At 49.6% G+C, this 55,482-nt stretch carries 59 protein-coding genes and 2 pseudogenes (2 of these 61 running past the window's edge); 40 read left to right on the top strand and 21 right to left on the bottom strand.

What is annotated here, in order from left to right:
• Positions 1-459, bottom strand: partial view of a hypothetical protein gene (locus tag ABLU80_RS19875; RefSeq protein ID WP_348850374.1) — the 5' end (the start) only. 789 nt of this gene lie to the left of the window's left edge; 459 of the gene's 1,248 nt are visible here — the first part of the coding sequence; its start codon is at positions 457-459; its stop codon lies off the left edge, out of view.
• A 147-nt stretch (positions 460-606) separates the two neighbouring features.
• Between ABLU80_RS19875 and ABLU80_RS19880 the strand changes: the two genes are divergently transcribed.
• Positions 607-885, top strand: a complete 279-nt coding sequence (locus ABLU80_RS19880) for a hypothetical protein (protein WP_048295725.1) — start codon at positions 607-609, stop codon at positions 883-885.
• Between the two features lie 57 nt (positions 886-942).
• Here the strand turns inward: ABLU80_RS19880 and ABLU80_RS19885 are convergent.
• Positions 943-1,059, bottom strand: a pseudogene (locus ABLU80_RS19885) (IS3 family transposase); the annotation flags it as partial.
• 176 nt (positions 1,060-1,235) lie between these two features.
• On the opposite strand from ABLU80_RS19885, the gene ABLU80_RS19890 reads away from it, so the two are divergent.
• On the top strand, positions 1,236-1,940 hold the full coding sequence (locus ABLU80_RS19890; protein ID WP_348850375.1) for a hypothetical protein: 705 nt from the start codon (positions 1,236-1,238) through the stop codon (positions 1,938-1,940).
• Between the two features lie 59 nt (positions 1,941-1,999).
• Here the strand turns inward: ABLU80_RS19890 and ABLU80_RS19895 are convergent, their stop codons facing one another.
• Together ABLU80_RS19895 and ABLU80_RS19900 are read right to left on the bottom strand one after the other, a co-directional pair.
• Complete coding sequence (locus tag ABLU80_RS19895) at positions 2,000-2,932, bottom strand: Abi family protein (RefSeq protein WP_048295723.1); 933 nt, start codon at positions 2,930-2,932, stop codon at positions 2,000-2,002.
• 183 nt (positions 2,933-3,115) lie between these two features.
• Positions 3,116-3,697 carry a hypothetical protein gene (locus tag ABLU80_RS19900; protein WP_063445617.1) on the bottom strand — a complete coding sequence of 194 codons (582 nt, stop codon included), beginning with the start codon at positions 3,695-3,697 and terminating at the stop codon, positions 3,116-3,118.
• A 308-nt stretch (positions 3,698-4,005) separates the two neighbouring features.
• Between ABLU80_RS19900 and ABLU80_RS19905 the strand changes: the two genes are divergently transcribed.
• Positions 4,006-5,346 carry a hypothetical protein gene (locus tag ABLU80_RS19905; RefSeq protein ID WP_225579868.1) on the top strand — a complete coding sequence of 447 codons (1,341 nt, stop codon included), beginning with the start codon at positions 4,006-4,008 and terminating at the stop codon, positions 5,344-5,346.
• A gap of 50 nt (positions 5,347-5,396) precedes the next feature.
• Here ABLU80_RS19905 and ABLU80_RS19910 read toward each other — a convergent pair whose 3' ends face one another.
• Positions 5,397-5,774 (bottom strand): hypothetical protein, encoded by a 378-nt coding sequence (locus ABLU80_RS19910; RefSeq protein WP_348850376.1) that lies wholly within the window; start codon positions 5,772-5,774, stop codon positions 5,397-5,399.
• A 308-nt stretch (positions 5,775-6,082) separates the two neighbouring features.
• Between ABLU80_RS19910 and ABLU80_RS19915 the strand changes: the two genes are divergently transcribed.
• Positions 6,083-6,982: a hypothetical protein gene (locus ABLU80_RS19915; protein WP_348850377.1), complete on the top strand. Its 900-nt coding sequence runs from the start codon at positions 6,083-6,085 to the stop codon at positions 6,980-6,982.
• 138 nt (positions 6,983-7,120) lie between these two features.
• On the opposite strand, the gene ABLU80_RS19920 is transcribed toward ABLU80_RS19915, so the two are convergent.
• Both ABLU80_RS19920 and pifC read right to left on the bottom strand, forming a co-directional pair.
• Complete coding sequence (locus ABLU80_RS19920; RefSeq protein WP_348850379.1) at positions 7,121-9,307, bottom strand: P-loop NTPase fold protein; 2,187 nt, start codon at positions 9,305-9,307, stop codon at positions 7,121-7,123.
• Positions 9,308-10,396 (bottom strand): transcriptional repressor PifC, encoded by a 1,089-nt coding sequence (gene pifC / locus ABLU80_RS19925; protein ID WP_348850403.1) that lies wholly within the window; start codon positions 10,394-10,396, stop codon positions 9,308-9,310. It abuts the gene before it with no gap.
• Positions 10,397-10,921: 525 nt separating this feature from the next.
• Between pifC and ABLU80_RS19930 the strand changes: the two genes are divergently transcribed.
• From ABLU80_RS19930 to ABLU80_RS19980, 11 genes and pseudogenes are all read left to right on the top strand, one after another.
• On the top strand, positions 10,922-11,224 hold the full coding sequence (locus ABLU80_RS19930) for a hypothetical protein (RefSeq protein WP_032713755.1): 303 nt from the start codon (positions 10,922-10,924) through the stop codon (positions 11,222-11,224).
• A gap of 741 nt (positions 11,225-11,965) precedes the next feature.
• Positions 11,966-12,886 carry a hypothetical protein gene (locus ABLU80_RS19935; protein WP_126027886.1) on the top strand — a complete coding sequence of 307 codons (921 nt, stop codon included), beginning with the start codon at positions 11,966-11,968 and terminating at the stop codon, positions 12,884-12,886.
• Positions 12,887-12,909: 23 nt separating this feature from the next.
• Positions 12,910-14,079, top strand: a complete 1,170-nt coding sequence (locus tag ABLU80_RS19940; protein ID WP_285209129.1) for an NAD/NADP octopine/nopaline dehydrogenase family protein — start codon at positions 12,910-12,912, stop codon at positions 14,077-14,079.
• A 17-nt stretch (positions 14,080-14,096) separates the two neighbouring features.
• On the top strand, positions 14,097-15,062 hold the full coding sequence (locus ABLU80_RS19945) for a hypothetical protein (RefSeq protein ID WP_348850380.1): 966 nt from the start codon (positions 14,097-14,099) through the stop codon (positions 15,060-15,062).
• The gene (locus tag ABLU80_RS19950) at positions 15,059-15,961 is read left to right on the top strand and encodes a DapH/DapD/GlmU-related protein (protein WP_032713749.1); all 903 of its coding nucleotides are present in this window, start codon (positions 15,059-15,061) and stop codon (positions 15,959-15,961) included. The genes ABLU80_RS19945 and ABLU80_RS19950 overlap by 4 nt, the downstream gene beginning before the upstream one ends.
• Positions 15,936-16,679, top strand: a complete 744-nt coding sequence (locus tag ABLU80_RS19955; RefSeq protein ID WP_050483739.1) for an SDR family oxidoreductase — start codon at positions 15,936-15,938, stop codon at positions 16,677-16,679. Before ABLU80_RS19950 ends, ABLU80_RS19955 begins: the two co-directional genes overlap by 26 nt.
• A 27-nt stretch (positions 16,680-16,706) precedes the next feature.
• A complete protein-coding gene (locus tag ABLU80_RS19960) occupies positions 16,707-17,918 on the top strand; it encodes an MFS transporter (protein WP_348850381.1) in 1,212 nt (403 codons plus the stop codon).
• Positions 17,911-18,507, top strand: coding sequence for a hypothetical protein (locus tag ABLU80_RS19965; RefSeq protein ID WP_348850382.1), 597 nt, complete (start codon positions 17,911-17,913; stop codon positions 18,505-18,507). Before ABLU80_RS19960 ends, ABLU80_RS19965 begins: the two co-directional genes overlap by 8 nt.
• 91 nt (positions 18,508-18,598) lie before the next feature.
• On the top strand, positions 18,599-19,867 hold the full coding sequence (locus ABLU80_RS19970) for an ATP-grasp domain-containing protein (protein ID WP_348850383.1): 1,269 nt from the start codon (positions 18,599-18,601) through the stop codon (positions 19,865-19,867).
• A gap of 1,118 nt (positions 19,868-20,985) precedes the next feature.
• Positions 20,986-21,063, top strand: a pseudogene (locus ABLU80_RS19975) (transcriptional regulator); the annotation flags it as partial.
• Positions 21,064-21,228: 165 nt separating this feature from the next.
• Complete coding sequence (locus ABLU80_RS19980; protein ID WP_171825499.1) at positions 21,229-21,969, top strand: site-specific integrase; 741 nt, start codon at positions 21,229-21,231, stop codon at positions 21,967-21,969.
• 260 nt (positions 21,970-22,229) lie between these two features.
• Here ABLU80_RS19980 and ABLU80_RS19985 read toward each other — a convergent pair whose 3' ends face one another.
• Positions 22,230-23,240, bottom strand: coding sequence for a RepB family plasmid replication initiator protein (locus ABLU80_RS19985; protein WP_348850384.1), 1,011 nt, complete (start codon positions 23,238-23,240; stop codon positions 22,230-22,232).
• 734 nt (positions 23,241-23,974) lie between these two features.
• On the opposite strand from ABLU80_RS19985, the gene sopA reads away from it, so the two are divergent.
• Entirely contained in the window at positions 23,975-25,141 is a 1,167-nt protein-coding gene (gene sopA, locus ABLU80_RS19990) for a plasmid-partitioning protein SopA (protein WP_038999455.1), read from the top strand.
• Positions 25,141-26,112 carry a ParB/RepB/Spo0J family plasmid partition protein gene (locus tag ABLU80_RS19995; RefSeq protein WP_171825501.1) on the top strand — a complete coding sequence of 324 codons (972 nt, stop codon included), beginning with the start codon at positions 25,141-25,143 and terminating at the stop codon, positions 26,110-26,112. Before sopA ends, ABLU80_RS19995 begins: the two co-directional genes overlap by 1 nt.
• 505 nt (positions 26,113-26,617) lie before the next feature.
• Here the strand turns inward: ABLU80_RS19995 and ABLU80_RS20000 are convergent.
• The 4 genes from ABLU80_RS20000 to ABLU80_RS20015 all read right to left on the bottom strand — a co-directional run bounded on the left by ABLU80_RS20000 (position 26,618) and on the right by ABLU80_RS20015 (position 30,316).
• On the bottom strand, positions 26,618-27,127 hold the full coding sequence (locus ABLU80_RS20000) for a hypothetical protein (RefSeq protein ID WP_348850385.1): 510 nt from the start codon (positions 27,125-27,127) through the stop codon (positions 26,618-26,620).
• A gap of 644 nt (positions 27,128-27,771) precedes the next feature.
• A complete protein-coding gene (locus ABLU80_RS20005; RefSeq protein WP_171825502.1) occupies positions 27,772-29,043 on the bottom strand; it encodes a Y-family DNA polymerase in 1,272 nt (423 codons plus the stop codon).
• Positions 29,043-29,465 (bottom strand): translesion error-prone DNA polymerase V autoproteolytic subunit, encoded by a 423-nt coding sequence (umuD, locus tag ABLU80_RS20010; protein ID WP_348850386.1) that lies wholly within the window; start codon positions 29,463-29,465, stop codon positions 29,043-29,045. The genes ABLU80_RS20005 and umuD overlap by 1 nt, the downstream gene beginning before the upstream one ends.
• 179 nt (positions 29,466-29,644) lie before the next feature.
• On the bottom strand, positions 29,645-30,316 hold the full coding sequence (locus tag ABLU80_RS20015) for an SOS response-associated peptidase family protein (protein WP_171825504.1): 672 nt from the start codon (positions 30,314-30,316) through the stop codon (positions 29,645-29,647).
• Between the two features lie 375 nt (positions 30,317-30,691).
• On the opposite strand from ABLU80_RS20015, the gene ABLU80_RS20020 reads away from it, so the two are divergent.
• Entirely contained in the window at positions 30,692-31,126 is a 435-nt protein-coding gene (locus ABLU80_RS20020; RefSeq protein ID WP_348556762.1) for an SRPBCC family protein, read from the top strand.
• 65 nt (positions 31,127-31,191) lie between these two features.
• On the opposite strand, the gene ABLU80_RS20025 is transcribed toward ABLU80_RS20020, so the two are convergent.
• The 4 genes from ABLU80_RS20025 to ABLU80_RS20040 form a co-directional block, all read right to left on the bottom strand.
• A complete protein-coding gene (locus ABLU80_RS20025; protein ID WP_248059275.1) occupies positions 31,192-31,935 on the bottom strand; it encodes an SDR family oxidoreductase in 744 nt (247 codons plus the stop codon).
• Between the two features lie 57 nt (positions 31,936-31,992).
• Complete coding sequence (locus tag ABLU80_RS20030; RefSeq protein ID WP_248059277.1) at positions 31,993-33,096, bottom strand: alkene reductase; 1,104 nt, start codon at positions 33,094-33,096, stop codon at positions 31,993-31,995.
• Positions 33,097-33,151: 55 nt separating this feature from the next.
• The gene (locus tag ABLU80_RS20035; protein WP_348850387.1) at positions 33,152-33,733 is read right to left on the bottom strand and encodes a TetR/AcrR family transcriptional regulator; all 582 of its coding nucleotides are present in this window, start codon (positions 33,731-33,733) and stop codon (positions 33,152-33,154) included.
• Positions 33,734-33,797: 64 nt separating this feature from the next.
• Positions 33,798-34,439: a TetR/AcrR family transcriptional regulator gene (locus tag ABLU80_RS20040; RefSeq protein WP_248059280.1), complete on the bottom strand. Its 642-nt coding sequence runs from the start codon at positions 34,437-34,439 to the stop codon at positions 33,798-33,800.
• 87 nt (positions 34,440-34,526) lie between these two features.
• Here ABLU80_RS20040 and ABLU80_RS20045 point away from each other — a divergent pair, with 87 nt between their 5' ends.
• The 7 genes from ABLU80_RS20045 to ABLU80_RS20075 all read left to right on the top strand — a co-directional run bounded on the left by ABLU80_RS20045 (position 34,527) and on the right by ABLU80_RS20075 (position 38,519).
• A complete protein-coding gene (locus tag ABLU80_RS20045; protein ID WP_248059281.1) occupies positions 34,527-35,177 on the top strand; it encodes a VTT domain-containing protein in 651 nt (216 codons plus the stop codon).
• A gap of 1 nt (position 35,178) precedes the next feature.
• The gene (locus ABLU80_RS20050) at positions 35,179-35,562 is read left to right on the top strand and encodes a nuclear transport factor 2 family protein (RefSeq protein WP_248059282.1); all 384 of its coding nucleotides are present in this window, start codon (positions 35,179-35,181) and stop codon (positions 35,560-35,562) included.
• Between the two features lie 76 nt (positions 35,563-35,638).
• Positions 35,639-36,025 (top strand): nuclear transport factor 2 family protein, encoded by a 387-nt coding sequence (locus ABLU80_RS20055; RefSeq protein ID WP_222185871.1) that lies wholly within the window; start codon positions 35,639-35,641, stop codon positions 36,023-36,025.
• 48 nt (positions 36,026-36,073) lie between these two features.
• Positions 36,074-36,733, top strand: a complete 660-nt coding sequence (locus ABLU80_RS20060; RefSeq protein ID WP_248059284.1) for an NAD(P)H-binding protein — start codon at positions 36,074-36,076, stop codon at positions 36,731-36,733.
• Between the two features lies 1 nt (position 36,734).
• On the top strand, positions 36,735-37,415 hold the full coding sequence (locus tag ABLU80_RS20065; RefSeq protein WP_248059285.1) for an NAD-dependent dehydratase: 681 nt from the start codon (positions 36,735-36,737) through the stop codon (positions 37,413-37,415).
• 34 nt (positions 37,416-37,449) lie between these two features.
• Positions 37,450-37,890, top strand: a complete 441-nt coding sequence (locus ABLU80_RS20070; RefSeq protein ID WP_248059287.1) for an SRPBCC family protein — start codon at positions 37,450-37,452, stop codon at positions 37,888-37,890.
• Between the two features lie 20 nt (positions 37,891-37,910).
• Positions 37,911-38,519: a flavin reductase family protein gene (locus ABLU80_RS20075; protein ID WP_348556754.1), complete on the top strand. Its 609-nt coding sequence runs from the start codon at positions 37,911-37,913 to the stop codon at positions 38,517-38,519.
• A 24-nt stretch (positions 38,520-38,543) separates the two neighbouring features.
• Here the strand turns inward: ABLU80_RS20075 and ABLU80_RS20080 are convergent, their stop codons facing one another.
• Complete coding sequence (locus ABLU80_RS20080) at positions 38,544-39,413, bottom strand: LysR substrate-binding domain-containing protein (protein WP_004946581.1); 870 nt, start codon at positions 39,411-39,413, stop codon at positions 38,544-38,546.
• A gap of 202 nt (positions 39,414-39,615) precedes the next feature.
• Here ABLU80_RS20080 and ABLU80_RS20085 point away from each other — a divergent pair, with 202 nt between their 5' ends.
• The 3 genes from ABLU80_RS20085 to ABLU80_RS20095 all read left to right on the top strand — a co-directional run bounded on the left by ABLU80_RS20085 (position 39,616) and on the right by ABLU80_RS20095 (position 41,783).
• Complete coding sequence (locus ABLU80_RS20085; RefSeq protein WP_004946583.1) at positions 39,616-40,041, top strand: VOC family protein; 426 nt, start codon at positions 39,616-39,618, stop codon at positions 40,039-40,041.
• 110 nt (positions 40,042-40,151) lie between these two features.
• The gene (locus ABLU80_RS20090) at positions 40,152-41,411 is read left to right on the top strand and encodes a cation:dicarboxylase symporter family transporter (protein WP_348850389.1); all 1,260 of its coding nucleotides are present in this window, start codon (positions 40,152-40,154) and stop codon (positions 41,409-41,411) included.
• Positions 41,412-41,564: 153 nt separating this feature from the next.
• Positions 41,565-41,783, top strand: coding sequence for a hypothetical protein (locus ABLU80_RS20095; RefSeq protein ID WP_348850390.1), 219 nt, complete (start codon positions 41,565-41,567; stop codon positions 41,781-41,783).
• Positions 41,784-41,919: 136 nt separating this feature from the next.
• Here ABLU80_RS20095 and ABLU80_RS20100 read toward each other — a convergent pair whose 3' ends face one another.
• Positions 41,920-42,876 (bottom strand): IS110 family transposase, encoded by a 957-nt coding sequence (locus ABLU80_RS20100; RefSeq protein ID WP_348850391.1) that lies wholly within the window; start codon positions 42,874-42,876, stop codon positions 41,920-41,922.
• A gap of 400 nt (positions 42,877-43,276) precedes the next feature.
• On the opposite strand from ABLU80_RS20100, the gene ABLU80_RS20105 reads away from it, so the two are divergent.
• Genes ABLU80_RS20105 through ABLU80_RS20120 form a run of 4 tightly spaced genes read left to right on the top strand, consistent with a single transcriptional unit; the run spans position 43,277 to position 45,442 of the window.
• Positions 43,277-43,954, top strand: coding sequence for a DNA methylase (locus ABLU80_RS20105; RefSeq protein ID WP_348850392.1), 678 nt, complete (start codon positions 43,277-43,279; stop codon positions 43,952-43,954).
• On the top strand, positions 43,954-44,175 hold the full coding sequence (locus ABLU80_RS20110) for a hypothetical protein (RefSeq protein ID WP_023972437.1): 222 nt from the start codon (positions 43,954-43,956) through the stop codon (positions 44,173-44,175). Before ABLU80_RS20105 ends, ABLU80_RS20110 begins: the two co-directional genes overlap by 1 nt.
• Before the next feature lie 10 nt (positions 44,176-44,185).
• Positions 44,186-44,605 (top strand): DUF1380 family protein, encoded by a 420-nt coding sequence (locus ABLU80_RS20115; RefSeq protein ID WP_348850394.1) that lies wholly within the window; start codon positions 44,186-44,188, stop codon positions 44,603-44,605.
• A gap of 54 nt (positions 44,606-44,659) precedes the next feature.
• Positions 44,660-45,442 (top strand): hypothetical protein, encoded by a 783-nt coding sequence (locus ABLU80_RS20120; RefSeq protein WP_171825507.1) that lies wholly within the window; start codon positions 44,660-44,662, stop codon positions 45,440-45,442.
• A gap of 177 nt (positions 45,443-45,619) precedes the next feature.
• Here ABLU80_RS20120 and ABLU80_RS20125 read toward each other — a convergent pair whose 3' ends face one another.
• Both ABLU80_RS20125 and ABLU80_RS20130 read right to left on the bottom strand, forming a co-directional pair.
• Positions 45,620-47,152 carry an EAL domain-containing protein gene (locus ABLU80_RS20125; RefSeq protein WP_348850395.1) on the bottom strand — a complete coding sequence of 511 codons (1,533 nt, stop codon included), beginning with the start codon at positions 47,150-47,152 and terminating at the stop codon, positions 45,620-45,622.
• 248 nt (positions 47,153-47,400) lie between these two features.
• Positions 47,401-48,372, bottom strand: a complete 972-nt coding sequence (locus ABLU80_RS20130; protein WP_348850396.1) for an IS110 family transposase — start codon at positions 48,370-48,372, stop codon at positions 47,401-47,403.
• 577 nt (positions 48,373-48,949) lie between these two features.
• On the opposite strand from ABLU80_RS20130, the gene ABLU80_RS20135 reads away from it, so the two are divergent.
• Positions 48,950-49,456: an antirestriction protein ArdA gene (locus ABLU80_RS20135; RefSeq protein WP_171825508.1), complete on the top strand. Its 507-nt coding sequence runs from the start codon at positions 48,950-48,952 to the stop codon at positions 49,454-49,456.
• Positions 49,457-49,623: 167 nt separating this feature from the next.
• On the opposite strand, the gene ABLU80_RS20140 is transcribed toward ABLU80_RS20135, so the two are convergent.
• Entirely contained in the window at positions 49,624-49,992 is a 369-nt protein-coding gene (locus ABLU80_RS20140) for a hypothetical protein (RefSeq protein ID WP_348850397.1), read from the bottom strand.
• A gap of 284 nt (positions 49,993-50,276) precedes the next feature.
• Between ABLU80_RS20140 and ABLU80_RS20145 the strand changes: the two genes are divergently transcribed.
• From ABLU80_RS20145 to ABLU80_RS20175, 7 genes are all read left to right on the top strand, one after another.
• Positions 50,277-50,507, top strand: coding sequence for a DUF905 domain-containing protein (locus tag ABLU80_RS20145; RefSeq protein WP_063446106.1), 231 nt, complete (start codon positions 50,277-50,279; stop codon positions 50,505-50,507).
• 67 nt (positions 50,508-50,574) lie between these two features.
• Positions 50,575-52,584, top strand: a complete 2,010-nt coding sequence (locus tag ABLU80_RS20150; protein WP_348850398.1) for a ParB N-terminal domain-containing protein — start codon at positions 50,575-50,577, stop codon at positions 52,582-52,584.
• Between the two features lie 39 nt (positions 52,585-52,623).
• Positions 52,624-53,058, top strand: a complete 435-nt coding sequence (gene psiB / locus ABLU80_RS20155) for a conjugation system SOS inhibitor PsiB (RefSeq protein WP_348850404.1) — start codon at positions 52,624-52,626, stop codon at positions 53,056-53,058.
• Positions 53,055-53,783 carry a plasmid SOS inhibition protein A gene (locus ABLU80_RS20160; RefSeq protein WP_171825510.1) on the top strand — a complete coding sequence of 243 codons (729 nt, stop codon included), beginning with the start codon at positions 53,055-53,057 and terminating at the stop codon, positions 53,781-53,783. The genes psiB and ABLU80_RS20160 overlap by 4 nt, the downstream gene beginning before the upstream one ends.
• A complete protein-coding gene (locus ABLU80_RS20165; protein WP_072269101.1) occupies positions 53,780-54,103 on the top strand; it encodes a theronine dehydrogenase in 324 nt (107 codons plus the stop codon). The genes ABLU80_RS20160 and ABLU80_RS20165 overlap by 4 nt, the downstream gene beginning before the upstream one ends.
• 61 nt (positions 54,104-54,164) lie before the next feature.
• The gene (locus ABLU80_RS20170) at positions 54,165-54,539 is read left to right on the top strand and encodes a hypothetical protein (protein WP_059305127.1); all 375 of its coding nucleotides are present in this window, start codon (positions 54,165-54,167) and stop codon (positions 54,537-54,539) included.
• 646 nt (positions 54,540-55,185) lie between these two features.
• Positions 55,186-55,482: the 5' portion of a hypothetical protein gene (locus ABLU80_RS20175; RefSeq protein ID WP_046883997.1), read on the top strand. Its footprint extends 39 nt past the window's final position; only the first 297 of its 336 coding nucleotides appear in the window; its start codon is at positions 55,186-55,188; its stop codon lies beyond the right edge, outside the window.

Consider the following 55,482-nt stretch of genomic DNA (forward strand, 5'->3'; position numbering starts at 1 on the left):
CGTGAAATAACGGAGCATATTCGTTTTACTCAATATATCATCAATAGTCGGCCATGTAAAAATCATCAAATCTATGATTTCATACACAACTTCATCATCCAACAGGTCTTCAATCTTGACCATGAATAAAGAGTCTATCGGCTCGATCAGACTAAAAAGAAAATTGCGACATTCGGTAATGCTGCCGTTTTTAAGAAATGTCAACATTCTTCTATTCTGCATTGCATTCATTACATAATAAACAACATGGGCTCGCGACACAGAACATACCAGATTTTTTTCAGCGATACGCTCCAACTGGCTCCTGAATTCTTTCAGTTTTTTAAAAATTTCCGGATTATATTTGAAAAATCTCCTCACCATGCACTGATGAATAAAAAATTTATCCAAATTTTTTAGTGAATTTTTGGCCATAGCGACCTTAATCAATTCCTCATTATTTTTTGCTTTTTTCGACATAGTATCCACCTGAAAGATTAAAAACCAGATCTTAAATGAAGCAGGCATAAAACCCCACCCCTATCTTAAGCGACGAGTCGAGGGTTGAGTCATATCTTCGCGTCCTTCTAAAATAAATGCGCCATTCAATATAAAGGATCGAATAAGATGTCTGTAGAAACTATAAAACAAGTGCTTACCAACCCCTTTGGAACCGCGCGACTCCTTGAGGGGCACGCTGTATTAAGCAGAGCAAAGACCGCAAACATAACTGATGAACAGTTAAGAGTACTATACCCGGACCTTCATGGAACAACCGATGCTGAAATCGATGGATTTGTGACGCTGGGTAACAGGTTCGTCAAAGGTGAGGTTCGCTGCAATGGGTCCGCCTTCCCTAAGGAGAAAAATACGACTTCAAATCTTAACCCCGATAATCAAAGCTAGGGCTTATCCCTTAACTAAATTAGCTCTGTCTGACTGGACTGACCCTTCATCCAGTCTTCACCACAAGGCCGGTTCAAAGGCCTCCGGACTGTCGGCGCCAAGGTGACTTTGGCGCCGACTGCGGTTGTAGAATACATCAATGTAATCGAATATATCCGTTCGGACCCGATCTTTTTTTCAGAAACGCTTCATCTCCCCCCTTCTTTGGATTAACCCCATAATCATATAAATATGCTTTCTCACTTCGCATCCGAAAACCCCAGTCTCCGGTTCTGATGGCATCCGACCAGGCAGAACGGTGAAAAATATGACATTATTTCCAAAGCTGGCTGTCTTATTGAGGAGGCTCGATGGCGACTGAACAGATGAAACAGGTGGTTAATTTCTGGGGCTTTTTATCTCAGGGATGGCCTTATGCCGGGGCGCTTTCAATAGTCTGGATGACTCATCTACTGACCAGATCACGTGAAAAGAAAGCGATAAAAGAAAAAGCGGAGCTTGACGAAATCCTGGCGGAGAAAAAACGGCTGCATGAGCAGGAGCTGAGTGACCGGAAGCAGGCGTCAGAGTTACGCTTTATTGGTTCGCAACTGATATTTATTCTTGAATCGTTTGCAGTCAATTGCGCAGACATTGCTGTTGATAAAGGGAAAATACAAGAAAATGATGCTCCGCGTGCAGAACCGGTGATCATTCCGAGCGCAAAGATCCCTGAAATCAGTCTGGCGGGAGTGGAGGGAGACTGGCGAGCGCTGCGGGCATGGGACATGTATCGGATCATGGAACTTCCGGTAATGCTGCTTGATGCTCGCATCCATATTCGTAATCTTTCCGACGCCCTTGCGTACGGTAGCAGCAGTTCTGAACTACTCTCTATCCGGGCCCGTTATATCACACCGCTGGGCCTGCGGGCATCTTCGCTGGCCAGATGCCTCAGGAGACAGTGTGGTTTTCCTGCATCACCTCTTTCCGATGGACCACATTCAGTTTCCCTGGTACTTCTGAAAGAGCGAAAGCGCCATGTTAAACAGACTTTAACATCCCAGCCAGGGTAAACCCTGTTTGGTGGTTGATATCATACTTGGACAGCAAGATTTATCATTTATCTACGGCTTTATCTGACCTGGTAAAGCGCATATATCCGGTTGTGGTACTCAAACATTTGTGACCGGTTTAGTTTTCCTGCTAAGGAAATCACGCCACGAAGATTACGTTTTTGTCGTCGTGTCAGAGGGCAATAGGTTTGGCTTAAATTATGGATTGCCAGTTCCTGTACTGAGCAGATACGCAACGCATGACTAAACAGCCCCATTTTATCCATTATGTGGTGCTTATCAGGAGATATGATGCCTATCAAAGACTCTATTTTCCTGATTTTATTGCGAATAGTGTCAATTGCGGTGGCAGCGTCAGATACATTCGGTGCTTTAACCCATATAGGTTCATTATGTGAAAGTCGATTACGGTATTCTCGCATTTCAACGATCAGGTCCTGGAGAGTTGTGCGGGCTTTTTTCTCAACCCGAGAAACTCTGCTGTACTGTCTGAAAACCCTGCCAGTTGAAACGGGCCACAGGTAATGCCGGTTTTGTGTTGAGTTAGGTGCCGCAAAATCATTATTCAGAATGAAATGCCATGCACTGAAGTCCGTCGCAGCCACGATTTGATCATGGCTCCACTGCGGAAGTGGGTGAGTCGGGAGTTTATTCTTCCGTTGGCTCTTTTTCCACGCATCGTCAAGGTTTTTAATGGCACGCAGAATTTTTCCGTAAAAAGCGGTAGTTGTGATTATCTTCCCGCATCGGAACTGAGGGTTGTCCCACCATTTTTCGCCAAAACGCCTTCTTGCTTCAGCATCGATAGCATTACGCAGAGTGATTTCAAGATTTTGCAAAAGCGGGTAAACCGACCCACCGGCAAGCTGGCTCCAGACGTAGGTTCCGTACAGCTCATTATCGCCGACAGGTTTAAACGTGGCAATATAGCTACCAAGCCGGGGAGTGGAAATGAGAGGCAGCACTGTATTCATTGGGGTATTCTGCGGCATTGCTGATCCTTATTACTTTATCTCCCGCAGTCGGGTTGACCTGCGTGCTGAGTGGATGTATCATTTTTGACGAATCCGCCTGCGGCGCTAACTTCCCCTTTACTGGTTCTAGTCGCGTTGCACTACAGGCAAAGCGTTACCGGAAGCCCACCTATGGTGGGCTTCCCTCGTTTATATACCTGCTCAGATAAGCGACCATTCAAACGTTTCCATTCGCATCGCCTTGCGCAGCTCATTAACTATTTCCTGAAAGGTACTTTCAGGGATCATATTAAAGAGTGACTGGCGAAGCGTCAGTACCGTCTCTTCATCACGCGATACCGCATTGACCAGCAGTGCTGCATAGAGCGAGTTCCCCCTTGCGAGGTATCCAACCCCCGTCAACTGCCTGGCTCGTATCTCAAGGAAAGGCATACCCGCCAGCATAATGCGCTGCAGATCATCGTTGTTCTTTATCCCGAGAATACGGCAGAACTCCCTGTGACCAGCCTGGGTCATTTCCAGATCGTACACATACTCGCTCAGTTCTGTTCCGGCCATCCTCGCCATTTCCTGGTCCATCAGGGCAACCAGTTCACTGGTACGGATGAAATTGCCAATCAGATCGCCAAACGTTGCCGTCAGAAACTCCTGCACAAAATCACTCTTTGATTTGCCGGCGGCTTTAGCCTGCCTCGTGATCGCTTCATCCACATCAGCTGGCACATTACGCACCGTAATGGTGTTAAACAACTCAGAGAGGTCTTTTGATTTGGCATCTTTCATTATGGGCACCCTGTTAACGACAATTGACTGCAAACTGGCTATAGCATCTCACATGCGTAATTTTGATGCAATATTTTATATTTGATGTTTTAAAGTGTAATTTGATGCATGTAATTAATTATGATGCATTTATCACTCTCTTAATTTTTCGGAGATCCGAAAAAAGGTTGTCCCGGATCTACTGATCTTTATCTCCCGTTCACCGACTCTTTATCTGGGTTGCAGTAAACCTTTGTCCGGCGGGATAATCATTCTGACATAGCCCGGTCAGTTTATAACGGCAAGCTTTATACAGAGAGTGGATGCATATGGTTGATTCAACAACAGTTAACGGAAGTTCAGATTCACAGCTACCTCAACGGAACTGGAATGCCCTGTTCCGTGGAGATTATGCACTGGGGGCTTACAATGCCTGCGTGGGAGACAACGGTTGTCCGGACCTTTATTTCTACGCTGATGGTTTCGCTGACAGCGTATTCCTGCTCATTGATGCCCTTACCTCGGGGCAAAAAGCAATGCTTGATACGCTTATTTATCCTATCTGTTTCAATCTGCGACACTCCGTGGAATTAACGATAAAGGGTCAGATAGAGGATCTCAGCCGGCTTGCGAAACTAAGAAAACAGCCGCTTGCGCCCGATACAGAAGTAGACAAGGTGCTGAATCAGCACGATATTTTGAAACTATGGGCTTTTTTTTCAGGCCATGCGGTTGCGTTTGATCGGCGTTATAAGGAAAAGCTGTCAGCGCTGGAACCTCTCATTCGCTGTATTGGTGAAACAGATCCCACCGGTCAGACATTTCGCTACAGTTACAGTACGGAAGCCAAGAAACATCTGACAGATGTCAGTGTTATCAATGTATTAGTTCTGCGTGACCAATTTCGTGTCATTCGTGAGCAACTGGAAGAACTTGCCGGGTTGACTCAGTGGCTGGAGAGGGAATACTCCACCGGCGTTTTCACCAAAAATCTCAGTCGTGAAGATCTTCATGCTATCGCCGTTCAGTTGCCGCCACGGCATTCATGGTCTGATCCGGCTGCAGGCCTTGATGACATCATACAAACTATCAAATCTGAAAATGACATCGGCAGCAAGGAACTGACGGAGGCATTGAACATGATTCAAGGTTGCAGAGATTTGGCACGAATTATCGGTCTGCCTGTAACTATTCCGGGTTTGGCTATGAGTGATTTGCTAATTCTCAATGACTTCTGGAAAGTGGCATGGGATCGGGATGCTCTGGAGGATGAATTACGTAACGATATATCCGGAGTTACAGATACCCCGGTAGTACCTGTGAACCTGTTCGAGGAGATGATGCATGAAATGAAAATGATGAGAGATACCAAATCCTCTCTTGCCAGTTTCATGCAGTGGGCAACGCCAGAGAGAGTCGCCGGACTACAGGCATTAATGGAGGTCCGGAGTTTTCGTTTCAGTGAAGAACATGACCGTTGCTACGAATATTATAAAGAAGAGTTGACCGCTGCTTTTTCAGATACTGCGCAGGCGATTGAAGCTGAGTTATCAGAGATCTGGTCCCAAAGTATTGGACGGCGTAACTATCCTTCGCGTGTGATAGACAACCTCAAACTTGCCGGGTTTACACACGAAAGCGCTGGCCTTGAGGAACACCTCTTCTCCTGAATAAACACTTTCCAGATAAAAGAATAAAGGCCGCAGCAGCGGCCTGGAACTTACTGACTTGTGACAGGAAGGTGTAAAGCGTAGGCCCGGAGAGGGGCATCAACGTTACTGACGAGCGCTTCCGCTACTTCCGTCAGGGTCTGGGTGGCCCCGACCCGGGAGTCCTCCACGGTGTAACAGTGCAGAGAGCAGGATTCTTCCCGGAAACGGAAGCCCATTGACAGGAAATTAAACTGGCCAATAATTGGTACGCCGAACCCTGGGTCAGGTGTCAGAATGTGAACAATACAGTTCGGCGGTTCAAACTGTTCAAAAGCGCCTGCCGGCAGCGCCCGCGTATTCTCGGTGCGAAGAGTCAGCAGCACCTGACTGAGTCCCTGCTGGCCGCTTTCATCCTGAAACACCGCGACACGGCTGTAAAGTCCCACCGCATGGGCTTCACTGAGTCCGTCAGCAGGAGCATATCCCAACACACCTGGCAGCTGGTTAATTTGCTGATAATAATCCTGTCGACGATACCAAGTACCCAGAAGCGCGCTATGCTGGCCCAGAAGGCTTTAATGGTTTGTTCATCATGCCCTGCGACATCACAGAACAGGGCGAAATAGAGCGCTGTTCCACGTCCGCTATGAGCGAGGAGCGGACGTGCCAGCTATAATTGGCAATAAAATGAGAGTAGAACTATTCTGATTTGTTTATAAAGAACATTTTTACATCCAAGGGCGAAATATTTTTTATGCTATCTTACATGCTATCTCAATATGCCAAGCTACCTGTGCCTGAAGTTACCCTACTTTCATGGCTAAAAGAATGGTTGTCAGAGCAGGAATCGAGGTGTACAGACAGAAGTTTCTCGGCGCGATTTCCCTGGAGAGAAACTGGATTATGTCAGGAATATTTTTTACAACGAAAACTCAAAATTGATGGAAAGCAATTTCTTACTGGCCCCCGTTATCAGGGCGGAAATATTAGAAAACCTTTTATTGATATTGTAGGTATGGATTCTGACCTAAATCATACTGCATTAGAACTCATTAGTAAGGAATGGTCACAACTCAGAGCTCAGTATGTTCGCATTCTTGTGCCAGGCCAGTACTTTCCGAAGGGTATTCCCGATCAGTATATATATGCCACCTCTTTTTCTGATCCCCCTGAATTTAATGATAAATCTCTTACTTTGCAAGTGGCGACGTACGAAGATTTTGACTGGTGTAGTCAGGCCCTGGGTGAGGCCTATAAGCATACATGGCGGTCAGTTCGCGAACTGACTGCAAGCAATTTGGTAGCAGTTGACGACGAAGAGTTGTGTGACCATATTTCTGAGAGAGAAGTATATATTATCTATGAAAACGATGCTCGCGCCGGGTTGCTAATATGCCAGAAAGGAAACATCGCTTTTCTGAGAGGATATCGTATTACTGAAAAAGTAATACTTCCTGCTTTTCGCGGTCGATCATTGTCAGCCCGAGCGCAACGCCTGCTGTACCGTTTATTAACTCATTCCGATGCGGAACTATCTTTGTATATGGGCACAATTATTCCGGAGAATATCCCCTCGATGAAAACTGCAGAAAGAGCGGGACGAACTTGCATCCTAAGTTATCAATTTCTACCAATCTGCAGAACCCACGACTAACAGCAATGCTAATTTATCTTCAGCCTACTTCCGCTCCTGGCACCAAGCGGACATTTATTACCTCGACGCACTCCGGTCTGGAAGGAAGCCATCCCCTCTGGCGAATGAACGTAGCCAGTTGCCGTAATAGTGAAAGCTTCAGATAGTATTTTTATTAAGTAAGATGGCGTCTTCAATCCCGCTTATCATACCCGTCAGGCTGGCTTCCTGCCTGGCTTTTATATCCTCAAACCGCTCCATAAGCCCTGTGATACCAAAAACAGTACAGATCGCATCCAAGTCAAGCCGCAGATAATCACCCTGATTACTGCTGCTGACTGCCGTGCGCAGATTAAGCAACATCTTCAGAAAATCACGATCAGACTGATCAACTCCTGAGATCCACTGCGCGACGGTTTGCTCGCCTGCTATGTCACGCCATGCATACAGGAAGGCTGCCAGATACGGTACATCAGGCATTTTTTCCTGGATGTGCTTTTCCTGCAGTCGCTCACTGAGCGCAGTACAGAAAATGGTGATTTCATCCTGGGTGAAAACAGCGTCGCCCTGAGCGGAGTTAGCCCGGATATTGCGCAGAAAAACTGTCGCCCAGACAAATGAACGGGTTTGTCGGAAACAACGGCATATAAAATTGATAGCCCGCCTGCGGTCCTTGGTAATCATCTGCAGAGCCAGCTGGCTGACAAGGCCATCGATCCCAGTTTTTTCCTGGCGAAAGAAGATATCCCGCGCCCTGTACCATGGCAGAACCTGGTCACTGCAGCTGAAGAAGAATTTTACCAAATTGCGTTTTGCGCTGGTTTCTGCTCCGACCGTAACGGAAGGCGAAAGACGCGTGAGAATGTGTTCAAACCAGGTCCGGGATGACACACCATTACTGGTCACGCTGTCCAAAAGACGTTTTTTCAGCCCCGCATAATTACATGTGGCAAGTTTCATAATGCTGTTGATATCTTCATCAGACATAACATTCTGGGGTGAAGAATATGAAAAGTAATAGCGCCAGTACTCACTGCTGCAAAGCCTACGTTTCTGGCGGTAGCGTTCAATATCCTGAAGGGGAATAGTTTCAAACAACCGGAGAAGGTCATATTCAAACCCGGATATTCCTGGCAGCCAAGCACGCAGCTCCCATACCGAAGCGGCGCGGGACGCGCCAAATTTCTTTAGCGCCTCTGCAAGTTCAGCAATTAGGGCTTTCTGTTCGTCTTCATGTGCAATGCCGTCCCGGTTTTCTACCACAGACCATACGGTGAGGTAGTGCTCCACCCAGCCAGCAAAGACAGGGTTAACCACAGAAATTAGCTGAAGCAGGCACAGGTCGGGAAAATACACATAATCACGCAGCCCCGGATAGCGGAAGCGGATGGCATTTAGTACTTGATTGACTTCACGGGGCGTCCCAAGGCCCGCACCGTATACATCCACATAGTTAGAAAAGAGTTGTAATGACTCCTGCTCTGTTACAGGCCCGAATACTTCCTGCCATATGGCCAGTGCTCCACGATAAAACTCTCTGCGTAAAGCGAAGTTTTCCGGGCGCGGCAGGCTGAACGAAAGTGGAATAATTTTTTGCAGATAAAGAGCGCCATTTTGCACTTGCAGTGCTGTTTCAACAGCATGTGCCAGCACTTCCTGGTCGTAGCACATGACGTAGCGGAATCGCGAAAAATCCGCGACCGACCGTACCATACGAAGCACTTCCACCGCCTGCGCTGGCTCCAGACGATCCAGATCGTCAATCATAACGATAAAGCTGACGCCTAGTGCAGCAATTTTGTCTTCAATGTCAGCCCGGAGCTCAGCCGCGGTTTTTTCCCGTCCGCTCAGGTCGGTACCCGCGAGGGCGTCCATACCGTCGGCGACAAGCCCCAGACCAGGAACAAAATTACCGGCGAATCGCGTCGCAGGCGCAAGCCGGCGCGAGGTCTGCTGCGCGTAGTTAAGGATATTCTCTGAGAGGGACACTGCCTTTCCTGCCTGCACCATAGCCGACGTATCCAGCCTGGCCAGCCTGGCCGCGATGGTTATCATCAGCGAGTTTATCGGGCTTTCATCCGGTGAGTTGACCCAGGGAGAGAAAACCACAATTTGCGTGTTTGCCTGTACCTTAGTCTTCAGTTGTTCAGTCAGTAAGTTCAGAAGACTGGTTTTGCCGGCCCCCCACAGCCCTTCGATTCCAATCACGGTGCTGACATTTTCATCCAGGGCGTTGATGCTGCGGGCCAGCCCCTCTGCTATTGCCCTATACCCGTAACGGTCATCTTCAACCTTCAGTACCGGGCCTTCAAAGCCGGCGCGAGACAAAACATTTTCAGTCGCCATCTACAAATCTCCGTACAGGCAGCGTAGTCCGGTCAGGGTTTCTGCCAGCGTACCTTCTGTGCATCTCATGCTGATCTCCCTGACCAGCGTCTCAAAGGCCTCCGCCGGCATAAAAATCCGCAGCCCGTCGATGCCGAAAAATCCCTCCGGCGTGACGTTTCCCGGCGGGGAGAACATCACGCGTTCCCCTTGGTGGCCGTGCGCCAGGGCTTCAGGATAGCGGGCGTACAGCGTGAACAAGCCCAGCAGTTCGGAGAAAGCTTCCCAGCCGTAAGGTACCACGAAGTCCTGGCCGGTGATGAGCAGGTGGAGCCGCGGCGTGGTGTACCAGGCCCCCGGGCGCTCGCCGGGATGCTGGCCATCGATGCGGATATCAAGGCGCAGGGTGCCGGCTTCAATGGTTTCCGTTACGGCCGGGATCACCGGGCGCAGCTCCTGAGCCAAGTCTCTGGCCTTCTCCCCGCTCCAGTCCAGCCCGCGCAGCATCAGCGGGAAAACGGCTTTCAGACGCGGCAGGGTAAAAATCCCAGCGAGCGCACTGTCGGGAATATCGGCAAAGTTAAAGCAGTCGCTCTCCAGCGGACGCAGAAGGTGTTCGGCATATATCTGATCCACGACCGGGCGCAGCTCTGCCCGGAAGGCGTCAAACTCTTCCGTCCAGTTTTTCCCGGCCAGGCGGAAAATCCCCTCCAGGTAGTGACCGTCCACAGGGTGATCGTGCTCCACCTGCCAGGCCAGCAGGTCGCCGGTGATGTCCAGCAGCGTATCCAGGGCCGGGAGTGTGGCCAGCCTGTTATGCCCGCGCAGGAATGACTCCCTGGCGTGAACCAGAACAAAGCGCAGTTCGTCGCGGGAGAGCATTGACGTGCCGAAGGTCTGGCCAAGAATGATATGCCGGTACAGCTGCCGGACCGTGGCCTCAGGATCAGCGACCAACTGAAAATACCCGTCGCCGGGCGCGACCGTTTTCAGGCCGTCATCGAGGAAGCGTTCGGCCAGGGCGTTGACCGAAGTATTTTCGCGACCGGCGCGCACTTTCAGCGCCTCGATCAGCTTTTTATGAAAACGCAGGTTAAGCTGGCTGAGCATCATCGATCCTTTCATGTTTGTTTCGTTCTTTATGCTAACCTAGCATTTTATTATTCGCTATTAATCAGTAGGTTTAGTTTTTGAAAATTGTGATGCTTCTTGAATTTCAGAAAGTGATGACTGTATTGCTACAGCAACGCCTGTTCCCTCTCATTTCTCCGCAGATCCGAAAACCCTGAGTTCCGGATCTGCCGGAATGCCTCCGGCGCGCAGCGGCCCGCTAACACAAGATGTAGCGGTGTCGTCAGATGAAAATGACGCTATATGTTGTGTCCCTCCCCTGCCCCGTGACCGGCCGCTCACCACCATAAAAGGGCGCTGTGGTTATTCCATGTGCGTGGTGCGCTTCCGGAAAGTTTAAATGCCCTAGAAAGTCGGATCCAACCGGAACGGGCGTCCGGTAATTTAATGTCGTGGCTATATGCTTGCTAGTTATAATACATGTAATGATTGCTATAGGGTAAGCTGAGGACGATCATCATCAGGGATGTCACCCACAATAATAACCAAGCATAACTGTTACGTATGAATACATATTCCTTTGAAAGCGAGCGCATCCCGGTTTCTCTTGAAGCAGTCTGGCGGGCACTGACCGCTCTCGGCCATCAACAGCTCTGGCTCCGCCCTCCTGAAAATCACGGTGTAAACACCTGGCTGATTGTCACCTGGGACGGTCTGACGGTGGCTGAACGTATCCTGGTCTCAGGCTCCTGGTGGCTGACCGGGGATGCCAGCGCCATCTACACCAATCCTGAGAGGATTGTTCCGGGCGATCTGGAAGAACTCACATGGCAGTCAGTGCAGCGTCGAATGAAGGACGGATTCTGAACCGGCCGGATGCAAATGGCAGGGCGGGATTTAACACTCCCTTTGCTGGTCCTGTTCCTTGGTTGAGGAACAGGGTAGCCACATCCATGATTACAGAACTGTTGCACATAGGAACGGGTAATGAACGCGAACACTTATCAGTACTCCTTGGTGAAGGCAGTTATTCAGGATGATCGATTGCCATGTTGGCGTACACCGGTATCAAGACATACTGTCTGACTCGTTGCTTATCTCCTGCCTATTTGTTCATCATCGCCTCACAACTCACAAAGAAGTGCGGACAGCCCATTGTCCGCAGGGTAAAGAGCTCAAGGAAAAGTATGAGCCGGCACCTTTCCTGAAAAATTTCAGCCCCTTCGCAATCATTCTCGAGCGTCATACGAAAGACAGCCAGAAAAGCCTTCTGTTTACAAAAATCACACTTGTGTTTACATTTTATTTACATTTTATCCTTTTCGTTAACTCTTTTGACAATTTTTTGATGTGCTGCTACCGGACGAATTCAGTGAGAGAAAAGCAAGAGAAAAGAAAAATTTTCGATATGAAAAATAAATTTTTTTTGACGTTAAAGAATTTCCATCTAAGAAATAACATTCATTATACACCTTTAATTGTTTATTATTTTTTGACATAGACTATTCCTTTTAAAAATAAATATTTATTTACAACTTGTCATTTGAAAAGAATGCCGATAACCATTTTAAATTTAAGTATTCCCAGATAATCAAACGTGAGTTCAATATGGATGTTTTTAGTTATTCAGTTGTATCTTTAAATGAAAGTGAAAAAGAAGAACTGTCGGCAGTGGTAAGAGGCATTCATAGCGAATGTCCCGGTCAAATACAGAGTCGCTATCTTTCCAGAATAAAAGAGATAAAAGATAAAATTACAAGTAGTAGAATCGTGAAAAACTTCAATTTTCATGATCCCTTGCTTATCAGCAATCTACCTGAGTTTGAAAACATAGAACTAAGTAAAATTCTCCTGCTGACATTAGGTGAGTCAATCGGCCGATGTGTTGCATACTCTGATTATAATCAAAGTTACGTCACAGATATTCGTCCTACCCTCACCTCCAGAGAGCTGAGCAGCAGTTCTGAATTGCTCACGATGCATAACGATTTATGCTTTGCATCAGACAGATGCAGACCCGAGTATCTGGTATTGGTGCCACATGTAGCGAATGGTGACATACCTAAAACCCTACTGGCTACGTCTGCACAGTTGGTGGAATTTTTTACAAAAGAAGAACTATCTATTCTACAAAGTGAAATATTTGAAATGCGTGCCGGTGGGAAATTATTGTGGCCCAATGAAGAAATAAGGAAAATGAAAATAATAGAGAAGGAAATAAATGGAAAAATCAAGATTAAACTTAACTTCTCCAACATAAAACCGGCACCAGGCCTGAGCGAGTCCATGTACAAACAGGCCGAAGAATTACTGGAGAAACTATCTTCTCTGGCGCTTCGTACAGGACGCGAAAATGGGCACAGCATTCAAAAAGGGGAAGCATTAATCATTCCTAATAATTATACTGTTCATGGTCGTGATGTTTTTACATCAGACAACATCCAGCGTCTTTTATTACGTTCCTATGTCGTGTCACAGGATGTCGTTGATTTGTTTTCTGGTAACACCATGATATCCATTAGAAACTAATTCAATATTACATACAGGGCTGTATGATGGAAAACGTAATTATTATTGGTGGCGGTCATGTGGGTTCGACACTTGCAGTAGACATGTTCCTGAGAAGAAATGAAACCAACCTCGACCCTCATCTGGTATTAATGCACTACGGAAATCATCTGTTTCTGAAAAATTCAGGGAAAAGATCATTCAGATGTGAGAATATCATGACAGGGGAAGTCAATGAAACGGTATTCCCTTCTCAAAATGTTCATGCAATAAATCACGACATCAGACATCTGATGCAAAGTGCCGTTGCAGTTATTATTACTGTACCGGATATTCCATTATTACGTAAGGTGCTGATTGAATATCTGGAAGCGTGTCCAGTAAATCCAGGAGCGACAGTAGCATTTGTTCGCGCAGGTCAGGGCGGACAGCTCGTCCTTATGGACAAATGGCGTAAAAGCTCACGTTTGAATAAATTGCATTTGCTGATGGTAGAAGACAGTTTTTACGGTACCAGATGCATTGATAACATCATCGAGTTTAAAAGGAAAAACATCACTCGAGTTGCAACACTTAGTGAAAAACCTGATGAAGCAATGGATTGTGTCAATCAACTGTTTTTCGGGCCATCTGTGCCTGACAATCAACATCAGTTTGAACGAGTAAGACCTCTGGACTTGCAGTTTGACCCTCTGGGTTACATTATTCATCTTGCTGTTGCTCTGGATAAGACAAATCTCACAAAAACAGCTTCTGGAACTCAATACCTTCATTATAGCGATGGTGTTCACGAGGAAAATGCCGGTCTCATTAATTCACTTGATCACGAACGAGTAGCACTCGCTCGTTCTTATGGTGCTGAGACACGACTATTTACCACTATGTTGACTGAGCAATATGGGCTTCCTCAACAACCTACCTTCCTTGAAATGGCAAAGAGCACAAAAAGTATCTATCGTTCATTATCAGAAAAATCACTCAACTCACTTAAAACAGGCCGTATGATTCAGGAGGACTATCCTGGGTTATTAACGATGAGTTGGTTTGCTGAAATCTCTGGTGAAGACTTTATGATCACCCGGGACTATGTCAACCAGATTACTCAAATGCTACAGGCCCTGAAGGTGAATACAGATGGCCTTGATTATTATCATAACTATCTGAATGCTCTCAATTTAAACAAATCCGACCTGATCGGCATGCTTTCGAACTAACCTAAATGGAGTTAATTATGAAAAATAACGATTTCACATCAGTCTCATCATTCGGTAAAAATACCAGCGTTGATGCTAATTATTATCTTGAACATGGATTTGCAGATGTCAGGGAATTAATTTCAAAAGAAATGGTAGAACATCTTCGTGATATTAACAATCAAACGAAAAGCAATAGTGCATTCGATTCATTCAAAAGAAATACATATAATGTAGCAATCGAAGATGAAAAAATCCTGTCCTTTATACGCACAGAAAAGTTTGCCGATCTTGTTAAAAAACTTGGTTATGAAAATTGTGTATTCACTGATGGGATAATTTTTGAAACGGACAGCAACTCTGTTGGTTTCGACTGGCATATCGGTGTGACCAGTTTCAAATATATCTATCCGGAAGACAGAGCCTTCTCTATTTGGATAGCTCTTGATGATGTTGATCCGGAAAAGCAGGATGGGGGTATGAGTCTTCTTTCCACACAGGCATTCTCCGGTCATGAGTTTTACAAGTTACAGTCAAAAGTAACAAAATCTCTTACCGAGGGAAAATATAAAATCCCAGCGATATTTAAAACCGTCCTTGGACCAAGGTTCAGAACTGAGGAACAAAAAAAATTCAAAGAGCTTTATCCATTTATACAGGAAAAAATCCCACACCTGTTCAGTGAATCTCTTTATATTTCAGGGTTTGCACGTAATTTATTCGACAGTGAATCGGTACGTTACCGTCTAGCGCCCGGGGATGCAATTGCATTTGATAAAGATGTTTTCCATAAAAGCAATCGATTTTTACCCGGACCTCAGTTATCACGTCGTGCATTTGTCATGCGCTTCATTGATGTAAAATCTCGTTACAATCAGGTAAATTCAGATAAAACAGGGGGCGATGTTTCCGTTCTGGTTAACAAGATGATTGCTGGTAATGGTAATCACTTTGATATACAAAAAGGAACTGTTATCAGGACTACATCAGAGGTAAAAAAATGATTACGTATATCATCAAAAGAACGGGTAATCGATACATTGATATCAGCAGTGGTAAGACAATTGATGCCTATTATCCAAAAGGAGACATGAATAAGCGCTCCTGTCTTGCCGTCAAGCACAAAATTATCCGCTGCGAATCATTTGAAATTGAGACAGATATTTCAAAAGATATCACGTCGACTGAAGATGCTTATCTCCGTTTACAGCTTCTTTCATCTCGTGAATACAAACCAAACGAAATAAATCTGGAAGGCATTTTTCAGCATCTTCCCAATGTAGCCTGGACCAGTGCAGGCCCGGTATTCCCTGAGTATGTACAACGTTTACGCCATATTATTGCGGAGGATTATCATCAACTTACCGTATTTAGCGTGGATAAATTTCCAAGGATGGTTGACTACATAGTCCCTTCAGGTGTGCGTATTGCCGATGCCGACCGGGTACGTCTGGGAGCCTACATTTCTCAGGGAACGACTGTTATGCATGAAGGGTTTATCAACTTTAATGCAGGTACTTTAGGGCAATGTATGGTAGAGGGGAGGATCACCCCAGGGGTAACCGTCGGTGATGGAAGTGACGTCGGCGCAGGAGCCTCTATTATGGGAACCCTGTCCGGTGGCGGTAAACAGAAAAATCAGATAGGTAACGGCTCATTACTGGGGGCTAATGCAGGGATAGGGATCTCTCTGGGAGATTCCTGCATTGTGGAGGCCGGGTTATATGTGACGTCAGGGACGAAAGTGACGCTGCCGGACGGCTCCGTCGATTATGCTCGTAATTTATCAGGCAAAAATAATCTTCTGTTCCGACGTAACAGCCTGACAGGTAGTGTTGAAGTGCTGACAACTGATAGCAGTGTATGGGGAGGTGTTAATGCCGTTCTTCACCAGAACGACTGACACCCAGAATACTTCCGCAGACCGCGTCGCACTGGTTATCGGTGCGACGGGGGGAGTCGGGCAGAAAAGTGTTGATGACTTGCTGCAGAATGGGTTTCGGGTTATTGCAGTAGGTCGTGATCGCCATAAACTGGGTGTGATCGTCGCCAGGACTAAGCTGTACAAAAACAAGCTTCATACCATCTGTGCTGACATTCAGTCTACTGAAGATGTGAGGGGTATCCGGGACCGAATAGCGGAGTTTGGCCATTTGGATTTGCTGATACTTGCAGCAGGGATCACCTGTAATAAAACCACAGGGGCAACAGGACAAGAAATACAGAATGTAATAAGCAGTAATCTGCTTGGGCCTGTTTTTGTCATAAATGACTTGTTGCCATTCCTATTGAGAGCGGAATCACCGTCGGTGATCTGCCTCTCATCAAGAGCGGGTAAAATAGGCTTCGCGGATAAGGGCATTTATGGGGCGTCAAAAGCAGGTTTACAGCTCTATATGGCAGCCTTATCGTCAGATCCTGCGCTTAATAAAATTCGTTTTACCGTATTATGTCCGGGATGGATTAACACTGCGATGGCTATTGAAGGTGGATGCAAGAGAGCAAGCAACTCTATACTTCAACCTGAAGATATTTCGTCGTTGATGATCTGGCTTGTTAACTCTCCTGAAAGAGTCAGAATCAAGGAAATCGTTATCGAAACGTCTCCTGATGAGCATTAAAACTGGTGATACATTAACTTAAAGAAAATGAAAAAAAAACTAATTTATATTATAAGAGGCAGTGGGCCGACTCGTCCATACTACTGTCTGTTTTTAACATCGTTAATATTGACTGTAGCCAGGGGAATAACATTACCTTTTCTTGTTGTATTTTTACATCTTCAAAGAGGGTTTGGGGTAGATGAAACTGGTTATATTATTACAGCTGGAATAATTTTAGGGCTGTTTTTCTCACCTCTTTGTGGAAAGGTAATGGAATTTCTGAACTACAAAAAGTGTATTATTCTGGCACTGCTAATATTCAGCGCAAGTAACATTTCTATATCTGAATTAAGGAGTCAGTATTTAATAATATTTTTTTATGCGCTACTAAATTTAGCATATTCTTTATACAGTGTAGTACTTAAAGTTGTGATTTCTGATGCTGAGAAAATAAACAAATCAAGGCTGTTTTCGATAAATTACACCATGACAAATGTTGGATGGGTTATTGGGCCTTTACTAGGGAGCCTTTGCTCTGGACTCGATGGTCGCATAATGTTCTGGATCTCAGGAGTAATAGGTGTTTTGCTCGCTTCATTTTTCATTTTATACAAAGTGCGATTAAGTGAGGAGAAGCAATTAACAAAAAATGCTCAGTGCGCTCCTGTTGCGACAAAACATCGGAACCACTCTAATAACACTTTATGTTTGATAATTCTTGCTGGATTTATTTATTCTTTTTGTTATGGCAGATTTTCATCAAGCATAACACAGGTGCTTACTGTAATATTTAACAAGGAAACTACATACCAAATTATTACGTCGCTGATGGTAACAAATGCACTTTTTGTAATTTTACTCCAGATCCCATTAGGTTCAAGGGTATCTAAAGATAACGTTGTCTTAAATTCTTTTATTGGTAGCTGTAGCTTAATTATTGGCGTGATGGTCTTCGCAGGATCTTTCGGACATTTAACTATGTGGGTCACAGGGATGATATTCTTTACACTGGGAGAGGTTCTCCTTAATCCGGTGCTGTATTTGATGTTGGATTCTTTAAAGACAAATACGAGCAAAGCCAGTCTCTTTTCTTTACAGATGCTTACAGGTGTGGGAGCAGCTATCAATCCGGCGGCAACAGGATGGCTTGTAGAGAATATTAGTTCAGGATCAATATTTATGGTCATCGCCTTTGCCGCTATAACCGGTTTTTTTCTCGTTGCGCTGGCTTTAAAAGACTGGAGAAGATATGCATAATTTATTTTTCCTTACCTGTGCTTCGTTATTGTTCATTCCTGGACCTACTAACATTTTGATTTTTAATTCAGGATATAGCAATGGCTTCAATAAAGCCCCATCTTTGATGTTATCAGAATGGTCTGGTTATATCATCAGCATTACTTTATGGTCTATCGCTGCAGGATTATTTTTTAGTTCCTATGGGTGGGTGGATATCATTTCTAAGATTGCATGTTCATTGTATCTTTTCGTTCTTTCAATAAAACTATGGTTTTCCGGACATATAGAAAATACTAAAAAGGTAATTATTAATTCAAAAACAATATTTTATACAACTTTTCTAAATCCAAAATCTTTCATTTTTGCAACGATAATTTTCCCTGTAAAAATCACAGATGATTTATTTTTATACTCTGAGATTTTAATACGCTTTACCATGGTTTTGTTTACCGCATCGGTTTTTTGGTTGTGTTCAGGGAATTTTATAAAGAATGAAACAGATGGACATTCTGTTAAAATAGCGATCCGATATTTTTCCGTTCTGACATTAATAAGTTTCAGTGTCTATATATTTTATCAGGGTGTGATAAAAATATCATGGATTTAACCATTTTCACACCAGATGTCAAGGTACATGTTTACAGATATTTTAAATATCAATCATCACTAAATACAATTATCCTAATTTGAGGGGAAGTATGAAACATATTGTAGTTATCAATAGTTCTGAATTCAGTGGTGTTGAGTTATTAGATAAATTGCTTAAAGAAAATTACAAAGTCAGCTACTTTCGTAATCTTGCTTACATACGAGACTGGGACTCCTCCAGAACGGACGATGTTCTTCGACGTCTTCATAATGTTATTGATCTACCTAATACACATACACCAGAAATTGTCAGAGATGCTGTTGGTATTTTAAATGGCAGTCAACCGGTTGATGCACTTATTTGTATCGATGATTTTTCATTAGAAGCTGCTGCTTGTGCAGCCGAACATATAAAAGTACCATTCAGCAGTGTGAATGCTGTTAAAGCAACCAAAAATAAGTTACTGTCACGCCAGATTCTCGAAGGAACAGATAAAAATGCCCCTTGGGTTATTCATGAACGTGATTATCATAAACTTCCGTCTGTTCTGACGTCCGTAGAATTGCCGGTAATAGTCAAACCTGTCACATCAGCTTCAAGCCGGCTGGCATACATTATTAAGGAGCGGGCTCAGATTAACCTCCTTATTAATAATATCGAGGAAGAAATCAATCAGTTACCATCATCCTATACGGATTTCTTTAACCGTGGTTTTCTTGTAGAAAAATATTTAACTGGACCTCTTGTTTCTGTTGAGATCGGAAGAATAGGTAATTCTTATTACCCATTTATGGTAACTAGCAGGATTCGTTGTGCCAGTGATAACGTTATTGAACTGGGTAGTGTTATGCCTTCTTCTCTTAATGATAAGGAGGAGCAGGAATGTTTTAAACTGGCAATATCCGCACTGGATAAATTAGGACTCGATAATGGTATTTTTCATATCGAAATGATTTACACTAATTCCGGCCCTGCAATAGTAGAAGTTAATGGCAGGCTTGGAGGTCGCACCATTCCGGTTCTTTATGAGCTTGCGACTGGTAATAGCATGTTTGAACATCTTATCGATATTACTCAACGTGCTGAACCAAAAGCAGAGTCCATTTACCAGGGGCAAAAAGCGGTTTCGTTTTTCTTTAAAGCGGAACAATTCGGTAAAGTGCTGGACGGTACATCCAGAGCGTTACCACAAAATCTCGCAAGTTATATTCAATCTTTTGAATTTATGAAGAAACCTGGTGACACCTTGCAAAAAGGTGAGATTCTGGGATGGACTATTGTATCAGCGCGGCAGGAAGAGATCTGGAATGTTCTCCATGAGCTGATTCAGTTTGTTGAAACTTCTTCAGGCGTGGAAGTTAAAAAACCTTTAATATAAACATTTATCTTAAATATTTATATAATTGTACATTGAATACAACTCACATGACAAATTTCTATTTTTGTCATGTGAGTTGTATATCGACAATGCTTTTATCTTTATGCTTTTCTAGCTTTACTTATGGTCTCAATCCTTTACTGTTTCAATTTACTGTGTAATTCATACATACCATAGTCACCTGCTATAAGCTTAGGGTTGAAATTGTATGGAAGTCCATCATTCACATCACTCTGCGGAATCTCTTTTAATATTTAGTATAGATCTGCATATATAAATCTTAATATCCTTATTTTTCATCTCAACTATTATCTTGGCGCAGGAAATTATAAAACATTTCCTTATTTAACTGAATGCTAAAATATCCACGCAGTATTTTCCATGACAAATAACTATATATACCAGTAGCTATAATGACAACTGGTTCTGCCGGAAGGTGTGCGTTGTAAATAACCGTAGAAGACTTCACATAAAAAAGGTTAATATAGAGCAATATTGTTATAATGTAAATCATAAAATTAACGTGGTATTTTATTTTCCTTGTTGTAATAACACCATTCTCAAAACAATAATAATATCTTTCACTAAGGATTACTTTACAAAAGCGGGCGTTTCTTTCCTCATTATCATAATAATATTCAATAATCTTCCTTGAAAAATTAACATCATTGGATAACCTATACCCTCCCATAATGATCTTATGTTTAGCTTTTTCCAATTTATTATCTTACGGTTGATGACTTTTAAATAGGCTATAGCATCCATTTTTTTCTAAAGAGGAAGAGAAAAAAATGTTCTCCGCGATTCATATCTTTTTTATAAGAGGAATTAGTATTACTGTTACTATTATTTGAAAAAACGGTGCCGCTAATTTTATTGATTCTATAATAGATAGCTCCATTTTAATTATCTCACTTAGATACCGGACCATATAACTGTATAATAATCTATAATATTCATATTTAACAAATGATTAAATTCTGATTATTTATACGCTGCAAGTCATATCCACCAATCTCAACCACAGACGGAACATGTTAAAGATCATTCCTGCCGATCGCATCTGGAAGGTAGCTGTTTCTCGTCTTCATTTATGCCTGTTTCAACATATCTGTTTGTCCTGGCATTACCCCATTTCTCCCAAAAACCATAAAACAGCCCTCAGCCCGTGTCATGACTGGCTTCAGCGTGGATAGACTCTGAAAAAGGATCCTTTACGCATTTGGTTTTACCCGCAATAATGCGGGATAAGACAACAAAAGGATCCGGGCGCTGCGATTTATTATGATGGCAGGATCGGGCCATTCAGGCCAGAATAGCTGTATTCATAACCAGTGCATGCGCTACGTGAAAAATAGCCGATGAACAACATCATTCCCCTGCAGAATTCACCAGAACGCGTTTCGTTATTGCCGATCGCCCCGGGCGTTGATTTTGCGACCGCGGTGGCACTCCGCCGGATGGCCACCTCCACCGGCGCCACGCCAGCCTATCTGCTGGCACCGGAAGTGAGCGCCCTCCTCTTTTATATGCCCGATCAGCGACACCATATGTTGTTTGCAACGATGTGGAATACCGGGATCCGTATCGGTGAAGCCAGAACCCTGACGCCGGAGTCGTTTGATCTCGATGGATTACGACCTTTTGTCCGGGTGCTGTCTGAGAAGGTACGGGCACGTCGCGGGCGCCCGCCAAAGGATGAGGTGCGACTGGTTCCGCTGTCGGATGTAAATTTTGTGCGGCAGATGCAGAGCTGGATGGTGACCACCCGCCCCCGCCGGCGGGAGCCGCTGTGGTCAGTAACGGATGAAACCATGCGTAACTGGCTGAAACAGGCCGTGAAACGGGCTGAAGCAGATGGCGTACATTTTTCGATACCGGTGACGCCGCATACCTTCCGTCACAGCTATATCATGCACATGCTCTATCACCGCCAGCCGAGGAAGGTCATCCAGGCACTGGCCGGCCACAAGGATCCGCGGTCGATGGAGGTCTATACCCGGGTGTTTGCGCTGGACATGGCGGCCACGCTGGCCGTGCCCTTTACCGGTGATGGCCGGGATGCCGCCGATATTCTGCGCGCTCTGCCGCCAGGAAAATGAATCTGTGCCGGGACTCTGACAGATATTGACTGAGGTGTGCAGCCTGGCATATCTCAGTCAATACCCGCCCCCGGAAGCAGGAGCAACACATACCGCAGTCAATTTATTCACGCCACAGTGAATGCCTGCATACAGCAGTCAATTTGTGAAAGCAGTGAAAAGTCTTAATGGAGCGGAAATATTGACTGTGGTATGCACTCAGCATAGCGCAGTCAACAGTGTGAGAGACACATACTGCAGTGAATTATTGCATACCGCAGTCAATCTTCCGGTTTCATACTGGTAAGGGCTTCAGCGAGTTTCTTCGGATCGATCCCGGCAGCCTTCAGGGCCTTAATCACTTCGTCATAGTTCTGTTCAGGGGCTTTCTCCGTCTCTTCCTTGCGCGGCGATTTCACCGTACTGCTGATTAACTTTGGATTCCGGTAATGCACACTGAAGTAAGTAGACCGGCCGCGTTTGAATTCGGTGTAATCCAGATAGCCGATATCCCTGAGCTGCTCCATGGCCTTGCGCACCGTGTGGTTCTGCGTGTAGACGTTGGACGTCAGATTGAGACGGTCACGCATGCGTTTCATTGAAATCGGCGCCGGATCCTGTGGAAGACTTTCGATGTAGGTATACAGCGCCTGCGCGGATTCCTTGCGCTGAAGGGCATCAATGGCTTTGAGGCGCAGCAAGACCCGCCTGTCCATGTGGTAGAGCTCAAACAGCTTGGGCTCAGCCTTGATCTCCACGATGTCTGCATTGATATCGTAGAAAGCAGACTGCACCAGGTGGGTCGTCCATCCTTTTGTTTCACTCTGGAATTTAAGCGTGACGGAGGCCAGTTTGAATAACGAGTTGCTGATGCGATCTCGCATTTTCTTGTTCGAACGGCGGGAATCAAAGCCACACATTTTAACAAACTCAACAAATGAGAGTTCCAGTGTGTCCTTTTTCACGCCATACTCAGACATGGAGCGAATGATCCCAAGCCAGACTTTAAAGTCCGTGTCCATGTCCAGGCGCGATCCGGTGATCCTGACGTCGTTGTACCCCTCACTCCTGGCGATCGACAGCTGTACGAGCTCCTCAGTGGCGTCAGTGACGTTTTTACGGTTGGTCTTGCTCCTGGAGGTGGACTTCAGCGTGGGAACGAACAGGCCCAGCCGCATGAGTGCCACAGGCTGTACCGTGCTGGCGCTGTTGACATCCAGCTTAACAACTTCACCGGTTGTCTTATCTGTTTCCTGAAGATTAAGAGGTAACTCGTTATTTTCGTTAGCCATTTTAAATACCAACAGTTATCCACAAAGGCAAGTATATACGCATGTCACAGTCAACGGAAATACATACCTCAGTAAATACCGTTGCATATCACAGTATTAGAAAAGCCATACTTCAGTCAATATATTCCCCACCGCAGTCAATAGGAACAACGGCTCAGACCAGACAGCACAAGGGCTGTAACGATCCGGGGATCTCTTTATGATCTTAATGGGATCTCTTAAGGGATCAATTACTGGATCGTCAATATGAATAACTCTCTCCTGACAACATAATCCATTGATCCACCAGGTAATCACCGTCATATGCCAGTACCATTTTTACTGGCCACAACGACAATCTGAAAGATATTGACTGCGATATGCAAATCATGTCGTATCCCTGCAGCAAGAAAGCCAGCATACTACAGTCAATATTCTGCGCATCACAGTCAATATTCAGTACTCAGTTTTTTCTTAACGGTATGATTTTGAGGCACAAGTGCGTCTGTGCTCTGTATCAGTACCCGGTAATTCCGCTTCCTCGCCACATGCTCACTGCGTTCGCCTGCTTGCTGCGGCGAGCGGTTTCATAATATTGACTGAGACATGCCAGTATCCCATATCACAGTACGGATACGATGGTTTTGTGAACAACTTTGCAGTTTTATCCCTGCTTTGCGCTTTTATTGTTGCTTTGCATTAAATTCCAAGATTTAATAAAATAATGCAAAGTAATGATTAAAGGATGCTCAGTAATGGGACTGATGGATACGCTTGACCAGTGCATCGCCGCTGGTCATGAGATGACAAAAGCAATTGCAGTAGCCCAGTTTAACGATGACAGCCCGGAGGCGCGTAAAATCACGCGCCGGTGGAGGATCGGCGAAGCGGCTGATTTAGTCGGTGTTTCTTCTCAAGCTATCAGGGATGCAGAGAAAGCTGGGCGGCTTCCACACCCTGACATGGAAACCCGGGGAAGAGTGGAACAGCGTGTGGGCTATACGATCGAACAAATTAATCATATGAGAGATGTATTCGGAACCCGCCTCCGGCGCTCTGAAGATTCTTTCCCGCCTGTTATTGGTGTCGCGGCACATAAAGGCGGGGTTTACAAGACTTCTGTCTCCGTTCACCTGGCTCAGGATCTGGCCCTGAAAGGTTTACGCGTTCTGCTTGTTGAAGGTAACGATCCCCAAGGCACTGCCTCTATGTATCACGGCTGGGTGCCGGATCTTCATATTCATGCAGAAGACACACTCCTCCCCTTTTATCTCGGGGAGAAAGATGATGCCAGCTATGCCGTGAAACCCACCTGCTGGCCCGGGCTGGATATCATTCCATCATGCCTAGCATTACATCGTATCGAAACGGAACTCATGGGGAAATTTGATGAAGGCAAGCTCCCGACGGATCCTCACCTCATGTTGCGTCTTGCCATTGAAACGGTCGCCCATGATTACGATGTCGTTGTCATAGACAGTGCCCCAAACCTGGGGATTGGCACTATTAATGTGGTCTGTGCTGCTGATGTACTGATTGTCCCGACACCGGCTGAATTATTTGATTATACGTCTGCCCTGCAGTTCTTCGATATGCTGCGGGATCTGCTGAAAAATGTGGATTTAAAAGGATTTGAACCTGATGTACGTATTCTCCTGACGAAATATAGTAATAATAATGGTTCTCAGTCCCCCTGGATGGAAGAGCAGATTAGGGATGCCTGGGGCGGAATGGTATTGAAGAATGTCGTGCGCGAAACAGACGAAGTGGGTAAAGGTCAAATCCGTATGAGAACGGTTTTTGAGCAGGCCATTGATCAACGTTCTTCTACCGGCGCGTGGCGTAATGCCCTTTCCATCTGGGAACCTGTCTGTAATGAAATTTTTGATCGGCTGATTAAACCTCGCTGGGAGATCAGATAATGAAACGCGCACCTGTCATTCCGAAACACACGATGAAAACTACACCGGCAGATACCGTACAGTCTCCTGCTCCAGCCGCGCCAATGGTGGATTCACTGATTGCTCGAGTGGGTGCAATGGCTCGTGGTAATACGATTTCGCTTCCGGTCTGTGGTCGTGAGGTCAAATTTACCCTCGAAGCTATTCCGGGAAATGCCATTGAAGAAATGTCCCGGGTCTGGTCAGGTAATGAACGCGACCAGGAACTGCTTACTGAGGATGCTCTCGATGATCTAATCCCCTCTTTTCTTCTGGCTGGTCAGCAGACACCGGCCTTCGGGCGCCGGGTATCAGGTGTCATTGAGGTTGCTGATGGGAGCCGGCGTCGGAAAGCGGCGATCCTGACTTCCTGTGATTATCGTATTCTGGTCGGCGAACTTGATGACGAGCAAATGTCGGCTTTATCACGTCTGGGCAACGACTATCGTCCTACCAGTGCTTACGAGCGTGGCCAACGCTATGCACACCGTCTTGAAACAGAATTTGCTGGCAACATCTCTGCTCTTGCTGATGCGGAGAATATTTCCCGGAAAATTATCTCCCGATGTTTAAATACGGCCCGGCTTCCGAGAACTGTTGTTGCCCTTTTCTCTCACCCGGGAGAATTGTCGGCCCGTGCAGGAGAATCGCTTCTGAAATCTTTTGCGGGTAAAGAGAGTCTGCTTGAACAGCAGGCCGCTGAACTTCATGAGCAGAAGAAAGCCGGTGTCATTTTTGAATCGGATGAATTGATCTCACTGCTGACTTCAGTACTGAAAAAAACTCCCACCGCCCGCGAAAATCTGAGCTCACGCCATCAATATGCACCGGGAGCGTCTGCCCTTTATAAAGGGGATAAAGTGATCCTGAATCTCGACAGAAGCCGGTTACCTGCGGAATGTATAGAGAAGATTGAAGCCGTTTTGAAAGAGCTTGAAACCCGGGCATCCTGATAATCACTTTTATAAACTGTAGCATTTGCCTTTCAGTTCGTTCCTTTACATAAACTTCTTATTGAACTGACCAGTAGCTCATCTGCTGGTCTTTATCGATGTTTCTTTCTTTTAAACACTATTCGTTAACTTTTGTTGCCACAGATATCTGTATTTATTTGTGAAATGATAAAAAGGACATATATCTGTTTTTTGTCGTAAGCCACTTGCACAGACTGGGACCATGGTCCCATCTGTTGGTATAGTGGACTGAGTGTCGACCGGGACCACGGTCCCACCTGTTGGTATGGTGGTCTGAATGTCGACTGGGGCCACGGACCTTCCTGCGGTATAGTGGCAAGGGTGTGAAATGGGAATACCATCCCTATCTCCCCGCACTGGTTCTTTGAGTGGTATTCTAAATTGTAGTATTACAGGGTTAGAGGCTGTCTGATAGCTATTTTTCAGTATCAAGGTAACAAACCTGCAATACCAAGGATTTGTTTAGAAAAATGCCCTGAATAATCTATTTGCCACACTGGCTTCGCTGTTTATCGAATTCTTGCATTGAATGAGCGAAGGTTGATGGCCATTTCCCAAACGATTCGTTTACAGAAGCTATTGCTGCCTCCTGGTTAGCATAACCCATCGATGCTAACGATGCTTGCTGTACTGTCATCGAGATCTTTAATGCAATTAATGACAGAGAAAGAGGTGCATAGGCACTAATAGCAAAACCCTGCTTTATGACAGGGCCAGCAACTTTTGATAAATCTTCTGGTTTGTTTGATGGAGGAAATACCGTATAATTAATTAAATCGCCGATGGATGACATAAACTCCGCAGAGTGTTCCCTCAATATCCTTTCATTAGTATCAATTCTGGATATGCAGGATGTTTTTTCACTGATAACCGCCGACTGATGAACTCCAAGCCAGCTAAAAAAACTTGTAAGTGCGACGCCTGCAAGCGTACATAAAACTCCAAATCCTGGATGGCTGGCAATACTGCCAGTTACCGTTTTCTCCTCGGTCATATTCTTACCTGTAACATTAGTTTTTGATTATGTTACGGTCATCTACTTTCCGTTTCCAGAACAATAGATTCGGTGAAAGAATAGCCATTCAATAGTGGTCCTGCTGATAGTCTATTTAGAATATAGGCATTACGCTTACTGCCTCTTTAGTTAAGTTAATTTTTTATCTTACCAGTGAAATTTCCTGTTAAGTTTTTGATTACAGCTATTCTTATTCTTTCATACTACCTGATTACATACGTATCCAACTATTGGGGTTGAATGGAACTACGGTTCGAGCTTTAGATATGGTTCCTGTGTACCGACTTGGACCACGGTCCTACCTGCCCGTATAGCGGTATGAGTACCGGCTGAGACCACGGTCCCACCTCTCGGTATGGTGGTCTGAGTCCGGTTGGGACCACGGTCCCACCTGCCCATATAGCGGTATGAGTACCGGCCGGGACCACGGTCCCACCTGTCGGTATGGTGGTCTGAGTCCGGTTGGGACTACGGTCCCACCTGTCGGTATGGTGGTCTGAGTACTGGCTGGGACCACGGTCCCACCTGCCAGTATGGTCGTCTGAGTACTGGCTTGGACCACGCTCCTAGCTGCCAGACGAAACATAAACTTTTGGGTTATCTATTCTCAGTTTCAAGACTTATCATAATCTGGCGACCGGAAGCTCTTTCCAGCGTGTTGTATAAGCTGGTGACAACATTTCACGTTTCATCTTCCATTCGGGATCTATTCCCCTTCCCGCAAACCACACTTTCCCCAGTCCTGAATGGTTAATACCGTCCACGGCTTTCATCAGCTGATTACTGTTGCTTCGGGGCTGAGTATCATCGAACAGGTTCAGCTGCGAAACTCCTGTTGGAGTGAAATCATTGAGCATGCAACCCGCTTTTGCGTATCGATGCCCATTCACCCAGATCCGATCCAGTGTTTTCACCGCTGCGGCTATGATGTCCCTGGTATCCTGCGTGGGAGTCATCAGCTTTTCACTGGCCACATTCCCGTAATACGGTTCATTCACAGCGAACGGTGACGTCTTCACAAAAACGGCAATATGCCTGCAGAACTGTCGCTCGCCGCGCAGCTTTTCAGCTGCACGCTCAGCGTACTGACAGACTGCCTGCCGCATAGCTTCATACGTCGTGACACGCTCACCAAAGGACCGGCTGCAGACAATCTGCTGTTTTGGCGACGGCGCTTCTTCAAGCGAAATACAGCTTTCTCCGTTGAGTTCCCGGACGGTTCTCTCCAGAACAACGCTGAAATTCTTCCTGATAAATACAGGGTTCGCGCGCGCCAGCTGCATTGCCGTGGTGATGCCCATCGTATTAAGCGTTTTTGAGATCCTGCGACCTACTCCCCAGATTTCTTCCACCGGCTGTAGTGAGAGCAGTTTCTCCGTTCGCTTTGGATTGCCTGAAGTCAGAGCAAGTACGCCACCAAATTGCCGCCATTGCTTAGACGCCCATTGTGCGCTTTTAGCCAGCGTTTTGGTCGGCCCCATCCCGACGCCGATTGTGAGCCCTGTACCGGAGCGCACGTGCTCGCGCAACTGCCGGCCGAAGTCCTCATAATCTATGCAGCTGTCTATACCGCGGATATCCAGGAACATCTCGTCGATGCTGTACTGCTCCACGCGCGGCGCCAGCTCCTCGAGATGAGACATAACCCTGTTCGACAGAGATGCATAAAGCTCGTAATTGCTCGAGAACGTGATGACCGGCTCCGGGAATTGTGCCGTCTTCAGTTGGAACCAGGGGACGCCCATTTTAATGCCCAGCCGCTTCGCTTCAGGACTTCTCGCAATGACGCAGCCATCGTTATTTGAGAGAACGACGACAGGTTTGTTACGCAGGTCAGGGCGAAAAACCTTTTCGCAGCTGGCATAGAATGAATTCACGTCAGCAAGCGCGTACATCAGTCCATGCCCCGTGTTTTGTGTATGAAGGCTGTCACAACCCCGAAAATCTGCAGTTCTTCCGGATAGAGCGTGGGGTAGGCCGGATTCATCGGCAGCAGGGCGATACGGGGTTTCAGCTGCAGGCGCTTAACGGTGAACTCACCATCTGTTTCCGCGATGACAATATCCCCTTGCATGGGTTTCTCTGCTTTGTCGACAACCATTAAATCGCCGGAATGCAGACCCATATCCCGCATCGAATCCCCGATAGCCCTGACGAAGAACGTTGCAGCCGGACGCCGGATACAATAGGCATTCAGGTCCAGTTCGTCTTCGGTATAGTCTGCAGCCGGTGACGGAAAACCTGCCGGACAGCGCTCTGTGAAAAGTGGTGCGGAGGACAATGCTGGCTCAGATGCGGGAGTGACAAAAAGAATCATGGCATACCTCTTAAAATACCTGTATTTATATACAGTATTATTTAAGATATTTTCCGTCCTGCAAGGAGAATTTTACTGGCTCCTGCCAGGTCATTGTTCTGGCGGATAAAATAGGCTCAGGGTTATCCACAGAAACGGTGCATAACCCTGTTAGTGGATATCGGGTATCTCATCGTCTGCTAAGCCAGTGGCTCAATAACTTCCCGGCTTTGGTTCCGGGGATTGCCAACAGCCCGGCTGACAGGGTGCCATGTGAAATCATCGGCGGGAAGACTGTCCTCACGGGCAATGTCTTCCGCCTCTTTACCGGTTGTGTTTTCGCTGAGCCATTTACGTGCGGCAGCCGGTGAGTACACGAGCGGTCGCCGATCGTGAATGTCCAGCAGGCCCTCATCCGCAGCTGCCGTGACGATCAGGAATCCTTCCTGGTCATTGCCGTTTTCAAAAGGTGGTTTCCCGATGGCTGCGAGCAGGAGCGGATTTCCGTCCTTACGGTAAATGAAAAACGGCTGTTTCACGCCGTTTTGCTGTTTCCACTCGAACCAGCCGTCGGCAAAAACAATGGCCCGTCCGTGCTCCCAGAGTGGCCTGAACATCCGGCTGCCGGCCGCAGTTTCACTTCTGGCGTTGATGAGAGCGGGCTTGTTCCACCACTCCGGGGCATAACCCCAGTGAACAGGATCAAGATGCAGCTGCGAGCGACGTTCATTCAACAGCAATACCCGGGTTCCGGGTGCAACGTTGTAGCGACCGACGGGCTCCGGATCATACGGTATATCCCGTACTGCTTCTTCTCCGAGAAAGGCCAGGTACTCCTCGCGGGAGTTGTACTGCGTAAACCGACCGCACATATCGTTTCTCCGGTGAAGATTTCGCATGCGAAATCTGTGTTTTCTTCAGTTCAGAACATAGGCCGTATTTCAGGTTCCTGCCATCGTGTGGCCGCCGTGCCGCTACTGTAGCCGGGCCGCTTCGAATGCAAGCAACTGTCTTATGCGTGGGTAGGGCAGGGGCCGCTATGAGCGAAAAGAGGACGTAGTGTTGTAGATAGTTATCAGGTCTGAGTTAATTAATCATCAGTAAATCAGAGTTTGTGAGTACTCAAAGTATCTGGCTGAGAGACAATCCAGTTGACTTATTATGTATCGATCACTAAAAATATAAACACATTACATAGTGACCGATACAAAAAAATTTGTGGTCGTAATCAAATTGAAGAGAGAATCATGGAAAGCACTGTCGCATCGCTGGTTATACCGCGCAATATTGAAGAAGTCTGGGAAATTATTGAAAAGTTTCACGCTCTGTCAGCATGGCATCCTGCCGTAGTCAGCAGTGAGTTCGAAGAGGGTTGCACAGAAGATGTGGTAGGAGCCGTTCGCCGCGTAACCCTTGGAAACGGAGCTACGGGAACCGAAAAATTAATCCGTAAAGACAGCAAAGCATATCTGCTGACCTATTCCTTTGAAACAGCACCTCTGCCTGTTGAAAATTATCTCTCCACCATTCAACTGCTGCCAACCTGCACTCCGGGACACACGCATGTTGTCTGGTCAGCCTCTTTTAACTGCAAACCGGACTTATGCAGCGAGATGCGCAGGGTGCTGGAAAATGATGTTTATCTGGCTGGAATTAAAGCCTTGCAGACCGCGTCGGTCTGATGACGATAGGCTGACGACTTTTATTTCAAAGATGAAGTGGCAGCCAGCCGGCTGCCATTGTTGATTTACCAGTTCTGCTTAGTAGGGGACACGATGAGATCGTTAACGGTCACGTTTCTGGGCTGGTTGAGTGCATAGACCACCGCATTTGCCACATCCTGCGGGCTGATAGCAATTTTTGTCAGCTCCTGCGCCACCTTACGCCCTTCCGGATCGCTCACTTTATCAGCCCATCCTGTGTTAATTACGCCAGGACTGATGGTATTGACCCGGATGCCTTTATTCACGCCCAGGTCTTTACGCATTGATTCTGTCATGGCGTGAACAAAGAATTTGGTCGAACTGTACACACCCGCGCCGGCGTCAACCTGGTGGCCTGCCACAGAAGCCATGTTCAGGATCTGGCCGTCACTTTTGCTGAGCATAACCGGGAGTACGGACGCAATGGCGTTCAGATAGCCCTTGATGTTGACGTCGACCATCTTGTTCCAGTCGTCCCACGCGATGTCACTCCAGGCTGAAAAGAGCATCAGCCCGGCGTTGTTAATCAGGATATCAACGGTACCGAAGGTATCGGTAGCATGCTTTATCAGCGCCTGTGTATCTTCAAGACGAGTCACATCCGTCACCAGACCGGAAGCATGGCCACCGGCTGACTCAATATCCTTTACCAGCTTATCGAGACCGGTCTGATCAAGTGCTGCGGCTACGATATTGACACCATGACGTGCAAGTTCCAGCGCGGTCGCGGCGCCAATGCCCGATGACGCACCAGTAATTACCGCGGTTTTGTTCTGCAGATGATTCATATTCTTATCCTTTGGGATGAGGTACAGGCGGCGGGCAGATCCCGCCGGTTGTATTTATCAGTAATTCGCTTCCGGCCAGTCGGTGTAACCTTTCGCGCCGCCACCGTAGTAGGCTTCCTTAGGCGCGATGGTCAGCTCGGCGCCATAACGCAGACGCTTAACCAGATCCGGATTGGAAATAAACAGGCGGCCAAAGGCAACGGCATCGATGATCCCTGCATTACGGCGGCTGATCGCCATTTCGAGGTCATAGTTGTTGTTACCGATGAACGGACCGCTGAACTGCGCGCTCAGCGCATCCATATCCACGTCGGCAGGCACGTCACGCGACGTTGCAGTGGCACCCTCAACGAAGTGCAGGTATGCCAGATTAAAACGGTTAAGTTGCTGGATGAGATAGCCATACATCGCCATCACGTTGCTATCCGGCGGCGTGTTGCCTGCGTCAGGAGTTACCGGTGACAGGCGGATGCCTACGCGGTCATTGCCCCAGATGTTGACGATCGCTTCAGTGACTTCCAGCGTCAGGCGCGCGCGGTTTTCTACAGAGCCGCCGTAGGCGTCGGTACGATGATTGGTTGAGTCGCGCAGGAACTGATCGAGCAGATAGCTGTTTGCAGAGTGCACTTCCACGCCGTCAAAACCTGCGCGCAGGGCGTTTTCTGCGGCACGCTTATACTGCTCAATAATGCCCGGGATCTCGTCGGTTTCGAGCGCGCGTGGCGTCGATACCGGTACGAAGCCATTGACGGTATAGGTCTGGCCTTCGGCCTTGATTGCGGAGGGGGCGACAGGACGCTCGCCGTTGGGCTGCAGTTCAACGCTTGAAAAACGGCCTACATGCCAGAGCTGACAGACGATTTTACCTCCTTCTGCGTGAACGGCATCGGTGACCTTTTTCCAGCCTGCGACCTGCTCTTCACTCCAGATACCCGGCGTTGCCGCATATCCGCGGCCCTGAGCTGAGATATTTGTCGCTTCTGAAATAATCAGGCCAGCGCTGGCGCGCTGAGCGTAGTATGTTGCATGTAACTCATTTGGTACACCATCTTCACCATAGCGGCTACGGGTGACAGGCGCCATAACGATACGATTAGCCAGCTGAAGTTTCCCCATAGTCACAGGGGAAAAGAGATCGGTACGGTTACTGTTGTCAGTCATGATTACTCCTAAGTAGTTGACCGGTCGTCTAGTAAATTGGCAGAAAAAAATGCGGCTACGCGAGCAGCCGCTTTGTTGCACTCATTGCTTTGTCGAACGCCTGTTCAGGCGTATGAATTTTTGCCATCAGGGATGCGCCCAGCCACAGCTGGTAAAGCTCTTCTGCAAGAGCCTCTGAATCCACACCTGATGGCAGGGAGCCATCATCCTGCCCCTGTTGTATGCACGCCGTGATCCTTAGGATAATCTCATGGGTTCCGTTTGCCAGGACGCTTCGCATTTTGTCGTACTGGTCGCAGACTTCTGCCCCGAGTTTGACGACAAGGCACTTGCTTTCCGGCAGATCTGCTCCCTGTGTGGCCTTCCAAAACGTAAAGTAGCGCAGCAGCCGCTCTCTTGCGGGTTGGCTGCCGCACAACTGCTCTTCAACCTGAACGAGATAATGAGTGAAGTAATGTTCCAGCAAAGCTTCAGCAAACTCTTCCTTGGACTGGAAGTAGTAATAGAAGGATCCTTTAGGAATGCCAGCGGCTTTGACAATCTCAGCAAGGCCGACGGCGCTATAACCTTTATGGGTGATAAGCGTTCGGGCAACATCAATGATGTGCTGACGCACGTTAGCCGTTTGTTTTTTCATAGTCCGTATAGCTTAGCTATAAAACTGACCGGTCGTCTAGTGTTACAGTTCGCATTTTGTGCGGTCACTGTTTTCTGCAAGGCAGCAGACGCGACGCATACTGGGCGGTTGCTCTGAGGCTTTCCAGTGTGGCGCCATCTTTCGCCTCGATCGACATCCCCTCCAGAAGCGTATTCAGCGCGGTGGCCAGCGCGGCGGTGCCGGTATCTGCAGGTAACTGCTCTTCATGTACAGCCCTGCGCAGTCGCTTTTCAAACAGGTCTTTTCCTTCCTGCCTGAGTATGCTTACCGCCTCCACAACGTCAGCAGACTCCTGAGAGACGTTGATGGCCGCAAGGACCACCATGCAGCCACAAGGTGCGGAAGGCGAAAGCAGAATATCAGCCGCTTCGCTGAAGAACTTTTCAATCGCCCGCGTGATATCTGGCTCTTCTTCAAGCCGCTCCCAGGTTGCCTTCCAGTAGACCCTCTCGTAATAGCTCACGGCCTCCAGGAAAAGTTTTGCCTTGTTACCGAAGGCGGAATAAAGGCTGGGCGGATTGATTTCCATCGCAGCGCAAAGCTCGGCTACCGATGCTGGCTCAAACCCTTTACGCCAGAAAATGTCCAGCGCCCTGAGCAGGGCCCAGTCACGATCAAAGCTGCGCGGCCGGCCTTTTGGCTTTTCGCCAGTGGCACCTGCGTTTTTCGTCTTCATGTCGGGCATAAAATCATTCTCTTGACATATTACATAGCGATCACTATACAATAATAACATTGCTTAGTGACCACTATACAATTATATGAGCCCCCTATGTCAGAACTCGCGTTCTCCTTCAGCCATTATCTGCAGTCCTCCGGAGAGGCAGGGATTGTGTTGTATTTCGTTATTTTTGTCACGGCCACGCTGATGTTTTTCCCGGCTTCTCTGCTGGCCGCGCTGTCCGGGTGGCTGTTCGGCGCTATAGGAGGAACCGTGTTGGCTCTGCTGGCGGGCACCACCTCCGCTCTGGTCGCTTTTTGCCTCAGTAAAAGTCAGTTATTTCCGGTCGCATCGCGCGCTGCGGGCCGGAACCGCTATCTGAAAACCCTGCTTTCACTGTCGCATAACAATGCCCTCCTGCTGATCCTGTTGCTACGCCTGAGCTCGGTCCTGCCGTTCACGGCGCTAAATTACGTGCTTGGGGTCAGCGGTGTATCGCTACGAAAGTACGCCGCGGCGACGGTGTTTGGCCTGATCCCCGGCACGTACGTGTATGCCGCTGCCGGGAGTGTTATTTCTGACGTCCAGGTGCTTCTGCACGGCGGTTTCAGCGCCAGGGATATTTTACAGCGAGCGGATGTGTTAACCGGCATGGCAGTTGCTGTGGCGAGTCTGATGCTACTGTTTGTCATAAAAAAGATTTTCAACCGCATAGCGGGCATCCGTGCGGATACCCGTAACAACACAATCGGAGACAGATGATATGACCGACTTAACTTATGTACAGGAATATAACGCCATCGTGGAAGTCCTCAGCAAATATAACGAAGGCGGAAAGCAGGCAAAGAGCGAGGTAATGAAGCCCGCCTTCAGCGACCAGGCCACGATTTTTGGTGTTGACGCTGAAGCAAATCTCACGGGCGGTCCGATCCAGGGCCTCTTCGACACCATCGATACCGCGTTCCGGCCTTCACCGGAGGCTAAGGCCGCCATTGTATACGTCGACATCGTGGGCACCGCGGCAAGCGCGCGTATCGATACCGACGATATTTCAGGCTTCCGTTTTACGGACTTTTTCAACCTGCTGAAGGTCAACGGGCGCTGGATCGTAGTGAGCAAAATTTACCATACCCACGCCGCTTCCTGACATCCGCCATTCTCCCTTCTCCCTTCATCCGTCGCGTCTGACCGCCAGACGCGGCGAAACCCAGAGAGGAAAAAACATGAGCCAGAATATCAAAACCGTCCCTGTTTCTGCCTATGAGGCCGTTCTCGACACGGCGCGTCGCTACGTTGACGGCCTGAAAAAAGGCTGCGCCGAAACGGTGGCAGAAGCGTTTCACAAGGACGCCGTCATGTATGGCTTTACTGACGGTGAACTGCTGGGAGGGTCTGTCGACAACCTGTATAAATTCGTCCGTGAAAACGGCAGTGCGCCAGAGATTGAAACGCATCTGGATGTGCTGGCCATCACTCCGACCACGGCGGTGGTGCGCGTGGACATGGAAAAGGATGCTATCGGCGCCGACTATAACGACTACCTGACCCTCATCCGCATCGACGGTCGCTGGCAGGTGATTGCGAAAGTCTATCACCAGTTTACGGGCTGAATGGCGGCAGTTTTTTAGCAAAAAACAGGTCTCGCAAGGGAGTTATCCATGAGTACGGTGTTTATTATCGGCGGCGCAGGCAAGGTGGGCCGGCGCCTGGCCAGAATTCTTACGGAGAAAGGGCACGCTGTTCATGCGCTGCACCGTCAGCCGGAGCAGGCGCAGTTGATTCGTCTGCAGGGAGCAAAGCCCGTCAGCGGGAGCCTGACGGAGCTGGATGCCGCGGCTCTGGCGACCATGATGAGAGGATGCGATGTGGTGGTCTTCTCGGCCGGTGCCGGCGGCAAAGGTGGCCCGGAAATGACGAACGCCATTGACGGAGAAGGGCTTAAGACGGCCGCAGAGGCGGCCGCGATGGCCGGCATTTCCCGCTTCCTGCTGGTTTCGGCCTTTCCGGAGGCTTCAAGAAATGAATCCACCTCGGCGTCGTTTGAAAACTATATGCGCGTGAAAAAGCAGGCAGAAGTCGTGCTGGCCGCAAGCTCGCTGGACTGGGTCATTCTGCGCCCCGGCCTGTTGCTGGATGACAAAGGTTCAGGATATGTCCGCGCCGGGCTGGCCATACCTTACGGGGAGGTCGCCCGGGATAACGTGGCGGCCACGCTGGCTGAAATTATCGCTCAGCCCCGCGTCAGCCGCGTCATCATTGAGCTGACCGACGGTGAGGTGCCGGTACGAAAGGCGGTTCAGCAGATGGCGGAACGCTGAGATGGACTGGTCCGCTGATTCAGAACCGGATATGCGGCTACTGCTGCTCGGTGCAACGGGGCTCGTGGGCAGTCATGTCCTGCAACAGGCGATGTCCAGCCCACACATCGGTACCGTTATTGCGCCGACGCGAAAACCTCTCGCATGGTGCGCCACAGGCCATACCCGGCTTATTAATCCCCTGATCGACTTTGATGCCCCCGACGCTGACGCTCTGGAGTGGCGCGTTGACGCGGTTATCTGTGCGCTCGGCACCACAATTGCCAGAGCCGGCAGCCGGGAGGCATTCCGGCGGGTTGATTATGACTATCCTCTGATGTTTGCCCGGCTGGCACGTAATGGCGGCGCCTCAGCGTTCGCGCTGACCTCGGCGACCGGCGCAAATGTCGGCTCCCGATTCTTTTATAACCGGGTGAAGGGGGAGCTTGAACAGGCGCTGAGGCACGAAAATTTCCCCTCACTGACGCTGGTCCGTCCCGGCGTTATTGCCGGCGATCGGGCTGAATCCCGCCCGGGTGAAACGGCGCTGAAGCAGGCGCTCAGGCTCTTATCGCCGGTTCTGCCACGCAGCTGGCAGCTCAGCCCGGCTGAAGACATAGCCCGCCATCTCCTCAGAGCTGTGACCACACCCAGGTCGGGCATTCATATTGTTTCTGCGGGTGAAATAAATTCTGCAAGATAATTTTCTGAAGATGAATGATTAAGAAGGAACCGTAATGTCAGTAGTGAACTTTAATGCCGTGGTTAACGCCCATGCGGACCGCGTATGGCAGACGCTCAGCCAGTTCGGACGCATCAGCGACTGGCATCCTGCTATCTGCAGCAGCGAAATCGAAGATAATCAGCCCGACGGTCGCCCGGGCTGCCGGCGCCGACTGGTACTTGAAAACGGCGATGTCCTGCGCGAAGAGCTCCTCATGCTGGATGCAGGTAAGCGGGCCTTCTCATATCGCTTTATTGAAGCCCCGCTGGCCGTAGATGGCTATGTGGCAACAGTCAGCCTCATTCCTCTGAGCGATAGCAACGAAACGGTCATTGCCTGGCAGGCGAGTTTTGAAGCCCGGTCCCGCAACGAGATGCAAGCGATAGAGGCGAGCGTTCTGGAGCTGATAGCGTCAGGCCACCGCAGCCTCGCTGCCTACCTTGAAAACCTGTAACGTATTAACGGAGCCCGGAAATGCTTGACTACATTGTGCCCGTAGAGCCAGCAAAGGCCTACAGGCTGATAAATCATGGACCGGCAACGCTGGTCTCTGCGCGCTATAACGGAACGGACAACGTCATGGCTGCATCATGGGTCTGCGCCCTGGATTACGAACCGGCGCGACTGACCGTCGTGCTGGACAAGACCGCATTCACCCGCGGGTTGATTGAAAAAAGCCGTTCCTTTGTTATTCAGGTCCCGGTGGCAGGCCAGGCCTCACTCGTGCACTACCTCGGTTCACATTCACTGTCCTGCGAAGCGGATAAACTCGCTCAGTCCGGGGTGTCGCTGTTTGAACTGCCCGGCGCGGATGTGCCAATGGTGTCAGGATGTGCCGCGTGGCTGTATTGCGAACTCATCCCTGAAGCACATACCCAGCAGGCCTATGATTTATTCATCGGAGAAATAAAAGCGGCCTGGGCTGACAGTCGCGCTTTTAAGGACGGACACTGGCAATTTGAACGGGGAGCGGCGGACTGGCGAAGTCTGCACTATATCGCGGGCGGCCACTTTTACACTACCGGCGATCCGCTGGACGTGCCGGACGCGCCGCTGCAAACGCCCGGAGAGCCGCAAGGCTGAGTCTCACGCTGTTGCCGGTCGAGTTTACCGCCCCGCCTGCAGGATAATCTGCTCGGAGATCCGCCTGACGTTATCGTCAAGGTTTTCAAGCGGGCGGTGAATAAGCCCGACGTCCCGGTAAAAAACCTTCTCATTCAGACCGATGGCCCTGACGGAGGCCGGCCAGCGCCGCCAGTTGGCCGTCCGGGGCAGCAGAGCAACCCCCATGCCATTACTGACGAGCTTGAGGATGGCCTCCAGCTCGTCCACCTCGCAGATTTCGTTGACCGAGAGATTCATTTCGCGAAGAAAGCGATCAACCTGGCGTCCACCGAAGGACGAACGATCGTAGCGGATAAAAGGCTGGTCGCTCAGCAGAGCGGCAATATCGTTACCTGCCACATTTTTCGGCACGATGAGGTGAAAAGGTTCATGTGCCAGCGCACTCCACTGCAGCCCTGTCGGCAGTGCAAACGGAGGTTTGAGCACCGCGGCCATATCTATTTCACCGGCGTCCACAAGGTTAATCAGTTCCATCGACAGGCCCGGTATAACGCGGATACGGCAGCCGGCGCTGTGTCTGCAAAACGCCGTCAGCGCATCCGGCAGCAGCGTACGCTGTATTGAGGCAATTGCGCCTATCGTGATGGTCTTACCGGGGGTAGCCAAATTCAGTCGCTCACCCAGCCCGTCATACAACGAGAGGAGTTCCTGTGCCTGAGAGATCAGTTGTAGCCCTTTCTGGTTCAGACGTGCGTTTCTCCCCGACCGGTCAAACAACGGGAAGTTTAAGTCGGCCTCCAGCCTCTGCATTTGGGCGCTGACGGCCGCCTGCGTCAGACCAATTTTATTGCCAGCCGCCGCAAAGGTCCCTTCCTTTGCCACCATCAGAAACGTTTTCAGTTCACGGATCATCGCGCTCACGATACACAAATATTATTTGTTATATATAAAGATAAAAATTGATTTTAATCAAATTAAATTATCCATAAGCTCATTTGTGACGGTAATGTTAATGCGTGAAACTACTGAAACCCGGCTGTGCATTGAACATTACGCCTCCCTAAATTATCGATCTTGCCGCAAGCAGGCGGATCTTCTTACCGAGGATGCATAAATGAGCCTTTCCCCCTTCCATCTGGCGATCCCTGTCTATGATCTGAAAGCAACACGTCGTTTTTACGGCGAGACCTTCGGCCTGAGTGAAGGCCGTTCGAGCGAACAGTGGGTTGACTTTGACTTTTACGGTCATCAGCTGGTCATTCACGAACATCCTAAAACCGCATCGCAGGAGAGCGTGCATTCCAACTCCGTCGACGGTCACGACGTACCCGTCCCGCACTTTGGCATCATCCTGAAGTGGGAGGAATGGGAGGCACTTGCAGAACGCCTCAGATCATTTAACACCAAATTTGTCATCGAACCTTACATCCGCTTTAAGGGACAGGTCGGAGAGCAGGCCACCATGTTTTTATTCGATCCCTGTGGCAATGCGCTTGAGTTCAAGGCGTTTAAGGATATGAGTCAGCTTTTCGCAAAATGATTACCCGGCACGGCCTGAGGCCGTGCCATACCACTCCTTCACCCGAATTTTTTAAGCGTGGCTTCTGCCTCTTTCGGGCAGAAGTTGCCCCTGTTTAAACTGAGGGCGTAATGAAAAAAATAACACTGGTCTGGCAGATAGTTATTGGACTTGTACTTGGAATAATTGTGGGATGGTATTTTAATACGCACCCTGAGTATCAGCAGTGGGTCAGCCACGAAATCCTTAAACCGCTGGGCGATATTTTCATCAAAATGATGAAAATGGTCGTGGTGCCTATTGTCTTCTGTTGCATGATTCTGGGCATAACCGGAAGCGGTGACAACAAGTCGTTCGGACGAATGGGCGCGAAAGCGCTCGGTTACTTCTTTATCGTCACGGGGCTGGCCACCATCTTTGGACTGGTGCTGGCTAACCTTATTTCCCCAGGCGAAGGCACCAGTATTCAGGGAATGGCGCACGGCGACGGACACATGAAAATGGAACCGGCGCGGGGCGCACTGATTATTCTCCAGAATATCGTTCCTGATAACCTGTTTGTTGCGCTCTCCGAGGGCAAACTGCTGTCAGTTTTGTTCTTTGCCGTCCTGTTTGGCCTGGCGCTTAATGGCCTTCCCAGGAATAAAACAGCCCCGATCCTCAGCGTTCTCCAAAGCGTATCAGATGGCATGTTCAGGGTGGTGTCCATTGTCATGGCCTACGCGCCGGTTGGCGTCTTCGGCATGATTGGTGCCACCGTGTCCACTTTTGGTTTCGCTTCCCTTCTGCCGCTGCTTAAGCTTGTAGGCACCGTTTATCTGGGTCTGGTTTTATTCGCCCTGATCGTGCTGGGCGGTATCTGCGCGCTGATCGGGGAAAACGTCTTTAAGCTGATAAAACATTTTCGTCAGGAACTGGTGCTGGCATTCTCAAGCGCCGCTTCTGCAGCGGTTATGCCACAGCTGATGTACAAGCTTGAACGCTATGGCGTACCGGGTCGGATCGTCAGCTTTGTGGTGCCCGTGGGATATGCTTTTAATCTTGACGGCGCGTCGATATTTCTCGGTGTGGCGACCATATTTGTGGCCCAGCTTTACGGCATTGACCTGACGCTGATGCAACAGATCATTTTAGTTGTCACAATGGTGCTAACGTCGAAAGGAGCAGCCGGTGTGCCGGGGTTTGCCATACTGATTCTCTCAGCCACTCTGGCGTCTGCGGGATTACCGCTTGACGCCGTTGCCTTGATAGCCGGGATATTCCGTATTATTGACAGCGGAACAACAACCCTCAACGTCCTGGGAAATGTTGTTGCTCCATTGGTCATTAACCGGTGGGAAAAAGAACCACGAGCCTTTGAAAGCTCTCAGCCGGACCTGAATAAACGCTGATACGAGAATTAAAGGGGAACATTGTATGTTCCCTGTAACGCTACCTTACTTGTGCTTTGAGCGAATAGCGGACGCTGTCCTTTTATACTCGCTGGTCTGTCTGACGTATGTATTACAGATTCATGGGCTCATTAGTATGATTGGAGATTGCATATGCTTATTTATAACGTTTTTGGACGTCACATTGGCGTTCAACGTAAGAATGATCGGTGGCTGGTATTTCGTGCTGACCTGACCGAGAGAAAGTTTTCTCGACTCTATGACATCACTATTCCAGACGATATGACAGAAGGCGAATTTGCCAGCTGGCTTGGTGACATATTCCATGAAGCCGCAACCGAGCGTCATCCAAATGTGGAACGCATCGAATAAGGGTGTAATGGATAGCATTACATCTTGTCCGCTTCTGGCACTTAGCGGACTTTACTCATCTATTATTCGATACAAGACTCGTCAGGTTCACTGACAATGATCCTGATGCCATCTACTCGACTCAGTGGATTATTTTTTATCTGAACGAAGCATCCCACTTTTCTCCCTTCATGACCATGGTGTTTAAAATGGTGATGAGTTTGCGCATGCAGGCTACCAGTGCGAGTTTTTTGGGTTTACCGACGGTAAGCAGCCGTTGATAGAACATTTTAATGGCGGGATTAAACTGCGTGGCAACAAGAGCCGCCATGTAAAGCGTTGCCCGGACACCGGCCCTTCCGCCAAATGTGGTTCGTCTACCCCGCATTTTTCCTGAATCCCGGTTCAGGGGAGCTACGCCAGTCAGTGCGCTTATCTCCCGCCGATTGAGTTTTCCCAACTCCGGCAGCTCAGCAATCAGGGATGCGACAGTGACTTCACCAACGCCTTTAACGCTCCCAATCACCTCGGCCTGTTCCATGAAAAAAACTTTTACGTGCTGCTTCATCTCCTGACTGATGTGGTCGAGCTCGCTTTCAAGCGCATTAATAATGTTATCAATGCTCTTACGACTTTGCGGATGAGAGGGATAGCGTCGATTACGCTCGGCGACGAGCATGTTATTCAGCTGGCGACGACGGACGACCATGGCGGTAAGTACCGCGCGCGCTTCGTCCGGCAGGGCACGAATATACCGGCTGCGGTCAGGATGACGATCGATGATCTGAGCGAGCTGTGCCAGCATGGCGGCATCAAGCTTATCTGTTTTGGCCAGATATCCCATTGAGCGGGCAAAGTCTCTGGCCTGACGGGGATTGATAACAACGACCTCATATCCGGCGGCCTGTAAGAAACAGGCTACTGAAGCCTCCAGTCCCCCGGTCGCTTCCATGAGTATCAGCGAGATCTTCGATTCTTTCAGCACTTTCAGAATCGCCAGGAACCCATCCTCATCGTTACTGGCAGAAAAAGGAGTGAATTCTGTCGTACCAGCAATATCCAGCGACAATTTAGCAACATCAATACCGATGCAGTGTTGATTTGGCTGACTCATGGTGCCCCTCCTTACGATACGAATTTGTTTTCATTCAACTGTACGGGCTAGTGATGAGTGACTCAGCTCATGCGCGGGACGCTTGCATGCGGGTTGAATGCCCTCGGGTTCGCACGTGCTGCATGAGCTTTGCCAGACCTACAAATGCAGTTTATGCCATCTTCAAGATATAAGGGTTCGCTCTGCCGGTGTCCTCACCCGGTCGCAGTTAATTTCAAAGGCATTACACGCTGTCTTCCCGTCGTTTTCCGTCTCAATTTTCGCCGTCAAACCGTCCAGCCAGCGTGGGCTTTTTCACTGCGCTGCGGCTTGCGGCACCGCCCCTGCATTCTCCACTTTTCGCCCGGCTGTCGTATCGGCACGGCGTAACTGGCGCCGCATTTGAGAAAGGAGAACTACCATGTCCCGATTTATCCAGGGTAATTGCGTCCATATCATGTCCGGCTTTCCGGATAATGCTGTCGATTTCATTCTCACCGACCCGCCATATCTCGTCGGTTTTCGTGACCGTCAGGGGCGTACCATCGCCGGCGATAAAACCGATGAATGGCTGCAACCCGCCTGCAATGAGATGTACCGCGTGCTCAAAAAAGACGCGCTTATGGTCAGTTTCTACGGCTGGAACCGTGTCGATCGCTTTATGGCCGCCTGGAAAAATGCGGGATTCAGCGTTGTCGGCCACCTGGTATTCACCAAAACCTACACATCGAAGGCCGCATATGTGGGCTATCGCCACGAATGCGCCTACATCCTTGCAAAAGGCCGTCCACGTCTGCCACAAAATCCGCTGCCGGACGTACTGGGCTGGAAATACAGCGGCAACCGGCACCACCCTACCGAAAAACCCGTAACCAGCCTGCAACCGCTGATTGAGTCCTTCACACATCCCGGCGCGATTGTGCTCGACCCCTTTGCCGGCAGTGGCTCCACCTGCGTGGCCGCCCTCCAGGCTGGCCGTCGTTACATCGGTATTGAACTGTTGGAGCAGTATCACCGGGCCGGACAGCAGCGTCTGGCCGCCGTCCTGCGCGCCATGCAGTACCCGGCCGCTAACGACGAGTTCCCGGAGGCCGCGTAATGAACTATGCAGGACACGAAAAACTCCGCGCAGAGGTGGCGGAAGTCGCCAACAGCATGTGTGACCTGCGGGCGACGCTGAACGGGATGGAGCACCGCTATCGCTTTGATTCCGATGTGCTGGCCGAACGCCTGACCCGTCAGACCCTTTTTCGCATCAATGCCCTGTTTATGGCGGCATACAACGAAATTCTTGAGCTGGATGCCTGCTTTAAGGACTAAGGAGAAAAACATGTACGGAACCTGTGAAACCCTCTGCCAGTTGTTGCGTGAACAGTATCCCGCAGAAACCCCGCTGAACCTCATTATCTGGTCCCCGGCGGATATCGAAGCACTGGCCGACGGAATGGAATATGCCGTTTCGGAGCAGGACACAAGGGCGGTACTGGCGCGTATGGACGCCATTCCGGAGGAACAACGGCTTGAGTCGGGCGTGTCTGCCGGTGCGGTGATGGATCTGATTGAACAGGTGAAAGAGGCCGTTCCGGCGGTGATGGTGCCGGCGGATCTGCTTGAAACCCTGCTGACCACTGCCGAACAGGCGTTATGGCACAGGGAATGGACTGCTCGTGACAGCAATCATCCGGTCCCGGAAAGCGTTACACGTCGCCTGGCTGATGCGGCGAAAGTTCGCGCATTACTGAAAAACTGAAATCAACACGCCGCCCGGGCGGCGTGTACTGAATCAGTTCAGAAGGAACCCATTATGCAGGAAACCACCACGTTAAACGCCCTTGTGATGCGCCGTGCGCGCGATTTGATTGCTGATTATGGATGGCCTGACCATACCGATGTTGATCAGCGTGATCCGGTCAATAAACCGGGATGGATAAGCATTTATGTCCGTCTGGATGCGGCAAATATTGTTCATCTGCTTCCTTTACTTTGTATCGGTGACGTACCCGCAGAGCTGCAAAGTGCCATGACAAAAATAGCCGGGACGCCAGCGCAGATTATTTTATCCGGCAGCCGCTATGCCGACGCGCCGCAGCTTCCGGAGGACGGAACACAGATAGCTTTCCCCTGGGCCGGGGAATGGCTGACGGAGCCGGAGATTCAGGCTGTAACGAATTGCCTGTCCCGCGCCGTGCGGGATGTATCCCGGCAGGTATGGGAGGATGCGCGCCGGATAAAGGCGGCACTGAACACGCGCGGGGAAACGCTGTTTTATCGCCAGACCCGAAATTTCCGTCTGGTTGTGAAGGAAAACGATATGCCCTGCTGGCTGGACGACGATGGCGATAATCTATCGGTGGTGCTCGATGCCATCCTGAACAAAGGGGCGCACTACAGCAGCGTTGAGTTCTTTGTTATCAGTGACAAAGTGGATCAAATCCTGGCATGTGGCCAGATGTGCGATGTGCTGCGCATTCCGGGTGAGCCTCCGCGCCGGTGGATGGATTTAACCCTGTTACATGAGGTCATGGCAGAAGCGCGTGCAGAAATCAGTCTTGTCCGCAATGCCCTGTCAGCAATCCGGCCAGTGTAGCGAACAGCAGGGGGCTGCGGCCCCCTGAGTCAACATCGAAGGATAAGATACCCTCTTAATTTGCAACCATCTATTGAGATCTAAAAGGATTCAATCTAGATGGGGGGCATGTGAAGGTCAGCTTTGAGCGAGGAACGGACGTTAGTGACCTTTTAGCCAGCCAGAACGTCCAACTGGTTATTCAATGTTAACCCAGACTTTAGGCTTGGATAACAAAATCATTATTAATTCATTGAAAGGTAAGGGCTTAAAGAAATAGTAACCCTGCAGAAATGTGATATTGTTCCTAAGGAGATAATCAAGTTGTTCCTGCGTTTCCACACCTTCAGCAACGATGCTTATTGAGAGTTTACGCGCCAGGTCAAGTACGGAATCCAGTATAATGGTCGAGTCCTCATGCTCATTTACCTGACCGACAAAACTTTGATCAATTTTGATGTAGTCGATATTAAGATTCTGTAAGTAGGAAAGACCAGAATATCCGGTTCCAAAATCATCAAGTGCGACAGCAAAACCATTTGCATGTAATTCATTCAGGGTTTGAACAAGTGTTTCATCGATAGCCAGAGGCTCACGCTCCGTTACCTCAATGACTAGTTTTAAATCGTTCCGGTTGAAACTGTTCCTATATTTCACACAATCTTCCACGAATGTGGGTGTGGCGATATGAGAAGCGCTATAGTTAATTCCAATATGAAAACCTTCAGGTAATTTACTGGCAATGGTATTCATATTAGACGCTACCTGGGCCATCAGGCTTTGAGTTAACGAAACTATCAACCCTGACTTTTCCGCTAAAGGAATAAATGAAGCGGGAGAAATATATCCTGCTATCGGGTGCTTCCATCTGGCCAATACTTCAACACCACGTAGTGTTCCTTCTCTGCCATTTACGATGGGTTGATAAAAAGGAACAATATCGCCTTTCGAAATTGCCCGGCGGAGTGCTTCTTCAGGGAGAGTATTTTTAGTCAGGTATTTATTCAGGATGTAAGCAGCGAGGCAGGATATCAGTAGTAAAAACAGCAAGATCCCCCCAGCCCGGCTGATCATCCTTTGTAGATTCTGCAGGCTGAAAAACGCAGCGGAGTTATATTCGATGCTGAGAGGATAATTTGAATCCGTTACGTGTATAGAATGATTTTGCATTGCGTTTACTTTAGTTACGTCCCCGAACATTTCTATAACATTATTTCCAACCCTTAGTGCATACCTCACACCTTTTAACGGGGTGTCCAGCGCATCCCTGATATGGCTATCGCTTACGGTGACTACGATACGGCTATCAGCAAATTCCGTCTGAACTAAAAGAACAGGAAGACCATTTACTGTCCCGCTTGAAGGTACAAGGTACAATGGCGAATTCGGAATTGCATTGATGTTAACCAGTAGTATGCGATTTCCCGGTAGAGATGAACACCAGACAGCCCCTTGCCTGAGAATAATGATAGTTCTGAGGTGTGGCTGCAGTGCAGCTTCGGTGCCAAGCCGATACTGCTCTTCTGGACCACAGCCTTTTTCGATTGTACTCATTGCTGTTCTGGTAGCCAGACGGGCTTCATTAAGAATCACATTCATATTCTTTACTACATATCTTGCCCCAGCAAGGCTGTCTGCACCTGCGGTATACCAGACTTGAGTATTAAGAATAAAAACACCCGTTACAAACATAGCTATGGCTACGGTGATTGGAATAAGTGCATTACGCATTTATATATCCTGGGTATGTGTGAGTTGACTACTCTGGAGGTATCGAAAGTGTCAGTTGTACTGTTACAAAAAGCATGGTTGATAAGATTAAAATTAACCATATACAACATAGAAATATTTCACAGAAAAACAGCACTAACCCTGATAGGCGACATTTCAAACGCTTCCGTTTTTGGCACAAAGCTGCCCGTTGGCCAAATGGAAGTAGACACATTTGAACCTGTCGAGTATCAGCCAGTTTACTGTCGTCAGCCTGAAACTACAGAATGTACAGCTATGCGTGAACTGAACGCTGTGCCTGATTTTAGTACCCCGAATACTATATGGATTAGTTTCCGCATAACGGCTCCGACGACAAGCATCCTCGGTTTGCCTGCAAGCAACAGTCGTTGCCCGAATGCCTTTATATCTGGGTTATATCTCAGTGCGACCAACGCAGGCATATAAAGGGCACTTCTTAGTCGCGAATCACCCATTTTTGACATACGCGTCTTGCCTCTGACAGAACTACCGGATTGATGGTGACGTGGATTTAGCCCCAGGTACGCAGTGACTTCTTTTGCTTTCCTGAAACCTTTACCGGACATGAATGATAAAATCAGATTGCTCGAAACCTCGCCGATACCAGGAACTGACTGTATAAGTGCATCCTGTTTTTTCAGTTCGTCATCACTTCTCACATGATCTTTTATCTCCTGCCGGACAACCTCGATTTCCGTTTTAAGCAGGCTAATGATGCGATCGAGAGAAGCCTGAATATTTGCGTCAGCATTCTCACGACGGTTGCACTCCATTCTTAACATACCATTGAGCGCGCTGATACGACGGACGAGGGCCTGCAACTTTCTCACTGGTGCTGGCGTTGGTTTCCATCCGTCAGGCACAGCAGCTTTACAGAACCGGGCAATAAGTTTTGAGTCCGCTTTGTCGGTTTTAGTGCGCGAAAGTTCCGATGCACCGAATCCTTTAATACGTGCAGGATTAACAACACTGACTTTTATCTTATTTTCATACAAAAATGTGGCGAGTGAAGTGCCATAGTCACCAGTCGCTTCCAAACATGCGTGAATGTCTGGCATTGTGCTCTGGCCAAGCCATTTATAGAGAGCCAAAAATCCAGCGGATGTGTTTTCAAAAGCTTTGCATCGGTAATTCCCGTCACAGAGTTCTGCTACATCAAATTTCTTACTGGCAATATCGATACCAAGATATACAGTCATAACTTTTCCTCATAAAGTTCAGCATTGACCTACCTTGCAAATTCAGGCTCACCGGTGTCCGGGGCCACAGATACCCTTCGGTCATTCACTGAATGAAAGGCAAAGCGGTAGTTATCTTATGCACTGGCTTGTTAGCCACAGGATGTCGCCGTCCTGCTTTGCCCTGAACATGGTCGTTAACCTACAGAATCAACTCATTCTGTATCGCCGATAATACAAGGATGTCGCCGGCTCCGCTTTTACGGCTCTTCCTCCACGTTGTTCCGGCTTCGCGGTGAGTAACGTCCCGTGCGGCCTGCGGCAAACGCCGTGCCTCTACTCTAGCCCGAACGCTGCAAATGCAAGGGTTCACTGACGTCGATGCTTTCACCCGGTCGCCGTATGTTTAAAGGCCTGTCGCGGCTCTTCCCGTCGTTATCTCGCTCAATATTCGCTCGCTAACCGTCCAGACCCTCTCCGCTGTTTACCGGCGCTGCGGCTTCATGCATCGCCCCTGCATTTTTCGCTCCCTGTCGGGCTGTCGTGTCGGCACGGCGTAAGCCGGAACTCAGACGACATCGACTATGGAGGATTTTTTATGAGCATTACGACCACCACACCTGCTGTCTACGTTGGCACCTGGCATAAATACAACTGCGGCAGCATTTTCGGCAAATGGTTTGATCTGACAGAGTTTGACGGACGGGAGGATTTTTACGAGGCCTGCCAGGCGCTGCATGCCGATGAATGGGATGCCGAGTTTATGTTCCAGGACTGGGAAGGCATTCCGTCACAGTTTGCCTCTGAAAGCTCCATTGACTGGGATTTTATCGCCGCTTACAAACGCGCCGAAGAAGAGGGCAGGGAAGCCGCTTTTATCGCCTGGGCGGAGTATACCGGCGAGTGTGACTATGACGCGTTCGATGATGCGTACCGCGGCGAGGCGGAAAGCGAAGAGGAATTTGCTCATGGGTTTGTGGAGGACAACGCTCTGTTAAACGATGTGCCGGAGTCCCTGCGCGTGTATTTCGATTACGAGGCGTATGCGCGTGACCTGTTCAACAGCGGCTATGTGTTCCATGGCGGCTACGTCTTCAGCAACTGATTTTCCCCGGCAGGCGGTTAAGCCGCCTGTCAGCCCGCGCGCAAAACCCTGGCAGGCTTTGCCTGCCGGCGAAGTTCGCCGCGCCTGCGGCGCCGCGCATCTCCGCCAGTGCCTGATGCCCCTGTGGTGTCAGGATATGAATACAGGTGTGCTGCAGCTGGTCAGTGTTATTTCTGTTCTGGCGATAATCCCTGCGTTGCCGTTGCCGTTGCCGTTGCCGTTGCCGTTGCCGTTGCCGCTGGCAATAGTGTCCATACCGATGGCGTACTGGCTGATATCGCTGTTCTGTCGGTTTTTCTTCCTGTTGTGTCTGCCTGTGGGCGACTTCCCTGACGGGAACCGGCGCTGTCGTAAACGGAGCCGGCAAGCCGTCTCCGCCCTGCCGGGCTTCCATCGCGCTGTCGCAACATCACGCTTGCAGCATCCGCCAACGGATGCGCCGCTCTCACCAGCCCGGCGGTAATGCTGCCGGGCCTCTTCGGGGCAACGCCGTTTCGCGCCCGCGCGTTCCGTCGTTGCGGCGGGTTCCTGCTCATTCCTTGCCTGGTTTTTTCACCCTTTTGAGTCCTTTCGCCGGGGCTGAGACAAGCACAGCCGCTGTCAGTTGTCCAGGGTAAATGGCACGCGGTAAACCGCGCCCTGGACATCCGCCATCGCCCGCGCTGGTTTACGCCCCTGCGGCGAACGGCTCTCAAACGGGTGAAGGTAACAACCATCGGGGCGTTCAGCAGGTCCCCGCAAAACGTCAAAACCGCGGCCCCGGCAACTCAACGGGTGATGGTTTTTTTAAAAGCAAAACAGGTTCAGAAGGAGGTTTTCAGTGAGCGAGGCGCTGGCGGTTTTACCCGACGACACCTTTACCCGCGAACAGGCTGAGGCCGTTGCGGCACAGTACGTCAACGTGGCGATCGAGGACGATCAGGGTTCGCATTTTCGTCTGGTTGTCCGTAAGGACGGGGAAATGGTCTGGCGCACGTGGAACTTCGAGCCGGGCGGCACGTACTGGCTCAACCGTTATATCGCGGACTACGGTATTCGTAAAACACAGTAAGCAGTGGAGGTGCCGGACGGGAACGCGTCCGGCAGACAATCATCAATATCCGGAAGGAGTATCAATTATGTCAGTAACCGATGTTAAAGCAAAAGCACCCAAAAAAGCGAGCAGTAAAAAAATCACGAAAGCGCAGGAAGAAGCCCTGAAAGTCGCCCTTGAGGCTGCTGCCATCGAGTATGTTCCGCTGTCCGCGCTCGTTAAATCCCCGCTGAACGTGCGCACCATCCCGTATTCCGTGGACAGTGTTCGCGGTCTGGCCGACTCGATCGAGGCGCTCGGACTGCTGCAGAACCTGATTGTCCACACTCTCCCGGACGGACAATCCGGCGTCGCCGCAGGTGGCCGCCGACTGACCGCCCTGAATCTGCTGGCGCAGGAGGGGCGTCTCGCTGCTGACCATACGGTTATGGTGAAACGTGTTTCCGACGACATTGCCGCCCTTGCCTCCGTCGCTGAGAACGAGCAGCGCGCCGCCATGCATCCCGCCGAGCAAATCGCAGGGTTCCGTACGCTGGCAGAGCAGGGCAAAACCCCCGCGCAGATTGGCGATGCGCTCGGCTTCGGCTCCCGCCACGTGCAGCGCATGCTGAAGCTGGCAAACCTCGCCCCGTCCCTGATGGAGAAGCTCGCGCAGGACGAACTGACCGTTGAACAGTGTCAGGCACTGTGTCTCGAGGACGATCCTGCCCGTCAGGTAGAGGTATTCGAAAGCGTGAAGGCCAGCTGGTCGAACGCGCCCGCACACCTGATTAAACGCGCCATTACCGAAACTGAGATGCGCACCGACAACGCTAAATTCTTGTTTATCGGGCGCGAAGCCTATGAGGCAGCGGGAGGCTATGTCCGTGAAGATCTGTTCAGCCAGGACGACGGTGACGGTACGGCAGACAGTGTGCTGGTTGAGCGTCTGGTGCAGGAAAAGCTGGCGCGTATCGCGCAGGACATTCAGCTGCGTGAGGGCTGGGCATGGAGTCGCGGACGCGCAGCCCGCATCTGGTACCACGGCGAAGACGGTAAAGAGTTCGTTCAGCCGTGTGACCCCGAACCGGTATACACCGCTGAGCAACAGCAGCGTCTTGATGCGCTGCGGGAGCAGTACGACACATATGACAGCGTTTGCGACGAGTCGGATGCGATCGAAGCGGACATCCTCGCGATTAAAACGGCAGCAGAAGTCAGCGCGTGGACTGACGACATGAAGTCAGGCGCGGGGGTGATGGTCAGCCTGTACGAAGGGCAGGTGTACGTGCAGCGCGGAGTTCGCCTGAAAGCGGATATGCCGGAAGAAACCGAAACCAGCAGCGTAACCGTGCCGTTCACCTCACGTCAGCCCGACGCCGCAGAGGGGATCAGCGTCCCGCTGCTCACGAAAATGACCTCCGAACGTACGCTGGCAGTCCAGGCGGCACTGATGCAGCAGCCCGAAAAGGCGGTGGCGCTGATGGTCTGGCGCATGTGTACCTGTGTTTTTGCCGGATGCGTCACCACGCCGCATCCGTTCCGTATCAGCCTGACCGTATCCCACAGCAGTCTGACGGAGAACGCCCCGTCCGGCAAAGACGGAGCCGCCATTGGCATCCTGATGGCTGAAAAAACACGGCTGAAAGCCCTGCTGCCGGAAGGATGGGAGAAGGACTTCACCACGTTCTTCACCCTGAGCGGGGAGGTGCTGATGTCGCTGATGGCCTTCTGCACAGCCTGTTCCGTTGACGGGGTACAGACCCGCGATATGGGACACACTTCACGCAGCACCCTCGATACGGTCGAGGCGGCAATCGGCTTCCACCTGCGCGACTGGTGGCAGCCGACGAAGGACAACTACTTCGGCAGCCTGAAACATCCGCAGATTGTGGCCTCCCTGAAAGAGGCGGGGCTGACGGGCGCGGCAGGGGACGCGGAGAAGATGAAGAAGGGCGATGCAGCAGCGCATGCGGAGCACTTTATGCAGCACACCCGCTGGGTTCCGGCATGGCTGAAAGGACCGGAGTCTGCGGCTGAATCCGGTACTGACGACGCGGTTTCAGATACCGACAGCACTGGCAACGACACCACCAACACGGCACACGCCGCCTGATAACGGAGAGCCGCCCTGCGGGGCGGCGATAAGGAGAGAATTATGCAAACTGTTCTGACCCCCGATGTACTGAAAACGATGTCCTGTGATGAGTTTGAGGACTGGCGGGACAGCGGCGAAGACTTCCGCCGCGAACTGACCCACGCCGTTATGCGTGACCTGTCCTGTCCGGAAAACTGGGACATGAACGGCGAATACCGCAACGAGTTTGGCGGGTTCTTCCCTGTGCAGGTGCGCTTCACCCCCTCACACGGCAACTTCCATCTGGCGGTGTGCAGTCCCGGTGCCATCAGTCCGATGTGGATGGTGGTGTTTGTTCCCGCCAGCGGTCGCCCGTTCTCCGTCATTCGTGCCCTGAGCGGCTGGCAGCCGGAGCTGGTCAGCCACACCATCAGCCTGACAGCGCGTCTCGATGCCGACGGTTACAGCCAGGCCAGCATCATCAGTATTCTGGCAGCGGAGGGCGCGGCATGATACCTGCAAACCTTTCACTGGTTCCCTTCAGCCCTGAGCGACGCGCCGCGATGGAGGCTATCGCTGAGGTTGAACGCCGGCGGTCGCGCGGCGCGGTGTCCACGATGTATCCGTATGCCAGCGCCTTTTTCCGGCGGCTCACGGGCAGCACGCGCATCTCACTCAGGGAAATCCATCATTTTGCGCCGGTGCTGACGGCGCGGGATCTGCGGGGCAGCAGGGACAGCTGGCTCAGTGCCATCGATACGCTGATTGAAAGCCGCGGGACGTGTTGCTGGCTGCCGCTTCCTGTCGGTGCCGGACAGCGCCTCTTTCCGGAGGTGGCCTTTCAGCAGACTGAGCGGGTTCGCTGTCAGGACGCCCTGCGGGATGAAAAATATACCCGCCAGCGCCGCAAGGAACAGTGCCAGCGTGAGCGGGCGTACCAGGCGCTGGCGGGGCAGGCGGAGACTGAGCTGGCATTCCATACCCCCGAAACGGTCAGCAGCTGGGGCGCACGCTGGTCGGGGAGTAAACTGCGCCAGTACGACCTTGAGGAGATGTTCTGGCGCTGGAGTGAGCATTTCCCGTCTTTATCCGGGCTGGATCACTGGATGTTTGAGGGGGAACCTTTCTGGACGGTGATGGCTGAAACGAAAGTGCTGGCGCGGGAAAGCCCGGAATCTGTCAGGCAACTGGAGCGCTGGATGGTACCCAACAAACTAACAATGCGGGACCGGGTATGAAGTGGCGTTACTCACTGCGCTGGAAGCGTCCTGGTCCCTGTCCTGGTGAATCTGAACTGGCGTCAGAAGTGGTGGAGGCAGGGATGCCCGCGCCTGAATCGGTGATGTCACGGTGGGTGGCGGGCGCCGGATATGCGGTCTGCGTGGATTTTCTGTATGACAGACCGGTCAGGCGCTGGAGCGATGAGCGCAAGGCGGCCACCCGTCGCCGGAATTTGGCGCGTCGTGTTAACAGAATAGCACCACTGTTTGCTGATGAACTTATCGGGCGGGAACTGGCGGCGCGACCGGATTATTATCGGGGAAAGTCACCCTGCTGAACCTGTTATAGTAACCTGTCCGGCATGGGGTCGGCAGGGTTAATTAAAGGAATATGTACTGATGAGATACTGGATATTGACAGCTCTGTTTAGTGGTCTGTTAACGCTGATAATATATATTTTTGCTCCGGAGATGGTCGGAAGCCCGGCGAATTACGCCGGGGTGGCTATCTGTGCTCTGATTGCGCTGGTTATCACCTGGCGCGATCCGCCTGGTATGCTGGACAACGTGCTCTTGTTTCTCTTTAAGTGGGGAATTGTGGCTTCTGGACTGGCGTTTTCTGTCTGGGGCATCGGATACAAGCTGGAGTTCTGGGGGGAACATAACCCCGATGAAGTTTTCAGCAGTACATTCGACACCATCTTGCCGAATCTGGCGGTGCTGTGCGGTGCTTTGATTCTGGTCAGTGGCTGGGTGTTCTGGAGGCGAAGGTAACAAAGAATACGACAGTGTGAGGGCAGGAAAGTAACAAGAGCGGTTATGCCTGGGTATAGCTGCTCTTTTCTATGCCCTTTACGCTTTAAAATACCCTGCTGTGAATCTCCTCGGAAGAACGGACGCTGCGAATTATGGTGGCAGTTGTCTGTATCATCTTTTCACATTTGCCTGTTGTCGGACGGGGTCACTGGCCATGACTGCGGGCGACTTCCCTGACGGGAACCGGGGCTGTCGTAAACGGAGCCGGTAAACCGTCTCCGCCCTGACGGGCTTCCATCCCACTGTCGCAACGTCAACACCGGCTTGCAGTGACCGTTCCGGTCACGCCGCTTTCACCATGCCGGCGATAAAGCCGCCGGCACTCAGGTGACGCCACGTCGTTCCGCCGTGTCGGGTGTGTTCATCCTCTCCCCCTTCCTCCGGTGAGCCCTCTCACGTTAAGTCCCCCGGCGGAGGGCTGGTCGTAGCACCGCCGTGTCGTCATCCAAGGGGTAAATAAACTCCGCCAAAACTTTTTGCGAAGAACTGCAAAAACTTTTGTCTCCGCCCCTTTCCTTCCTCCGTACGTCGTTGCTCCTTTGCCCTTTGCCGCCAGGGAACTCACCGAGAGATGGATTAACCACCAGACAGGAGGAAAAGCAGGATGAACACACAGAACGTCAACGTCAAAACCGCCACCAAAGAATCTTCCGAAAGATGGGGTGACACGAACAGCACATCCAGCTTCGACGCATGGGAGAAAGGCGCCCTCAGCGAGCTTGATAACCTGCAAAACCGCGTCAGCAAAGCCCTCATGAAGTACCAGAGCAATACGGACAAAACGGCGCTGGGCGAGTCTGCAACCCGTTATATGGGGGAACTCAGAATCGCTGTCACGCGCATCCTGAAAGCCACGCCAGCCATTCAGCAGAAAGTCGACGAGATTGCCGACATGCTGCAC

The organism is Klebsiella sp. CN_Kp104 (genome assembly GCF_040064515.1).
Classification (GTDB): domain Bacteria; phylum Pseudomonadota; class Gammaproteobacteria; order Enterobacterales; family Enterobacteriaceae; genus Klebsiella; species Klebsiella aerogenes.

Excerpts from the sequence above, each read along its gene's own strand:
- ABLU80_RS20065 (WP_248059285.1), top strand. The coding sequence starts at position 36,735 with ATGGACTGGTCCGCTGATTCAGAACCGGATATGCGGCTACTGCTGCTC.
- ABLU80_RS20170 (WP_059305127.1), top strand. The coding sequence starts at position 54,165 with ATGAGATACTGGATATTGACAGCTCTGTTTAGTGGTCTGTTAACGCTG.
- ABLU80_RS20090 (WP_348850389.1), top strand. The coding sequence starts at position 40,152 with ATGAAAAAAATAACACTGGTCTGGCAGATAGTTATTGGACTTGTACTT.
- ABLU80_RS20005 (WP_171825502.1), bottom strand. The coding sequence starts at position 29,043 with ATGTACGCGCTTGCTGACGTGAATTCATTCTATGCCAGCTGCGAAAAG.
- ABLU80_RS20085 (WP_004946583.1), top strand. The coding sequence starts at position 39,616 with ATGAGCCTTTCCCCCTTCCATCTGGCGATCCCTGTCTATGATCTGAAA.
- ABLU80_RS20000 (WP_348850385.1), bottom strand. The coding sequence starts at position 27,127 with ATGACCGAGGAGAAAACGGTAACTGGCAGTATTGCCAGCCATCCAGGA.
- ABLU80_RS19970 (WP_348850383.1), top strand. The coding sequence starts at position 18,599 with ATGAAACATATTGTAGTTATCAATAGTTCTGAATTCAGTGGTGTTGAG.
- ABLU80_RS20080 (WP_004946581.1), bottom strand. The coding sequence starts at position 39,413 with ATGATCCGTGAACTGAAAACGTTTCTGATGGTGGCAAAGGAAGGGACC.
- pifC (WP_348850403.1), bottom strand. The coding sequence starts at position 10,396 with ATGCTCAGCCAGCTTAACCTGCGTTTTCATAAAAAGCTGATCGAGGCG.
- ABLU80_RS19920 (WP_348850379.1), bottom strand. The coding sequence starts at position 9,307 with ATGGCGACTGAAAATGTTTTGTCTCGCGCCGGCTTTGAAGGCCCGGTA.
- ABLU80_RS20030 (WP_248059277.1), bottom strand. The coding sequence starts at position 33,096 with ATGACTGACAACAGTAACCGTACCGATCTCTTTTCCCCTGTGACTATG.
- ABLU80_RS20020 (WP_348556762.1), top strand. The coding sequence starts at position 30,692 with ATGGAAAGCACTGTCGCATCGCTGGTTATACCGCGCAATATTGAAGAA.
- ABLU80_RS20070 (WP_248059287.1), top strand. The coding sequence starts at position 37,450 with ATGTCAGTAGTGAACTTTAATGCCGTGGTTAACGCCCATGCGGACCGC.
- ABLU80_RS20115 (WP_348850394.1), top strand. The coding sequence starts at position 44,186 with ATGTACGGAACCTGTGAAACCCTCTGCCAGTTGTTGCGTGAACAGTAT.
- ABLU80_RS19905 (WP_225579868.1), top strand. The coding sequence starts at position 4,006 with ATGGTTGATTCAACAACAGTTAACGGAAGTTCAGATTCACAGCTACCT.
- ABLU80_RS19895 (WP_048295723.1), bottom strand. The coding sequence starts at position 2,932 with ATGCCGCAGAATACCCCAATGAATACAGTGCTGCCTCTCATTTCCACT.
- ABLU80_RS19960 (WP_348850381.1), top strand. The coding sequence starts at position 16,707 with ATGAAAAAAAAACTAATTTATATTATAAGAGGCAGTGGGCCGACTCGT.
- ABLU80_RS20045 (WP_248059281.1), top strand. The coding sequence starts at position 34,527 with ATGTCAGAACTCGCGTTCTCCTTCAGCCATTATCTGCAGTCCTCCGGA.
- ABLU80_RS20015 (WP_171825504.1), bottom strand. The coding sequence starts at position 30,316 with ATGTGCGGTCGGTTTACGCAGTACAACTCCCGCGAGGAGTACCTGGCC.
- ABLU80_RS19940 (WP_285209129.1), top strand. The coding sequence starts at position 12,910 with ATGATGGAAAACGTAATTATTATTGGTGGCGGTCATGTGGGTTCGACA.
- ABLU80_RS20075 (WP_348556754.1), top strand. The coding sequence starts at position 37,911 with ATGCTTGACTACATTGTGCCCGTAGAGCCAGCAAAGGCCTACAGGCTG.
- ABLU80_RS20095 (WP_348850390.1), top strand. The coding sequence starts at position 41,565 with ATGCTTATTTATAACGTTTTTGGACGTCACATTGGCGTTCAACGTAAG.
- ABLU80_RS19890 (WP_348850375.1), top strand. The coding sequence starts at position 1,236 with ATGGCGACTGAACAGATGAAACAGGTGGTTAATTTCTGGGGCTTTTTA.
- ABLU80_RS19945 (WP_348850380.1), top strand. The coding sequence starts at position 14,097 with ATGAAAAATAACGATTTCACATCAGTCTCATCATTCGGTAAAAATACC.
- ABLU80_RS19955 (WP_050483739.1), top strand. The coding sequence starts at position 15,936 with ATGCCGTTCTTCACCAGAACGACTGACACCCAGAATACTTCCGCAGAC.
- sopA (WP_038999455.1), top strand. The coding sequence starts at position 23,975 with ATGGGACTGATGGATACGCTTGACCAGTGCATCGCCGCTGGTCATGAG.
- ABLU80_RS19985 (WP_348850384.1), bottom strand. The coding sequence starts at position 23,240 with ATGGCTAACGAAAATAACGAGTTACCTCTTAATCTTCAGGAAACAGAT.
- ABLU80_RS20130 (WP_348850396.1), bottom strand. The coding sequence starts at position 48,372 with ATGACTGTATATCTTGGTATCGATATTGCCAGTAAGAAATTTGATGTA.
- ABLU80_RS20140 (WP_348850397.1), bottom strand. The coding sequence starts at position 49,992 with ATGAGCAGGAACCCGCCGCAACGACGGAACGCGCGGGCGCGAAACGGC.
- ABLU80_RS20160 (WP_171825510.1), top strand. The coding sequence starts at position 53,055 with ATGATACCTGCAAACCTTTCACTGGTTCCCTTCAGCCCTGAGCGACGC.
- ABLU80_RS20125 (WP_348850395.1), bottom strand. The coding sequence starts at position 47,152 with ATGCGTAATGCACTTATTCCAATCACCGTAGCCATAGCTATGTTTGTA.
- ABLU80_RS19930 (WP_032713755.1), top strand. The coding sequence starts at position 10,922 with ATGAATACATATTCCTTTGAAAGCGAGCGCATCCCGGTTTCTCTTGAA.
- ABLU80_RS19915 (WP_348850377.1), top strand. The coding sequence starts at position 6,083 with ATGCTATCTTACATGCTATCTCAATATGCCAAGCTACCTGTGCCTGAA.
- ABLU80_RS19880 (WP_048295725.1), top strand. The coding sequence starts at position 607 with ATGTCTGTAGAAACTATAAAACAAGTGCTTACCAACCCCTTTGGAACC.
- ABLU80_RS20165 (WP_072269101.1), top strand. The coding sequence starts at position 53,780 with ATGAAGTGGCGTTACTCACTGCGCTGGAAGCGTCCTGGTCCCTGTCCT.
- ABLU80_RS20025 (WP_248059275.1), bottom strand. The coding sequence starts at position 31,935 with ATGAATCATCTGCAGAACAAAACCGCGGTAATTACTGGTGCGTCATCG.
- umuD (WP_348850386.1), bottom strand. The coding sequence starts at position 29,465 with ATGATTCTTTTTGTCACTCCCGCATCTGAGCCAGCATTGTCCTCCGCA.
- ABLU80_RS19950 (WP_032713749.1), top strand. The coding sequence starts at position 15,059 with ATGATTACGTATATCATCAAAAGAACGGGTAATCGATACATTGATATC.
- ABLU80_RS20040 (WP_248059280.1), bottom strand. The coding sequence starts at position 34,439 with ATGCCCGACATGAAGACGAAAAACGCAGGTGCCACTGGCGAAAAGCCA.
- ABLU80_RS19935 (WP_126027886.1), top strand. The coding sequence starts at position 11,966 with ATGGATGTTTTTAGTTATTCAGTTGTATCTTTAAATGAAAGTGAAAAA.
- ABLU80_RS20150 (WP_348850398.1), top strand. The coding sequence starts at position 50,575 with ATGTCAGTAACCGATGTTAAAGCAAAAGCACCCAAAAAAGCGAGCAGT.
- ABLU80_RS20050 (WP_248059282.1), top strand. The coding sequence starts at position 35,179 with ATGACCGACTTAACTTATGTACAGGAATATAACGCCATCGTGGAAGTC.
- ABLU80_RS20105 (WP_348850392.1), top strand. The coding sequence starts at position 43,277 with ATGTCCCGATTTATCCAGGGTAATTGCGTCCATATCATGTCCGGCTTT.
- ABLU80_RS19900 (WP_063445617.1), bottom strand. The coding sequence starts at position 3,697 with ATGAAAGATGCCAAATCAAAAGACCTCTCTGAGTTGTTTAACACCATT.
- ABLU80_RS20100 (WP_348850391.1), bottom strand. The coding sequence starts at position 42,876 with ATGAGTCAGCCAAATCAACACTGCATCGGTATTGATGTTGCTAAATTG.
- ABLU80_RS20035 (WP_348850387.1), bottom strand. The coding sequence starts at position 33,733 with ATGAAAAAACAAACGGCTAACGTGCGTCAGCACATCATTGATGTTGCC.
- ABLU80_RS20135 (WP_171825508.1), top strand. The coding sequence starts at position 48,950 with ATGAGCATTACGACCACCACACCTGCTGTCTACGTTGGCACCTGGCAT.
- ABLU80_RS19965 (WP_348850382.1), top strand. The coding sequence starts at position 17,911 with ATGCATAATTTATTTTTCCTTACCTGTGCTTCGTTATTGTTCATTCCT.
- ABLU80_RS20060 (WP_248059284.1), top strand. The coding sequence starts at position 36,074 with ATGAGTACGGTGTTTATTATCGGCGGCGCAGGCAAGGTGGGCCGGCGC.
- ABLU80_RS19995 (WP_171825501.1), top strand. The coding sequence starts at position 25,141 with ATGAAACGCGCACCTGTCATTCCGAAACACACGATGAAAACTACACCG.
- ABLU80_RS19980 (WP_171825499.1), top strand. The coding sequence starts at position 21,229 with ATGAACAACATCATTCCCCTGCAGAATTCACCAGAACGCGTTTCGTTA.
- ABLU80_RS20110 (WP_023972437.1), top strand. The coding sequence starts at position 43,954 with ATGAACTATGCAGGACACGAAAAACTCCGCGCAGAGGTGGCGGAAGTC.
- ABLU80_RS20055 (WP_222185871.1), top strand. The coding sequence starts at position 35,639 with ATGAGCCAGAATATCAAAACCGTCCCTGTTTCTGCCTATGAGGCCGTT.
- ABLU80_RS20120 (WP_171825507.1), top strand. The coding sequence starts at position 44,660 with ATGCAGGAAACCACCACGTTAAACGCCCTTGTGATGCGCCGTGCGCGC.